The organism is Nocardiopsis sp. NPDC006198, assembly GCF_040613895.1.
GTDB classification, from domain to species: domain Bacteria; phylum Actinomycetota; class Actinomycetes; order Streptosporangiales; family Streptosporangiaceae; genus Nocardiopsis; species Nocardiopsis tropica.
Genome location: NZ_JBEXSY010000013.1, coordinates 1 through 55,617, shown reverse-complemented (window position 1 = coordinate 55,617; position 55,617 = coordinate 1). Strand labels below are relative to the sequence as shown.

The window sequence follows — 55,617 nt, the reverse complement described above, 5'->3', positions numbered from 1 at the left end:
AGGCCGCCCGGAGTGGGCGCGGCCGAACCGATCGCGTTGCCCGCCAGGAAGACCACGGCGACCGCGACCAGGCTCACCTGCGTGCCCGGGTCGGTGAAGGCCGCCACCGAGGCGTACAGGCACAGCACGAACCCCACGGTCAGCAGCAGCGTCCCCCCGAACCCCAGGAGCAGGGAGGACGGGCTCTGGAGCATGTCCAGCAGCCGCGGCAGCACCCCCTGCAGGTAGGGGCGGGTCCGGGAGGCGATCGCCCGGCGCATGCGGGGCGACAGCAGGACCACGGCGACCACCGCGGTCCCCGCGATGCTGATCCCCACGACGGTCGGCGAGGGGGTGAAGCCCGTCCAGTACGAGGCGCCGGTGAGGTAGGCGCACACCAGCAGCAGCGGCACGTGGATGAGGAACCCGACCAGCTGTGTGAGGCCCACGGCCGACAGCGCCAGCGCGGCGGGGGCTCCCGCCCTGGTGACGAAGCGGGTGTTGACCGCGATGGACCCGAGCCCGGCCGGGGCGGCGATCCGCACGAACGAGGCCGCGTACTGGACCATGACCGTGCGCCACCAGGGCAGCGGGACCGGCACGAACCCGACCAGGATCATCGCCGCGGCGACCATGCACACGGTGGACATGACGAAGGCGGCGGCCGCCCACGCCGGGTCGGCCTGGCCGATGGTGCTGAAGTCGACGCCGGTCAGCTGGTAGAGGAGCACCAGTCCGACGGCGGTCGCGACCACGAAGCTGACGATCGTGCGGGGCCGCATGCGCTCCAGGCGGGCCGGTTCGGCGGGCGCCTCGGGGGCGGTCTCGACCATGCGCTCGCGCAGCCGGCCCAGGAGCCCGCGGTGCGCGCGCAGGCCCGAGCGCAGCGGGTAGGGCAGGCCGGCCGGTTGCAGGAAGGGCAGGATCGCCGCCGTGGCGGGAACCCCGAGGGAGCGCACGGCCGAGTCCACCGCGCGTTCGGCGCCGACCCGCATCGCCAGCAGGGTGACCATCGCGGCGTGGTCGAGGGAGATCCTCATCTGCGGTGCGGCCACCGTGCCCCGGTCGATGCCGGTGAACCCCGCCCTCTCCGGGGCGGCCCCCAGGATCCCGACCGTGGCCCCGCTGAGCCCGCCGTGGGCGATGCGGTGGCGGTGCAGGGTCCCGAGCCCGTTCCAGCACAGGTCGAGGACGTCGTCGGTGAGGGCGTCGTCGTCCAGGTCCTCCAGGGGCAGGCAGCCGGGGAGTTCGCGGACGAGGACGACGGTGCCGGGGCCGAGTTCGCCCACGCCCAGGACCCGGGGGACGGTGACGCCGGCGTTCCGGGCGGAGTAGCTCATCAGCGCGGCGTGCTCGGCCCGGCGGCGCACGCCGTAGAGCATCCGGGGGGCGACCGGTCCGCGCAGGAACACCAGGTCGCGCAGGCGCCGCCAGAACCCGGAGGTGTTCTCGGAGCTGAGCACGGTGACCTCGACCCGGCCTCCGTCGTCGAGCTCGGCCAGGTGGCGCGGGTTGCCCTCCCGGTCCTCGCCCGCCCGGGCGACGGTGGTCGCGGTCATGCCGAACCGTTCCAGCTCGGCGCGCAGGCGCCGGTCGTCGGCCGGGGCGGGAGCGCCCGCGCCGATGGCGTAACGGGCGAGGAAGGCGCAGGTCAGGCCGACCAGGACGGTGAGCACGAGGGCGAGCAGGCTGGTGACCCCGGCCAGGAGGGCGCAGACCGCGACGGCGGTGTTCCCCGCCCACAGGACGGAGCGGGTGCGCGGCAGGCCCGTGGGCATCGTGCGGATGAAGGCGAGGACCGCGGCCACGTAGCCCAGGGTGGCGCCGGTGAAGACGTCGTCGGGGGCGGGGGTGAGGGGGTTGGGTACCTGGCCGGGGCTGATCAGGGTGGCCAGGGCGGCGTTGATGAGGGAGGCGAGGACGTAGGCGGCGACGCCCGAGGCCATGGCGCGCGCGAGGTCCCGGGGCCTCCCCGTGAACAGGGTGCGCAGGACCACGTAGCAGACCAGGACGATGATCACCAGGTTCGCGCCCACCGCGACGAACAGGAGCAGGCCGGAGGGCATGATCGATCGGAGCCGGTCGGGGTCGGCCGCGTCGCCGCTGTCGGTGGCCACGCGGACGGCGAGCATGATCGCCGCCACCAGCAGCAGGCCCGCCGCGCCCAGGAGGAGGTCGACGGGTCTGCGCGGTGTGCGCGCGGTGCTGGGGTCCGGGACGGGGGCGTCCGGGGCGGTTCGGGTCGTCACGGGTCCAAGCCTGCCCGACCCGCGGGGATTCGGATGCCAGGGGTGGGGGCGTTTCGTACGTCCGGTCGGGGCGCGCCCCGGTCGGCGTCAGTCCCCCGGCAGCCGGTACAGCTGGCCCAGTCCGATCGGGGGCACCGGGGGCAGCTCCCCGGAGTCGCCCGCGCTCTCGAAGGACCGGAGCATGTGGGCGACCAGGCGCCGCGAGGCCGCCCGGGTCGTCTCCGGGTCGGATGTGACGATGCCGCCGTTGGCCAGGAGCACCAGGACGATGTCCTCCCGGGCGAAGTCGGCGCGCAGCCGCCCCGACTCCTTGGCCCTGCGGATCAGCTCGTCCAGGCCGTGTTCGACGTGGACGCGCCGCTCGTCGAAGCCGTCGGAGTCGGGGAAGGCCGCGAGGAAGGCCTCGGTGAAGCCCTTGTCGGCCGCCTGCATGGCGCACACCTCCGTGAGCACCGTGCAGAAGGCGTGCCAGGGGTCGGGGTCGGCGAGCGCCTCGGCGACCAGCCCGGCGCACTCCGCCATCTCGTCGGCGAAGACCTCGGCGACCAGGGTCTCCCTGGTCGGGAAGCGGCGGTAGAGGGTCGCCGGCCCCACCCCCGCCCGGCGTGCGATCGCGACCATCGGCACGTCGATCCCGCGCTCGGCGAACGCCGCCCGGGCGGCCTCCATGATGCGCCGGCGGTTGTGCCGGGCGTCGGACCGCAGGCCCCGGCCCGCGATCGGGGGTTCGCGCACGGCGGGCGGCTCCGCCCCCGCGCCCGAGGGGTTCTCCGCGACGCGGGCGGCGCCGCCGGGCTCCATCCGAGAGGTCCGCTCTGCCATGCCTCTCACTTTACGGCAAACGGATGGTGCTGTCCGTTTGGCGCGTTAGCGTGGAGAGAAAGCGGACGACCCTGTCCACATAAGGCGGGGAGTGTGTCCTCCGCACATCCGAAGGAGTGGGCGATGGGATCGGCGAGCCTGATGAGAGCGGCGCTGTACGACGGGTACGGCCCCCCGGAGGTCCTGTACGAGGGCCGGGTCCCGGCCCCGACCGCCGGCCCCGGGCAGCTGCTCGTGCGGGTCCACGCCGTCAGCGTGAACGGCGGCGAACTGCTGCTGCGCTCGGGCGGGCTCCGGTGGGTGGCGGGCCGCTCCTTCCCCAAGAGGGTCGGCATGGACTTCACCGGCGAGGTCGCGGAGACCGGGCCGGGCGCCACCGGCTACCGGGTGGGCGACCGGGTGTGGGGCCTGCTGCCGAGAATGGGGTTCGGCAGCGCGGCGGAGTACGTGGCGGTGCCGACCCGGCAGGTGTCCCTGGCGCCGGAGGGCATCGACCTGGTCGAGGCCGCGGCGCTGCCGGTCGGCACGACCTCGATCACCGCCCTGCGCGACAAGGCCCGCCTCCGGAGCGGAGAGCGGGTGCTCGTGCGCGGGGCGAGCGGCGGCGTGGGCAACACCGCGGTGCAGCTCGCGAAGGCGATGGGCGGGCGCGTCACCGGGCTCGCGTCCGCGCGCAACCTGGACCTGGTCCGCGAGCTCGGCGCCGAGGAGGCCTTCGACTACGCCGCGACCCCTCTGGCCGATCTGGGGAGGTTCGACGTCATCGTCGACAGCGCGGGGTCGGACCTGCCGGCCCTGCGGCGACTGCTGGCGCCCGGCGGGCGCATGATCGGGCTGTCCTTCGACTCGGCGGCCATGGTGGGCTACGTCCTGGCCTCGTACGCGTTCGGTTCACGGCGGGTGCGGTTCTTCAGCGGCCAGCCCCGGCACGCGCTGTTCGCCGATCTGACCCGGTACGTCGAGGAGGGCGCCCTGCGACCCGTGGTGGACACGGTGCACCCGCTCTCGGACGTGGCCGCCGCGCACCGGGCGCTGGAGGCCGGGGGTGTGCGGGGCAAGCACGTCGTCCGGGTGGTCTGAACACGGACGCCGCCGCGCCCCGGGGCGGCCCGGCGTGCGGCGGCGGTCGTCGCGTCCCGCTCAGGCGGGCGGGGAGAGCAGTCCGCGCCGGTAGGCGCGGACGAGGTTGCGCGGCACCAGGTACTCGCGTCCCCCCAGGGTGACGCGCACCAGGTCCGGGGTGGTGGCCTTCCACTGGGAACGGCGCGTGCGGGTGTTGGAGCGCGACATCCTGCGCTTGGGTACGGCCATCGGCCCTGTCCTCGTCGTTGTCGTGGGGTGGGTCGGGCGGCGGGGCGCTCGCCCCGCCGCGGTCGGGCGTCAGCCCTTGCGCTGGTAGCGGCGCTGGAAGCGCTCCACGCGTCCGGCCGTGTCGACCACCCGGGCGTTGCCGGTGTAGAAGGGGTGGCTGGCGCTGGAGATCTCGACGTCGATCAGCGGGTAGGTGTTGCCGTCGCTCCACTCGATGGTCTTGTCGCTGGTGGCGGTGGACCTGGTGAGGATGGAGAAGTCCCCCGCGCGGTCGCGGAAGACGACGGGCCCGTAGGCGGGGTGGATTCCGGGTTTCATGCGTGCCTCCTGGCGGTGTCCTCGGCGCCGGCCCCGGTCGGGGCCGGGGCGCGGCGGCTGTGCGTGCGGCCGGGCCGGGTCAGCGCTCCTCGCGGAACTCGACGTGGCGGCGGACCCGGGGGTCGTACTTGCTCAGGGTGAGCCGGTCGGGTGTGTTGCGCCGGTTCTTGCGGGTCACGTAGGTGTAGCCCGTGCCCGCCGTGGACTTGAGCTTGATGATGGGGCGTACCTCGTTGCGTGCCATGGATGCCTCCTCGGGGTCTCACGCCTAATAAGCCAATGATAACCGTTTTCATTCCCGGATCGACCGCTCCGATGACGACGGGCCGACCGGCGGGAAGCGGCGCACGGCGGACCCGCGACACAGCGGCCGTCACCGGCGCCCGTGGTGCCCTCCGCCCCGGCCGCGGCGGAGGGCACCCGACAAGCAGGACAGAGGGTGACTTTTCGTAGCGACGAACTGCGGAGTGTCACCGGCTCGTGGTACTCAGGTTCCGTCTTCCCCTTCCCTCGGCACCCGGAGGCTTCTGTGACCGCACGCAACTTCAAGGGTCAGTTCTCGTCATGGCCGACCACGGCCTTCCTCGTCTTCTGCGGCGTCCTGCTCCTGGCCATGATCAACGACTGAGGAGCAACCGTGGTCGTCTCCGGACCCTGTCCGTACTGCAGGCGCAGGATCGGCTCTCCCGCGCACGGGCCGCGCGGCAACCACCGCATCGGCGAGGGGGTGCGAGAACCGGCCCGGTCGGCGCAGGGGCCCGGCACCGGGCCGGGGCGCCACACCGGGCCACCGCACCGCCCCGGTCCCCGGGAAAACCCCGGCCCCCGGGAGGCAGGAGCCCGGGGAACAGCGCGGCTCCAGGACGGAGCGCCCGACCCCCGGGAAGGGGGGATGCCTCCGCCGAGTTCCCGCCCCTGAAGCGCCCCGGAGGGCGCGCCGGGCGCGCCCTCCGGCTCCGGCAGCCCTCCGCTCCCCCGTCGGGCGCGGGTCAGCCCTCCCCCACGGCTCCGCGCCGCACCGGGCGCCAGTACTGCCGCTTCCCCTCCTCGCGCACGACCACGCCGAGCCGGGCGAGCTCGCCGCGCAGTTCCGCGCAGTCGTCCGCGTCCCCGGACTCCAACGCGGTCCGGCGCGCCCTCAGGACCGCCTGCGCGTGCTGTTCGAGGCCGGGCATCCCGTCCACCCAGCGCTGGAACTCGTCCGCGTGCGGGTCTCCGTCACGCCACCGGTAGCCGTGCGCCTCGAAGGCGGCGCGGAGGCGCCCGGCGCCGTGGTCGGTGCGCTCGCGGGCGGCTTCGGCGGTGTCCGGGTCGAGGACGACCAGGTCCTTGCCGTCCAGGAAGACCGTGCCGACACGGTCGCGTCCGATCTCCGGCCCCTTCCCCCCGCGGGTGATCCGCACGCCCCCGTCGCCGACCTCCACCACGACCATGTCGCCGTAGGACAGCAGCGCCAGCAGCGCGCCGGCCCCCAGGCCGACGGCGCTCAGGACGGCGGTGAGGACGGGTCCCTCCAGCCCGGCCAGGAGGTCGACCTGCTCCCGCCCCGGCACCATGGGAAGCGCGTGGACCCACTCCGGAAGCGCCGCCAGCCACCCGGGGACCATGGACAGGACCCAGCCCGCCGCCGCCCCGAGCAGGGGGAAGCACGTCCACAGCAGCACGTGGGCCACCGCTCCGTCGCGGACCACGGTCGGTCGGTTCGTCGCCTGCTCGGCCCTGCTCATGACGCCTTCTCTCGGGTTCGGTCGACGACGGCTCGCCCGTCGCGCAGTACCAGGGCGACCCGGCGCAGCGCGCCGAGGTCGGTCAGCGGGTCCCCGCGCACGGCGAGGAGGTCGGCGGCGCGGCCGGGTCCGACCGCGCCGACGCGGCCCTGCGAGACCAGGACGGTGCGGTCCCGTCGTGGCGTGAGCGGGGCGCCCACGAGCACCGTCGCTCCGGTGAGGTCGAGTACGCGGTCGTTCTTCACGGGGGTTCCGAGGTCCTCTCCGCCGGTGTTCGCCATGATCCTAGTTGAGCATATAGGATTCTATTCATGCAACCAGTCGACAGGACGGACGGAGACCGGTCCTTCATCGAGGACGCCCGCCGCAGGCAGATCGTCACGGCGGCGATCGCCGCCATCGCCGAGGAGGGGTACTCCCGCGCCTCCTTCGTGCGCATCGCCGCACGGGCCTCGATCAGCCCGGGGCTGATCACCTATCACTTCAAGACCAAGGAGAACCTGATCAGAGAGGTCCTCGGCCACATCGACGCCCGCCTGGACCGCGCGATGGAAGGCGGGCCCGAGCCCCTGGAGGGCTTCGAGGACGGTCTGCGCCGGATCGTCACCGGCCACGTCACGTACTGCGCGAGCCACCCCCAGGAGATGGTCGCGCGCCGGGAGGTGCTCTCCGCCGCGCTCCCGCCCGCGCTCCAGGAGCACGTCGCCCGGGGGGACGAGGCGGGCCGGGCCGAGCTGGTCGGCTTCCTCACCGAGGGGCAGCGCCACGGGGAGTTCCGCCCCTTCGACCCCGAGGTCTTCACGGACGCCCTGTTCGCCGCGCTCAGCTCCGCCCCGCGGTCCGTGGCACGGCGCCCCGCCGAGGAGCACGGGGCCTACGCCCGCGAGATGGCGGACCTGTTCGCCGAGGCGGCCACCGGACGGGGGTGAGCCGCAACGGCGGAGGCGCCGCGGGGATGTCCCCCACGGCGCCTCCGCGTCCTACCGTTCCGCCCCGCCGGCGGCCCGTCCCTGCCGGGCCGGGCTCAGGCGGCCTCGCCCTTGGCGCGCTTCTCCACGCGCTCCGCGCGCAGGCGGCGGGCCTCGTCCGGGTCCAGCACGGGCGCCGCCGTGAGCAGCTGGCGCGTGTAGTCGCTCTGCGGGTTCTCGTACACCGAGTCGCTGTCACCGGACTCGACGACCTCGCCGGCGCGCATGACGGCGACGCGGTCGCTGACCTGGCGCACCACCGCCAGATCGTGCGCCACGAAGATGTACGTCAGCCCGAAGTCGTCCTGCAGCTCCGACAGCAGCCGCAGCACCTGGTCCTGCGTCGACACGTCCAGCGCCGACACCGGCTCGTCGCAGATGATCAGCTTCGGCTTGAGGATCAGCGCCCGCGCGATCGCGATCCGCTGACGCTGACCGCCCGAGAACGCGTGCGGGAACCGGTTGTAGTGGTTGGGCTCCAGCCCCACCCGCTCCAACAGCTCCTGCACCTGCCGGCGCACCTTCTTACCGTCCTTCTCCCCCTGCACCTTCAACGCCGTGCCGATCGCGTCCCCCACCGTCAGACGCGGGTTGAGCGAGGAGTAGGGGTTCTGGAACACCATCTGCACATCACGGCGCAGCGGACGCAGCGCCCGCTCCGACATGTGCGTGATGTCGCGCCCCTCGAACTCCACCCGGCCCCGGGTGGGCTCCAGCAGACGCATCACCATCCGCGACAACGTGCTCTTACCCGACCCGGACTCGCCCACGATCCCCAGGGTCTCCCCCTGGCGCAGATCGAAGGACACCCCCTTGACCGCCCAGAAGTCCGTGGCCTTGCCCCACGTGCCGCCGCGCACCTTGAACCGCTGCGCCACGTCCTCGACCCGCAGCAGCGGCTCGCCGGCGTTGTCGCCGGTGCCGCTCACGGGCGGGACGAAGGCCTTGAACTCGCCGGGCTCGGTGACCGTGCCCTCGCGCTGCTCCTTCTCGATCCGGTCCGCGCGGTCCTGGGCGCGCCGCTGGGCGCGGGAGACCTCCACGCGCGGCACCGCGGCCAGGAGCCCCTGCGTGTAGGGGTGTTCGGGTGCGGACAGGACCCGGCGCACGTCGCCGCGCTCCACGGCCACGCCGTGGCGCATGACCACGACCTCGTCCACCGACCCCGCCACCACGGCCAGGTCGTGGGAGACCAGGATCAGGCCCATGTTCAGGTCGCGGCGCAGCTCGTCCAGCAGGTCCAGGATGCGCGCCTGCACCGTCACGTCCAGGGCCGTGGTCGGCTCGTCCGCCAGCAGCACCTTGGGATCGCACATCAGACCCATCGCGATGACCACGCGCTGGCGCATGCCCCCCGAGAACTCGTGCGGGTAGGAGTTGATCCGCTTGGCCGGGTCGGGGATGCCCACCCGGTCCAGGGACTCGACCGCCCGCTTGACCGCGTCGGCCTTGGAGGCCTTGGGGTTGTGGATCCGGTAGGCCTCGACGAGCTGGTTGCCGATCGTGTACTGCGGGTGCAGCGACTGCATCGGGTCCTGGAACACCATCGCGATGTCGTTGCCGCGCATGCGCCGCAGTTCCTTGTCCGACGCCGACACCACGTCCTTGCCCACGACCTCGATGGCGCCGCTGATCCGCGCCCGGCTGCCCCGGTGCAGGCCCATCAGCGCCAGCGACGTCACACTCTTGCCCGAGCCGGACTCGCCCACGATGCCGAGGGCGCCGCCGGCGGGCACCTCGAAGGACAACCCGTTCACCGCCTGGACGTCGCCGTCCATGGTCGGGAACGTCACCCTCAGGTCGTCCACGCGGACGACGGGCTCGGTCGAGGCCATGTCACATTCCTTCAATAGAGCTGGTCTGGTCGAACGCTGTCGCGCGTTACTTCGCGATCCGCACCCGCGGGTCGACGATCGGGTACAGCAGGTCGACGATCAGGTTGCAGATGACGATGAAGACGGCTCCCAGCAGGGTCACGCCGAGCACCACGGGCAGGTCCTTGCCGATGATCGCGTCGATGGCGTAGGCGCCCACACCGTTGAGGGAGAACACCTTCTCCGTGAGGATCGCGCCGCCGAGGACGAGGCCCAGGTCCAGGCCGAAGATCGTCACGATGGGGGTCAGGGTCGGGCGCAGCGCGTGCTTGAAGATCACGCGGCGCTCGCTGAGCCCCTTGGCGCGGGCGGTGCGGATGTAGTCCTCGCCCAGGGTCTCCAGCATCCCCGCGCGGGTCTGCCGCGCGTACTGGGCCGCGTGCAGGAACGCCAGCGTCACCCAGGGCAGGATCATGACCTGGAACCAGCCGACGGGGTCCTCCCCCAGCGGCACGTACCGCGAGACGGGGAACAGGTTCCACTCGTGGACGAGGAAGGCCAGGGCCAGCAGGCCGGTGAAGTACACGGGCATGGAGACGCCGACGAGGGCGGTTCCCATGGCCAGGCGGTCGAAGAGGCTGCCCTTCTTGACCGCGGACAGGACGCCGACGGCCACACCGCCGATGACCCAGATGACGGCCGCGCCGAAGGCCAGCGACATCGTGACCGGCAGGCGGTCGAGCAGCTGGGGCAGCACGGGGCTGTTGGTGGTGAAGGAGTAGCCGAGGCAGGGGGCCGCGCACTCCACGGTCTCCCGACCGAAGGTGTACTCGGAACCGAAGAGCAGCGACTTCACGAAGTCGAAGAACTGCACGGCGATGGGCTGGTCGAGGCCGAGCCGGGCCACCGTGGCGTCGAGCGCCTCGGGCGTGGGCGCCTTGCCCACGTACATGGCGGCCATGCCGCGCGGGGTCACGCCCGCCCACCGGGGCAGGACGTAGAAGATACAGAAGGTCACCGCCGTGACGACGGCGAGCAGCAGCAGCCCCGCTCCGAGGCGGCGAAGAATATAGTTCAGCATCGCGGTCGGCGGCGGGGGTACCCACGGGGCCGTGGGACCCCCGCCGCGTTCACCTGCCTTCTCGTACTAGTTCAGGCCGGCTGGGGCTCTAGCCCCGGTCCACGCCGATGGCCATGAAGTCGTACATGGCGTACGACGACGTGTAGTAGACGTTGGTCAGCTCGTCCGAGCGGTAGAACATCGCACGGTCGAAGACGACGGGCAGGATGGCCGCCTGCTCCATGACCAGGGTGTCGATCTGGGCGTAGATGTTGGCGCGCTCGTCCGGGTCCTCGGTCTTGAGGGCGTCGTCCCAGAGGCCGTTGACCTCGGGGTCGTCGAGCTCGGAGGTGTTGTAGTTGCCGGTCGCCTGGATGGCGTCGCCGTCGGTGATCTTGGAGGCGAAGCCGTAGCCGGTGGCCCAGTCGGGGATCCAGCCGGAGACGCTCAGACCGATGTTGTTCTCACGGACGTAGTCCTGCGAGCCGGCGTACTGGGCGAAGAAGTCCTCGGCCGGGAAGGTCTGGATGTCGGTCTGGATGCCGACGCGCGTCAGGGACTCCTGCAGGGCCTCGGCGGTGGCGACGTCGTTGGGACGGCCGTCGCGGACGGCGATGGTGGTCGAGAAGCCCTCGTCCTCGCCGCACTCCTCGAGCTTGGCCTGCGCGGCCTCCAGGTCGCCCTTGTTGTCCGTGGACGGGTAGAGGTCCGACTCGGGGTCGGCGCCGGGGATGGTCGGCGGGAGCAGGTTGGTGGCGAGGTCGCCGCCGCTCTCACCGCCCCAGGCGCGGTGCAGGCTGTCACGGTCGGCCGCGTACATGATCGCCTGGCGGCAGGCGACGTCCTCGATGACCGGGGTGTGGATGTTGACGTAGCGCAGGGCGCCGGAGAGCGGGTTGTCCAGGTTGGGCTGGGCCGCCTCGTCGGTGAGCAGCGTGCTCTTCATGGCCGGGCCGACGCCGACACCGGAGAGGTCGACGTCGATCTCGCCGTTGACCAGGCGCTGGTCGATCTCGTCCTGGTCCACGCCGATCTCGACGGTGACCTCGTCCGGCAGGGCCGGGCGGATCGGGTCGGTCTCGGCGTCCCAGTGCTCGTTGCGGGTCAGGTTGAGCGCGACGCCGGGCTGGTAGGCCCCGTCGAACTTGTACGGCCCGGAGGAGACGACGTTCTCCTTGTAGAGCGCGCCGCGGTCGCTCTCCAGCGGGACCGGGGCGGTCTGGGGCTGGGTCAGGATGTACGGGAACTCGGAGAAGGAGTCCTTGAGGTGGAAGACCAGGGTGTAGTCGTCCGGCGTCTCCACGGCGGTGAAGTCCGCCAGCGGGTCGTCGCTCTCGAAGACGTTGAACGGCTCCTGGTCCAGGTGCGCCTCGAAGTAGCGCGGCCCGTTGGGCAGCTCGCCGCCGTTGTAGTTCGAGCGGGCGATCGCGTACTTGATGTCCTGGGCGGTGATCTCGGAGCCGTCCTCGTACTTGAGGCCCTCCTGGATCTTGACGGTCCACTCGGTGAAGTCGTCGTTGGACTCGGGCATGCCGGTGGCCATGTCCGTGGTCAGCTCGGTGGACGCGTTGGCCGGGGCCGGGGTGAACGCCAGGAGCGTACGGGCGTAGTACCGGGTGAAGTTCCAGCTGAACCCGTAGTAGGTGTCGCCCGGGTCGGTGGAGTCGAAGTCCGAGGAGATGGCGTAGCGCAGGGTGCCGCCGGTCTGCTCGGACGGGTTCACGATCTCCGTGGAGCCCTGGTCGTAGGCGCCGTTGGCCTGGGTGTCTCCGCCCTCGGAGCCACCACCGCCGCAAGCTGAAAGGAAGATGGACGCCGCCGCGCCCAGCGCGACGAATCCGAGGGTGCGTTTCCTCAAGGAACTGCCTCTCTTGCGAACCTGATGTGGGGATGGGATCGACCAGTGGTCGGACCCGTGCCTTGGATGGCGTGGGCTGGGCGGGGCAGCCACACCGGCCTTGGTCAGTCGGAGGTCTTGGGGTCGAAGGCGTCCCGGAGGCCGTCGCCGAAGAGGTTGAACGCCAGGACGGTGATGAAGATGGCCAGGCCCGGGAAGAGGATGTAGTACGGGGCGGACTGGGCCAGGGGGACCGCGTCGGAGAGCATCTTTCCCCAGCTCGGGGTGGGCGGGTTGATGCCCACGCCCAGGAAGCTCAGGGCCGCCTCGAAGAGGATGTTGGTCGGGATCAGCAGCGTGGAGTAGACCACGATCGGCGTGACCAGGTTGGGCAGGATCTCCCGGAAGAGGATGTGCCGGTTGCTGGCGCCCAGGCTCCTGGCCGCTTCGACGAACTCGCGCTCGCGCAGCGAGAGCGTCTGTCCGCGGACGATGCGCGCGATGTAGGGCCAGTTGAAGAACCCGATGATGAACACGATGACGCCGACGCGGAGCCCGTTGCCCTGGAGGCCGAGGACCCCGTCGGGGATGACGCCGACGAGCGCGATGGCGAAGAGCATCAGCGGGAAGGCGAGGAAGACGTCCATCGCCCGGCTGATGAGGGTGTCGACCCAGCCGCCCTTGTAGCCCGCGATGATGCCGAGGACGGTCCCGAGGGCCACGCACAGCAGCGTGGAGAGGAAGGCCACCAGCAGGGAGATCTGGGCGCCGTAGAGGATGCGGCTGAACAGGTCGCGGCCGGTCTTGGGCTCGATGCCCAGCAGGTGGTCGCCGCTGATGGCGCCCCACGGGTCGGTGTCGAAGGGGTCCGGGTTGTCGGGGTCCCTCATCGGCAGACCGGTGTTGGGCTCGATCAGGTCCTGGTTGAACTGGGTGGGGGGGTACCCGAACCACTTGACCAGGAGGGGCGCGAGGATCGCGGCCAGGATGAGCAGTACGACGACGATCCCGGAGACCATCGCGACCTTGTCCTTGCGCAGCCGCTGCCAGGCGATCTGCCGGAGGGACCGGTTGCCCGCGTCACTGCGGCCCACAGGGGCCGTCACTGCGACGTCCACAGCGTCGGACTGCTCCGCCGACTCAGGGACATGCGAGGGCGCGCTCATCAGGCCACCACTCTCCACTCATACGCTTCTGGCCGAGGGGAACGCGCAGATCCCACGCGTGAGACCTCCGGGGGTTGACCCGTCGGGGATCTCACGGTGGGGCCGGCCGGTTCTCGACGCTGGCTGGCGTGGGCGCTGGTCCGCGCGGCGGGTGGGTGACCCGCCTTCGCTGACTCTGGCCGCCGGGGTGCGCCGCTTCACATGAGGAGTTGGGCACATCCGGGGACCGTCACGCCCGGGCTGTTACACAGCGACAAACCTACTCGCCCTTTGAGCGCATATCGTCCAATCCCTGGCCATGTATCTAAATCGTGACAAACACTGTCAAAAAACGTATATAACAACAAATGATGACAGAGTTCGCATTCATCCGACGACCGGCCGCGAGCTGGGGCGATGTGGTACTGGCGCGATCCCCCACGATACGTCCGCTTCTACCCGTGTCCACCCCGAGAACGGCGTCCTATGGCAAGTGCTATGCGTCGAAGAGTGACGACATGAACGCGCAAAGCGAACAGTGACTCGGCCGTTACTGTGCCGTCATCACCCCGAGAACCAGGGGGTCCGCACGCTCCGTCACCGGAACCGGGCCACCCGCCACGGGACCGGGGGCCGGCCCCCGGTCCGTCCGGCGACCGGTCCGTGGTAACGGGGGGAACCGGACACAGCAGTCGGCCCCGCGCCCTGGGGAAGAGGGCGCGGGGCCGGTGCGGAAGGGGCCCTAGTCGATACCGCGCTTGCGCAGGAGGGCCTCGATGTCGCCGAGGTCGGCGAGGTCGTCGTCGGCAGCCGTCTTCTTCGGGTTCTTCGGGGCCGCGCCCACCTGGCCGGCCGCGGGCTTGGCCGCACCGGCGGCGCCCGCCTGCCCGCCGCCCCGGGCGGCCTTCGGCTCCTCGGAGGCCCCGCCCCTGGACCGGGTCCCCACGCCCCGGGCCGCCATGACGCCGGAGACGACGTAGAGGACCACCGCCAGGCCCGCCAGGGCCACGCCCGCCCACACGGCGGGGTTGAACAGCAGCCCCACCAGGATGCCGACGATGCTCATGACGAACTGCCAGACGGCGTTCATCAGCCCGATCAGACCGGCGGCCAGCGGGAGCAGCGACCACGCCACCCCCCGCAGACCGTGGGCGGCGCCCTTCGCGCGCCACACGACGAAGGAGATCACCAGCCCCACGAGGGTGAGGCCGCCTCCCAGGATCACACCGGTCATCCACGTCAGGTTCTCAGGCATGGGCCCAGTCTCCCATCCGGCGCCGGAGCGCACATCCGGTCGATCCCTTAGGGCTTGCCCCCGATCCGGCGCCCGTGCCGGGGCCCTTCTCCCACGTTACCCGCGTGCCGGCGGGCCGGGAGGAGGGTGCGGGGGCACCCCGACGGCGGCCCCGCCCGCCGGTCCCCCGGGGCCGGGCAGGACCGGGCGGGGCCGCGGGGAAGTCCGGCGCACGGACGCCGGGCCCGCCGCCGGCCCTCCTCCCCGGCCCGGGCCGGGGAGGAGGGTCAGCGGTCGGCGACCAGCGACTCCAGCCAGTCCAGGTCCACGCCCACCAGGCTGTCCCGGAAGACCACGCCCTCGCGCGGCGGGATCTCCACGTGGTTGGGCACGGCGACCGTGACGCACCCGGCGTCGGCCGCCGAGGCCACGCCCACCACCGAGTCCTCGAAGGCGACGCAGCGCTCGGGGTCCACGCCCAGGCGCCGGGCGGCCCTGAGGTAGGGGTCGGGGTGCGGCTTGTTGGCCTCGACCTCGTCGCCGGCCACGGAGTCGTCGAAGCTGTCGATGCCGATGCCGCCGATCGCCGCCTGGATGAGCTGCCGTTCGGTGGAGGTCACCAGGACCACGGGCACACCGGCCAGCGACAGCATGTCCACCAGCTCCTTGGCCCCCGGGCGCAGCTGCGCCCCGCCCTCGAGCTTGGTCCGGAACTTCGCGTAGAGCAGGTCGGCCACCTGGCGCGGGGTGAGGTGGTCGGCTCCGGTCAGGGCGACGATGTAGCGGCCCACGGGCTCGGCGGCGTTGCCGACGTTGGCCTCGTGGTCCCTCTCGGTCCACACCCCGCCCAGCTCGGCGACCAGCTCGGCCTCGGCCTCGCCCCACAGGTGCTCGCTCTCGATGAGGGTGCCGTCCATGTCCAGCAGCACGGCCTGGAGCCGTCTCCCGGTCCCGGTCTCGGAGGTCTCACGGCTCAGCGTGCTCGGTTCACTCATGCGTTCGGCGGCGCGTCCCGGCACCCGGCCGGGCGGAGCGCCGCACTCTCCCCTCGTGTGTGATGGGTACCCCAGCCCGCCCGCGGGGCGCCCCTGCCGTTCATCGTGCCGAACCGGGGGCGCCCGCGCCGTGAAGAGGACCTGTCGGCGTCCTTTCCACACTACGAACACTCGGGCGGGGGCGGGAGGAGAGCTGCCCCACAGTCCGCGCCCGGGAAAAGGGGCGCGGCCCCGCCCCCGGTCCGGGGGCGGGGCCGCGCGTCCGGCTCAGACGTTGAAGTACGTCGCCTCCGGGTGGTGGATGACGATCGCGTCGGTGGCCTGCTCCGGCACCAGCTGGAACTCCTCCGACAGGTTCACGCCCACCCGCTCGGGCTCCAGCAGGCGCACGATCTTGGCCCGGTCCTCCAGGTCGGGGCACGCCCCGTAGCCCAGGGAGAACCGCGCACCCCGGTAGCCGAGCTTGAAGAACGCGTCCAGCTCCGCCGGGTCCTCTCCCGCGAAGCCCAGCTCGGCGCGGATGCGCGTGTGCCAGTACTCGGCGAGCGCCTCGGTGAGCTGCACCGACAGCCCGTGCAGCTCCAGGTAGTCGCGGTAGGCGTTCTTCTCGAACAGCTCCGCGGTGGCGCGGCTGATCGCCGCCCCCACGGTCACCACCTGGAAGGACACCACGTCCAGCTCCCCCGACTCCTTGGGCCGGAAGAAGTCGGACAGGCACAGGTGGCGGTCGCGGCGCTGGCGCGGGAACGTGAAGCGCGTGCGCTCGGTGACCCCGTCGTCGTCCAGGACCACCAGGTCGTCGCCCTCGCTGTAGCAGGGGTAGTGGCCGTGCACCACGGCCGCCTCCAGCAGGCCGTCCGTCTGGATGCGGTCGAGCCACATCCGCATGCGCGGGCGGCCCTCGGTCTCCACCAGCTCCTCGTAGGAGGGGCCCTCGCCGCCGCGGGCGGCCTTGAGGCCCCACTGGCCCATGAAGGTGGCCCGCTCGTCCAGGAACGCGGAGTACTCGGCCAGCGGGATGCCCTTGCTGATCCGGTCCCCCCAGAACGGCGGGGTGGGCACCGCGTTGGTGGTCGACACGTCGCTGCGTGCGGGCATCTCCTCGGGCTCGGTGACCTTGAGCCGGGCCCCCGTCTTGACGCGGCGCTGGCGCAGGGCCGGCAGCGAGGCGCCCTCCTCGCCGCGCTTGACCGCCATGAACGCGTCCATCAGGCGCAGGCCCTCGAAGGCGTCCTTGGCGTAGCGCACCTCGCCGTCGAAGGTCTCGGCCAGGTCCTGCTCCACGTAGGAGCGGGTCAGCGCCGCGCCGCCGAGGAGGACGGGGAAGCGCTCGGAGATGCCCCGGGAGTTCATCTCCTCCAGGTTCTCGCGCATGATCACCGTGGACTTGACCAGGAGCCCGGACATGCCGATGACGTCGGCCCGCTCGGTCTCGGCCGCCTCCAGGATCGCCGAGACGGGCTGCTTGATGCCGATGTTGACGACGTCGTAGCCGTTGTTGGACAGGATGATGTCGACGAGGTTCTTGCCGATGTCGTGGACGTCGCCCTTGACGGTGGCCAGGACGATGCGGCCCTTGCCGTCGTCGTCGGTCTTCTCCATGTGCGGTTCGAGGAAGGCGACCGCCTTCTTCATGACCTCGGCGGACTTGAGGACGAACGGGAGCTGCATCTGGCCGGAGCCGAACAGCTCGCCGACGGTCTTCATGCCGGACAGGAGCGTCTCGTTGACGATGGCCAGGGCCGGCTTGGACCGGAGCGCCTCCTCCAGGTCGGCCTCGATGCCGGTGAGCTCCCCGTCGATGATGCGGCGCTCCAGCCGCTCCCACAGGGGCAGCGCGGCCAGCTCCTCCGCGCGGGAGGCACGCATGGACTTGGCGTCCACGCCCTGGAACATGTCCATGAACGCGGAGAGCGGGTCGTAGTCGCCCTCGCGCCGGTCGTAGATCAGGTCCAGCGCGACCTTGCGCTGCTCCTCGGGGATCTGGTTGATCGGCACGATCTTGGAGGCGTGCACGATGGCCGAGTCGAGACCCGCCTGGACCGCCTCGTGCAGGAAGACCGAGTTCAGCACGATGCGGGCGGCCGGGTTGACGCCGAAGGACAGGTTGGACAGGCCCAGGGTGGTCTGCACCTCGGGGTAGCGGCGCTTGAGCTCGCGGATCGCCTCCAGCGTCTCGATGCCGTCGCGGCGCGTCTCCTCCTGCCCGGTGGTGATCGGGAACGTGAGGCAGTCGATGACGATGTCACCGGTGCGCAGGCCCCAGTCGCCGGTGATCTCGTCGATGAGGCGGCTGGCGACCCGGACCTTCCACTCGGCGGTGCGGGCCTGGCCCTCCTCGTCGATGCACAGGCCGACCACGGCGGCGCCGTGCTCCTTGACCAGCTCCATGATGCGGGTGAAGCGGGAGTCGGGGCCGTCGCCGTCCTCGTAGTTGACGGAGTTGACGACCGCCCGGCCGCCCAGGGACTCCAGCCCGGCCTCCAGGACGGGGGGCTCGGTGGAGTCCAGCATGATCGGCAGGGTGGAGGAGGTGGCGAAGCGGGAGGCCAGCTCGCGCATGTCGCTGACCCCGTCGCGGCCCACGTAGTCGATGTTGAGGTCGAGCAGGTGGGCGCCGTCGCGGATCTGGTCGCGCGCCATCTCCACGCAGTCGTCCCAGCGGCCCTCCAGCATCGCCTCGCGGAACTTCTTGGACCCGTTGGCGTTGGTGCGCTCGCCGACCGCCAGGTAGCTGGCGTCCTGCCGGAAGGGCACGCTCTGGTAGAGCGAGGAGGCCGAGGCCTCCACGAACGGCTTGCGGTCCTTGATGCCGCGTCCCTGGACGCGCTCCACGACCTGGCGCAGGTGCTCGGGGGTGGTGCCGCAGCAGCCGCCGGCCAGGCTCAGGCCGAACTCGGAGGTGAACGTGTCGTGGGCGTCGGCCAGCTCTTCCGGGGAGAGCGCGTAGACCGCGCCGTTGGCGCCCAGCTGGGGCAGGCCCGCGTTGGGCATGCAGGAGATGGGGATGCGCGAGTGGTGCGAGAGGTAGCGCAGGTGCTCGCTCATCTCGGTGGGGCCGGTGGCGCAGTTGAGGCCGATGACGTCGATGCCCAGGGGTTCGAGGGAGGTCAGCGCGGCGCCGATCTCCGATCCGAGCAGCATGGTGCCCGTGGTCTCGATGGTGACCTGGGCGATGATCGGGATGTCCTTGCCCAGGGCCTTGCGGGCGCGCTGGGCCGCCACCACGGCGGCCTTGACCTGGAGCAGGTCCTGGCAGGTCTCGATGAGGATGGCGTCGGCGCCACCGTCGATGAGGCCCCGGTGGCACTGCTCGTAGTAGTCCCTCAGGAGGGCGTAGGGGGCGTGGCCCAGGGTCGGCAGCTTGGTGCCGGGTCCCACGGAGCCGAGGACGTAGCGGGGTTGGTCGGGGGTGGAGTAGGCGTCGGCGGCCTCTCGGGCCACCCGTGCTCCGGCCTCCGCGATCTCGTAGGTCCTCTCCTCGATGCCGTACTCGGCCAGACCCGAGAAGTTGGCGGAGAAGGTGTTCGTCTCGACGGCGTCGGAACCCACGGCAAGAAAGGCGGCATGGGTGTCGCGGACGATGTCGGGACGGGTGAGGTTGAGGATGTCGTTGCATCCCTCGTGGCCCTCGAACTGGTCGAGGTCGAGATCGTGAGCCTGGAGCATGGTGCCCATAGCTCCGTCCGCCACGAGGACGCGTCGGGACAGTGCTTCACGGAAGGTGAGGCGAGCTCTCATGTTCAGCAACTCTATGTAAGAGCACCGGGGCGGCCCAGTTCTGTCCCCGTGATGCGTGGCACTGGGTCGACCCGCGGCGCGGGGCGGGTCGGGCGTCCGGGGACAGCTGCGTCCGTTTCAGTCGCTGTCTCCGAGGCTACCCCATAGGCTGTTTCAGCACGTGAGACAGGTGTCCCACCTCGCGTGCGCCAGGCCCCCCTGTCCGGGCCCGCATAACGGTTTCCCGGGTGGGGCGGCACCCCATAGGGTGGACTCCGTCCACGTGCAGGAAGGGGCCACCGATGATCAAGCTCGCCCGGGAGCTTGTCGAGCCTGTCATGGTGGCGGCGTTCGAGGGTTGGAACGACGCAGGGGAGGCCGCGAGCCTCGCCGTGGAACACCTGTCCAGGGAGTGGGGCGCGTACGAGCTGTGCGCCCTGGCGCCGGACGACTACTACGACTTCCAGGTGACGCGTCCGCGCATGTCCGTGGTGGAGGGCGTGGTCGGCGAGGTCGAATGGCCGACGACGCGGGTCCAGGTGGCCTCTCCGCCCGGGGCCGGGCGCGACGTGGTACTGGTCACCGGGCCCGAGCCGAACATGCGGTGGCGCTCGTACGCGGCCGACCTGCTGGCGATCGCGCGGGAGCTGGGCGTCACACGCGTGGTGATGCTGGGCTCGCTGCTGGCGGACGCCCCACACACGCGGCCGATCCCGGTGACCGGGATGGCCACGCCGGTGGACCTGGGCACCGACCTGGGTCTGGAGCCGACCACCTACTCGGGGCCGACCGGGATCCTGGGCGTCGCGCACGAGACGTTCAGCTCCGTGGGCATGGAGACGGTGTCGCTGTGGGCGGCCATCCCCCACTACGTGGCCCAGCCGCCGTGCCCGAAGGCCACCCTGGCGCTGCTCGCGTGGGTGGAGGACTTCCTGGGCGTCCAGGTCCCCCTGGGCTCGCTGCCCGAGGAGACGGTGACGTGGGAGGCCAACGTCAACGAGCTGACCGCGGAGGACGAGGACATCGCGTCGTACGTGCGCGGCCTGGAGGAGGCCAAGGACACCGCCGAGCTCCCCGAGGCCTCGGGCGACGCGATCGCCCGGGACTTCGAGCGCTACCTGCGCCGCCGCGACGACGGCTGACATCCGGGCGCGACGCCCACGGGCCCCGGCCGCGGCCACCCCGCCGCCGGGTCCCGCCCCTGGCCGGAAGGGTCCCGGTCACACCCGCAGGCCGCGCCACTCCCCCGTGGCCAGGACCGCGGCCCAGGCCCCGGCGATGCGGGCCAGGCCGCGCCGCACCTCGTCCACGACGGCGGGGGCCAGCTGTCCCCCGGAGTCGCGGGCGGGCTCCAGCCGCACGGTGACCCGCAGGCCGTCCAGGACCTTCTGCCCCCGCGCGATCGCCTCGGTGTCCGGTTCGGAGTCCCGGTCCAGAACGGCCCGGATCCCGTCGCGCAGGGCGATGGCCTCGTCGAGGTCGGCGAGGGTGATGGGGATGGCCCCCTCGGTGGCCAGGTGGTGCCGGCGGAGGAACCGCGCGAGGTCGGCCCGGTCCGTCAGGTGACCACCGGTGGAGACGAAGTCCGCGATGAGTTCGGCGGCCGCGCTGTGCCGCGTGGGGGTTGTCATGGGGGTTATCCCACCACGCCTGGAGCCCTGATACGGGTGTTTGGCCGAGGTCGTGGCCACAGGTGGTCACCCTGCACGTGCATATCGAGACGAAGATGAACAAATCCCCTCCGGGTCTTGCCGGGAGCGGACGGGCCCCTGCTAGCCGGGCCCCGCACCCGGTGGCCGCCCCCGCGTTCAGACCCCGGCCAGGGCGCTGATCCCGACGCGGTCCTCCGGCAGGCCCAGCCCCTTGAGGTGGACCCGGAAGTTGGCGATCCTGCCCTCCCACAGGGCGTCGTTGTCGAGCAGGGCCGACAGGTAGGCGCGCTGTACCGCGGTGAGGTCCCGGCACGCGCCGGCCTCCCCGGCCGCGGGGAACGCCACCCGCAGGAGCGGGCCGACGTCCTGGGCGCCGACGTACGTGGAGGACAGCGGCACCATCGCGCGCAGGACCGGCAGCAGCCGTTCGGCGTCGTCGGGGGCCGCCCGCTCGGCGAGCGCCCGGGCCAGGGTGAACCGGACGTGGCCGGGGAAGTACGCCGGACGCCTCCCGAACCAGGCGTCCGCCGCGGCCGGGTCGGCCAGTGCGGCGGCCAGCTCGTCGGTGGCGACCGGGTTGCCGGCCTGCGAGGGGGCCAGGGCGGCGCAGGCACGGATCGCCGGGTCCGCGTGGGCGAGGAACTCGGCGGTGTCCCGCCCGGCCTGTCCGAGGGCGAGGACGATCACCGCGCCCTCGTCGCGGGACTCGGCCATGTCGGCCGCGCCGGACAGGTCCGGGTCGAACCCGCCCAGACGGGCGGCGGCCGTCGCGGCCTCCACCGCGTGCATGCGCGTCGCCGGGTCGGGGTGGGTGAGGTGGGGGTGGACCGCCTCGTACAGGACGGGGGCTGCGGCGCGCATGTCCGGTCCGACCCGGTACATGAGGGCGTCCATCACGGGGTCCTCCCAGATCTCGGCGTCCTCGGCTGCGTCCGGGGCGTTCAGCGCCGCGTACACGCGGTCGAGGTCGGCTTCGGAGGGCGGTTCGGGCGGCGCCTGTTCCCCGGGGGCGGGGCAGTGCAGCGCGCCCTCGGCGGCCGAGGCGAGGAAGCCCAGCAGGAGCTGCCGGAGGGGTGCGGACTCCCCGGAGGCGGTGAACGGCGTCGTGGCCGGGGCCGCGAGCGCGGGGCGGTCCAGGATCCCGGCGACGAACAGTGCCGCGGGGACGGTCGCGGAGTACACGGTCCCCTGGTGGAGGATCGCGCTGTACAGGTAGCCCAGGGCCCGCTCGCTCCCGCCGGGGTCTCCGGTGAGCAGGGGCGCCAGGTGGTCGGGGGCGTCGGCGCCGGAACCGTAGGCGTGGAAGGTACGGGTCCAGTCGGTGTCGCGGAGTACGTCCGGTCCTGTCTGCATGTCCGGGATTGTGGCACCGCCCTCGGACGGTTCGCGGGCGTGGCGGCGGCGGGGCGGGGCGGCGTCGTCGCTACACTCGGGGCGCCCGTGCCCGGGACCGTACCCAGGAAGGCCACGCCATGCCGTTCGCCCAACCGCCCACCACACCCCTGAGCCGGGCCCTGTTCCGCGCGCCGATCTGGATCTACAGGTTGGGGCTGGGCGGGGCCCTCGGAGGCCGGTTCGTGCTGCTGACGCACCGGGGCCGCACGACGGGGGAGGCCCGCCAGGCTGTGCTGGAGGTGGTGGGACGCAACGACACCACGGGGGCGGTGCTGATCGCCTCCGGCTACGGCCGGCGCTCCCAGTGGTTCCGCAACATCGTCGCGGAGCCGCGTGTGCTGTTCCAGGTCGGCGGGCGGCGCCACCGGGGCACGGCCACCGTGCTCTCCCCGCAGGAGTCCGGGGAGGCGCTGGCGCACTACGCGGAGCGCCACCCCGAGGCCGCGGTGGCGCTGATGCGGGGGCTGGGGCACGAGGTGGACGGCGGCCCGGAGTCCTTCGCGAGGGTGGGGGCCGATCCGGAGAACGGCATCCCGGTGGTGCGGCTGAGCCCCGACGACCCGCCCCGGTCGCCCTACCCGGACTTCTCGGCGCCCTGACGGGGCGCGTCTCCGGCAGCTCCGTGCCCCGACAGGGCCCGTGCCCGGCAAGGGGGCGCGGCGCCGCCTGCGCGCGACGCGGTGCGCCCTCCCTGCGGCGGACGGGGCGTCGGAGCGCCCCGGGGCCGGGGCGGGACCCCGGCCCGGAAAACCCTAGAGGGCGACGCCCAGGAGGGTGTCGACCGTGGCCCGCACCAGGGCGGGGGCCGCGGCGTCCGTGCCGCCCGCGGTGAGGGCGGTGTCGGCCCAGGCGTCCACGGCGGCCAGCGCGCCGGGCGAGTCCAGGTCGTTCGCCAGGGCCGCGCGCACGGCGGCCAGCACGGGAGCGGCGTCCGGTCCCGCGCCCAGGGCGAGGGCCGCGCGCCAGCGGGAGGCGCGCTCGGCGGCGGCGGGGAGCTCCACGTCGGTCCACTCCCACGGGGAGCGGTAGTGGTGCGTGAGCATGGCCAGGCGGATCACGGCCGGTTCGACGCCCTGCTCGCGCAGCTTGGACACGAACACGAGGTTGCCCAGGGACTTGGACATCTTCTCGCCGTTCAGGCCGACCATGCCGACGTGCAGGTGGTGCTGGGCGTTGGGGCCGCCCGTCGTGGCGCGGGTCTCGGCCGCGCCCATCTCGTGGTGCGGGAAGATCAGGTCGCTGCCGCCGCCGTTGAGGTCGAAGTTCGGGCCGAGCCTGTCGAGGGCGATGGCGCTGCACTCGATGTGCCAGCCGGGACGGCCGCGACCGAGCGGGCTCTCCCAGGCGGGTTCGCCGGGGCGTTCGGCGCGCCACAGCAGCCAGTCGAGCGGGTCCTTCTTGTCGGTCCGCCCGGGGTCGCCGCCGCGCTGGCCGAACACCTCCAGCATCTCTTCGCGGCTCATGTGGCTGATCTCGCCGAAGTGCTCGGCCTCGGCCATGGAGAAGTACAGGTCGCCGTCGATCTCGTAGGCGGCGCCGGTGCTCCGGATGCGTGCGGCGAGCTCGCTGATGAGGTCGACGGACTCCACGACCCCGACGTAGGAGGTCGGGGGGATGATCCGCAGCGCGGCCATGTCGTCCCGGAACACGTCGATCTCGCGGTGGGCGAGGTCGCGCCAGTCCACGCCCAGGGCCTCGGCCCGCTCCAGGAGCGGATCGTCGATGTCGGTGGTGTTCTGCACGTAGTCGACGTCGTGGCCGGCGTCGCGCCAGACCCGGTTGACCAGGTCGAAGGTGAGGTACGTGAAGGCGTGTCCGAGGTGGGCGGCGTCGTAGGGGGTGATCCCGCAGGCGTACATCCCCGCCCGGGGCCCCGGCGTCGTCGTCTCTATCCGTCCGGTGGTGGTGTCGTGGATACGGAGGGGGCCGCCGGTACCCGGCAGGGGGACGATGTCAGGCGCAGACCATGAACGCATACCCGGAAGACTATCCGCACGGCCGTGCGGCGAACGCCCGGGGACGGGTGCGAACGGTGGGTGAAAATCCCCCCAGTACAGCCGGGAATAGTGCCGCGGCCTGAGCTCCGGCCGCGCTATGCGGCGATGCCGCGGTGCCCCCTGCCGATGAGGAGCGCGCCGGACACCGCGGCCGCGGCGCACACCGCCGCGAGGCCCTCGTTGCCCAGCCGCCAGTGCAGCAGCGCACCGCTCACCGAGACCACGTAGAGGAGCCAGTACGCCCCGCTCTCCACCAGGTTGCCGTGACGGCCCTCCATGCTTCCCCCTACCTCGTACGCGTGACTCCCACGCGCTCGACGGCGCGAGCACCGTCTCTCTCAGAGACGCCGTGGTCACACAGGGGGTTGACAGATCTTTCCCACCAACAATGTGACGGTGGTTATGGAGAAGGCCGCACCCCTGTTCACCAGGGAGGAGGAGCTGTGGGGCTGTCCTGGGGGCGGTGAGGGGCGTGGTCACCGTGTGGCTGGAGTGATCGGCCCCGCGGCCAGACCCCGCCGTCTCGAAATCTCCGCCCGCGCCGCCCGCGAGGGCGCCCCGCCCGGCGGGGCCGTCGCGCGCCCCGGCCCGCGCCGCCCCCGCCATGTCATCAGGCCCGGTCGTCCTCCGGCCGCCGCCGTTCGAGGAGGACCGTGTCGCGCCAGGCGCCGTGGTGGCGGGCGATGCGCTCGCGCACCCCGACGGTGCGGTAGCCGGCCTGGTGGTGCAGGGCCAGGCTTGCCCGGTTCTCGGGGAAGACCGAGGTCTGCAGGGTCCACAGGCCCGCGGCGTCGGCCTCGGTGACCTGCCGGTACAGCAGCGCCTTTCCCACGCCCCGGCCGCGGGCGCCCTCGGCGACGCACACCGACGTCTCGGCCACCCCGGCGTAGGCCTCGCGGGCGGAGACCGGCGAGGCGGCGGCCCAGCCCACCACGGTCCCGTCGGTCTCGGCCACCCAGCGGTGCCCCGGGAGCCACCTGGCCCTCAGGTCCTCGACGGCGGGGGCCTCGGTCTCGAAGGTGGCGTCGCCGGTGGCGATGCCCTCGGCGTAGATGCGGCGCACCTCGGCCAGGTCGGCGTCGGCCATGGCACGGGTGGTGGTGTCGGCGGGCAGGTCGGTGGGGCAGCAGGGCCGGGCGTTGAGCATGCCCATGACGGCGTCGGCGGCGTGGGGCAGGCCTGTGCAGCAGGCGGGGTTGACGGCGACCCGGGTGGAGGTGCCCACCCTGGTCAGGGTCACGAACCCGACGTCGGCGAGTTTGCGCAGGTGGTGCGAGACGGTGGGCTGGCGCACGTCCACCATCTCGGCGAGCTGCCCCACGCTGACCGAGCCGGGGGTGGTGGCGATGGCGTGGAGCAGTTGGACGCGCATGGGTTCGGCCAGGCAGGCGAACCAGGCGGCGTAGGTCTCGGCTTCGGGCTGGGGCAGTGCGGGTACGGCGCGCTCGGGCCGGGTCACGGTCATGCCTCACATTATCGACCACGATCTATGGTTGCTTCCATCGATGCACATCGATAGAGTCACGCTTCATAGACAGAAGTCGATGAAAGAGGTGTGTCATGGCCGAGGAATCTCCTGTCGTGGTGATCGGCGCCGGCCCCGCGGGGCTGGCGGCGGCAGCGGAGCTGGTCGCGCGCGGGCTTCCGGTCCTGGTCCTGGAGAAGGGCGACCGGGCCGGGGCGGCCGTGTCCGAGTGGGGGCACGTGCGGCTGTTCTCGATGTGGCGCGACCTGGTCGACCCGGCGGCCGAGAAGCTCCTGGCCGCCACCGGGTGGCGGCGCCCGGACGACGGCGGGTACCCGACCGGCCGAGAGTGGGTCGACGCCTACCTCGCTCCCCTGGCCGGGGTCCTCGGTGACCGTGTGCGCTTCGGCGCCGAGGTGAGGGGGGTGAGCCGCCTGGGCCGGGACCGGCTCGTGGACGCCGGGCGCGGGGAGCAGCCCTTCACCGTGCGCGTTCGCACCGGCGCCGGGGAGGAGCGGATCCCGGCCCGCGCGGTCGTGGACGCCTCCGGCACCTGGAACGCGCCCAACCCCGTGGGCGGCGACGGCCTGCCGGCTCTTGGCGAAGAGGCCGCGGCCGAACGGATTTCCTACCGCATCCCCGACCTGGCCGATCCCGCGGTCCGGGCGCGTCACGTGGGGCGGACCACGGCCGTTGTCGGACGTGGGCACTCGGCACTGACCGCGCTGGTGGCCCTGGCCTCACTGGCCCAGGAGAGCCCGGGGACGAAGGCGGTGTGGGTGCTGCGGCGCGGGGAGGTCGGTGACGCCTTCGGCGGCGGGGCCGCCGACCAGCTCGCCGCGCGAGGCGCCCTGGGCCAACGGGCCCGCACGGCCGTGGAGGCGGGGCACGTCGAGGTGGTGACCGGGTTCCGTACCGCCGAGGTCCGCTCGGCGGACGACCGTCTCGTGCTCGTCGGCGAGAGCGGGCGCGCGCTGGATCCGGTGGACGAGGTGGTGGCCCTGACCGGGTTCCGGCCCGACCTGTCCTTCCTGTCCGAGATCCGCCTCGGCCTGGACCCGGCCCTCCAGGCGCCGGTGGAACTGGCCCCGCTCATCGATCCCAACCAGCACTCCTGCGGCACCGTCTACCCCCATGGGGCGGCCGAGCTCTCCCACCCCGAGCCCGGGTTCTTCCTCGCGGGGATGAAGTCCTACGGTCGCGCCCCCACCTTCCTGGCCCTGACCGGCTACGAGCAGGTCCGCAGCATCGCCGCGCACCTGGCCGGGGACCACGAGAGCGCGGCCCGGGTGGAGCTGGTCCTGCCCGAGACGGGGGTGTGCGGCGGCGCCGGGCTGTTCGACGACCCCACTGCCACCAAGGCCGACGCCGGCGGCTGCTGCGGCCCCGCAGAGGCGGCGGAGGAGCCCGCCGTGGAACAGGGGGGTCGCCGCGGCGGCCTGTCCGGGGCGGAGACGCCCGTGCCCTCCCTCCGCCGGGGCCTGCTCCCCGTGACCGGCACGGAAGCGGCCGCCCCGGCCGGCTGCTGCGGTGGCGCACCCTCTCCGGACGCCGGAACGGCCGAACCGGCGCCGGCACCGTGACACCGCGCACGAGCGGGCGCGGGAGTCAGGGGGCGGGGTGTTCCTCTCCCGTTTCCGCGTGACACCGCGCCCCGGTCGGGAGCGGGCACGCCGCACACGGCCCCGGGACGTGCGGCATACGGGAGCGAAGTTCGGACAGGGCGGGGTAGGGAGGCGGCGGAGCGCGGGGCGGGCGCGGGCTGCCGCCCGCCCTGCCCGGTACCTCGACCGCCCGGAGGCGGTCGGAGGGCGGGCGGGGATCGGAAGGGGCCGGTGCGGGCGCGGACGTGCGGGGAGTCCGCGTTACCCACCGGTCGGGACCGCGCGACGCCGGCCGCGGACGGTCCGGCGCTCCGGCCCGGGGGTTCCGGGCGGCCGGAGGCCGCCGCGGTCAGGGCCTGGCGGCGGCGGCCAGTTCCAGGTGCTCCAGTTCGTCGGTCACGCGCACGAGGTCGGGGTCGCCGTCGGGACCGAACTCGACGATCTCCGCCCGGACGGCGCGCAGGCGCCAGCGGGCGCGGGAGGTGTCACGGGAGGCGGCCCGCGCGAACTGGTCGGAGACGGGGTGGGCCTGGTGGGATGCGGTGGCGCTCATGGAATGGTCCTTTGAGGTGGGTCGGTGTTCAGGAAAGCCCCGGGTGCACGGTTCGACACGGTTTCCGTGCCCCGGGTTCACCGAGTACACGGTCCCGTGCCGCGCCTATGACGCGGTTTCGGAATCCTTTCGCCGCCCTCGCGGACGACGCATCGGCCCGGAGATCACTCCGGTCCCTCCAACACCGTTTTCCGGCAACTCTTGCTATCTCCCTCCCCTTCTGGCCCTCCCCTATGCCCCCGTCGCCGCGGTTCCTGCCACCGGCTCCGTTCGGCCGGGCCGGGCGGGGCATCGCCGCAGGCCGGAGCGGGGAGGCTTCGCCCGACCGGGGCGGACGCGGTGGTTCCGGCCGTCCAGGGACCGCGGGAACGCGTGGCCGCTTCCGCCGGGGCGGCGGGCCCCACACGGGAAGAAGAATGTTGGGTAGGCTAACCTAACTTCTTCCTGGTCCGCCCGAGGTCGCCCGACGGCGGCCTCCGCCCCTCCCCGCCCCCTGGAGAAGAGAACGCCATGCGCATCCGGCAACCCGAACGCCGCGCGATGGTCCGCGCGCACGTCGTCCGCGTCCGCCCCACGGGGCGGAACTTCGTCACGGTGACCTTCGGCGGCGACGGGCTCGCGGAGTTCGACTTCCTCGGCCTGGACCAGTGCGTCCGTCTCTTCCTGCCCCGGGCGGGACAGGAGACCCTGCGCATGCCCACGGCCGCGCACAACGGCTGGATCGCCCAGTACTACCTGATCCCCCTCGCCGAACGGCCGCACATCCGCAACTACACCGCCAGGCGCTTCGACGCCGGGAGGCGGGAACTGGACATCGAGTTCGCCACCCACGGGGACGGCGGCCCGGCCTCCGCGTGGGCGTCCGCGGCCGAGCCCGGCGACGAGGCCGGGCTGTTCGCGGAGGGGTGCTACTACCTGCCGCCGGAGAACGCGGACTGGCACCTGCTGGTGGGGGACGAGAGCGCGGTCCCCGCGCTGCTGTCCATCGTCGAGCAGGCCCCCGCGGACCTGCGGGCCGAGGCCTTCCTCGAGGTGCCCGAGGAAGGGGACGTCCGGGAGGTGGCGGCGCCCGAGGGCGTCCGCGTCCACTGGCTGCCCCGGGACGGGGCGGCGGCGGTGCCCGGGGCGCTGGCCCTGGAGACCGTCCTGTCCGCGGAGCTCCCCCCGGGGACGCCCTACTGCTTCGTGGCCGGGGAGCGGGGCCTGCCCACCGGCCTGCGTCGCGCCCTGGTGCGCGAGCGCGGGGTCCCCAAGGCGAACGTCTCCTTCGTCGGCTACTGGCGCCACGGGGCGGCGGCCTACAAGTAGGGGGCCAGCGGGAAGAGGGGCGGGGCGGGAGGGCGTGCGGGGCACGGGCCGGCGCGCAAGGGGCTCGGGGCCCTGCCGGGCGCTCGGCGGGGGGACGGCGGGCGGCGGGGCCGGGGACCGCGAGGTGGCGCCGTCCGGGCACGGCCGGGGCGTGGGGCGCCCGGCGTCGGGACTGCTCCGCCGGGTTCGGGCAAGAGCGGGGCTCCCACCCCTTGCACACCAAGGTGACTAAACGTACAGTAACTTTACAATCCACCGGGTCACGCGGCGACCACGCTGGGTCGCCTCCCGCCGTGACCTCCCAGGGTCCGCGTCCGACGGCCCGCCTCCGCCCGCTGACCGCCCCGCCCAGGCGGGGCCTCCCCCCGGAGCAGACCATGCGCACCGAGCGCTCCCCCCGCACGTTCCTCGCCCCCGTGGCCACGGCGGCCCTCACCCTGCTGGCCCTCCTCTCCCCCGGCGCCGCCTCCGCGTCCACCGCACCCGCCTCCGCGGCTCCCGCCTCCGACACGGTGGACAGCCAGGCCGCCCTGGTGTGGTCCGACGAGTTCAACGGCCCGTCGGGCAGCGCGCCCAACCCGGCCAACTGGAACCACGAGACCGGAAACCACGGCTGGGGCAACAACGAGCTGCAGAACTACACGAACAGCCGCAACAACTCCGCCCTCGACGGCAACGGCAACCTCGTCATCACGGCGCGCCAGGAGGCGAACGGCTCCTACACGTCGGCCCGCATGACCACCCAGGGCAAGGTCCAGCCGCAGTACGGACGCATCGAGGCCCGCATCCAGATCCCCCGGGGCCAGGGCATCTGGCCCGCGTTCTGGATGCTGGGCGGCAGCTTCCCGGGCACGCCGTGGCCCAACTCCGGCGAGATCGACATCATGGAGAACATCGGCCGCGAACCCCACCTGGTCCACGGCTCCCTCCACGGCCCCGGCTACTCGGGCGGCAACCCGCTGACCGGCTCCTACATGCACCCGCAGGGCTGGTCGTTCGCCGACACGTTCCACACGTTCGCCGTGGACTGGCGGCCCGGCTCGGTCACCTGGTCGGTGAACGGCAACGCCTACCAGACCTACACCTCCGCCGACACGCGCGGAAACCCCTGGGTCTACGACCAGCAGTTCTTCATGATCCTCAACGTGGCCGTCGGCGGTAACTGGCCCGGCTACCCGGACGGCAGCACGCAGTTCCCGCAGCGGATGGTCGTCGACTACGTGCGCGTCTACTCGCTCTGAACCGGAGTCACGTCGCTTTCGACCAGCACACAGGCGCGACGGCCGCCGCCCACCGGGCCTTCCCCACCCGGTGGGCGGCGGCCGTCGGCTGTGCCAGGGCAGCGGGCAGCGGGCAGCGGCGGGGGCGTGAGCGGGGAGAGCGCGGGAGCCGGCGCTGGGGCGGGGAGGGCGTCGGCGTGTTCGCGCGTCGGGGCCCGGTCATGGGCCGCCCGTGTGGGGTCCCCCCCGATTTCCAGCGTAGGCGCCCGTCCGCGCCCCCGACCAGCCCCGGCCGCCGCCCTGTGGACAACCTCCGGCCTACCGCCCCTCAGACGACCCGGCCGAGCCGCGCGACGGAGTCGCGGAGCCGTTCCGGATCGTGGCCCGCGTAGCTGACCACCAGGCCCGGAGCGCCGGGCGCCGAGCGGTTGCGACTCAGCGGCTGCACGGCGACCCCCGCGTCCAGGGCGCGGGCCGCGACCTCCTCGTCGTCCGCCCCGTCCGGCAGCATGACCAGCAGGTGGACCCCGGCCGCCACCCCGAGGACCGGGCACCCGGGCATGTATTCGCGCACCGCCGCGACGGCCGCGCGCTGGCGGGCCCGGTGCCGGGTACGCATCGAACGCAGGTGCCGGGCCAGCGTCCCGTCCCTCAGCAGGGCGGCCAGGACGAGCTGGGGCAGCACCGGTGAGCCGAGGTCGGTGGCCCAGCGCCGCTCCACCACCGCGTCGAGCAGCCGCGGCGGCGGGACGAGCCAGCCCAGGCGCAGCGCCGGGGCCAGGGTCTTGGACAGGCTGGAGGTGTAGGCGACGGCGTGCGGGGCGAGGGAGTGCATGGCGCGGACCGGTGAGCGGTCGTAGCGGTACTCGGCGTCGTAGTCGTCCTCGATGACGATCCCGTCCCGCTCCCCCGCCCAGGCCACCAGGTCGCGCCGGCGGCCGGGCGAGAGGACGACACCCGTGGGGAACTGGTGCGCGGGGGTCACGGCGACCGCCGTCGCGGAGGTGCGCGCCAGCCCGGCCACGTCGATCCCCTCGCCGTCCACGGGGACCGGCGTGACGCGGTCCATCCAGTAGCCCAGGATGCGGCGGTTGCCGTCGGCCCCGGGGTCCTCCAGCGCCACCTCCTCCACACCCCGGTCGCGCAGCACCTGGGCGAGGAGGCTGAGCGCCCCGGTCACCCCGGCCGACACGACGATCCGCTCCGGAGGGGCGTCCACGCCCCTCGACCTGGCCAGCCAGGCGGACAGTTCGACGCGCAGTTCGGGGGTGCCCTGGGGCGGGGCGTAACCGAGCTGGCGGGCGGTCGCGGTGGCCAGGACCTCGCGCTCGGCCCGCAGCCACGCGCCGCGCGGGAACGCCGCGAGGTCGGGCAGACCGGTGGAGAGGTCCGTGACCTCGGCGGGCGCGGTGCTGCCGTGAGCGCCACCACCGGGTCCGGGACCCGGTGCGTTCACGCCGGGACCGGACGTCCGCCCGGGCCCCTCCCCGGGCCGTCGACCCGGTTCGGGGGAGGGTGCGGCGGCGGGGCCGCCTGTTCCCCCAGCTCCGGGGCGGTCGCCGGCCCCGGACCGGGTGCGGGGCGCCACACCGGGCGCCGTCTTCCGGAGGACGGGACCCGCCGCCACCGTGGTCCCGGCTCCACGGTTGGCGGCGAGGAGCCCCTCCTCCGTGAGGCGCCGGTAGGCCTCCACGACGGTGCCGCGCGCGAAGCCGAGGTCCTCGGCCAGGGCCCTCGTCGCGGGCATGCGCGCCCCCGGCCCCAGGACACCGGTACCGATCGCCTCGCGCAGGGCGGAGGCCAGCCAGCCGGTGCGCCCGCCCCTGGGGACCCCGGCGGCGTCGAGTTGGAGGAAGTCGGAACCCTGGCTCATTTGGACCACTCTATTGCGCCGGACTTGGCCCTGTCGGAGGGACCAAGGAGGGGCCAGTCTGGACCGCATGCAGACAACGCCCGTCCCGCCCTCCCCGCGCCCCCGCCCCGCCCCCGGCTCCCCCGGCATCCTGTGGGGGCTGTGGCCCGCCCTCGCCGGCATGGCCCTGCTGGGCAGCAGCGTCGCGGTCATCGGAGCGACCGCCGGACTCCCCGCGTTCGGCCTCCAGAGCGCCCGGTACGCCGTCGCCGCCCTCACGGTGGCGGCCCTGGCCCGCCTGCTCGGCAAGCGCCTCGTACTCCCCCGGGGCCGCGACCTCCTCTGGGTCACCGGAGGCGCCCTCTCGGGCCTGGTCGGCTTCAACATCGCCGTGGTGATCGGCACCGCGCACGCCGAACCCGCCGTCCTGGGCGCCGCCGTCGCCTGCATCCCGATCGTCCTGTCGGTGGCCGGTCCGCTCACCCGCGGTAAGCGCCCGTCGCGGCGGCTCGTCGCCGGGGCCGTCGTCGTCAGCCTCGGAGCGGTCGCGGTGACCGGCTGGGGCACCGCCGACGCCCTCGGCATCCTCATGGCCCTGTCCCTGATCGCCCTGGAGGCGGGACTCAACCTGTTCGGCGCACCCGCGCTGCCGCGCATGGGGGCGTGGAGCTACACGGCCTCGACCGCGGCCGTGGCCGCGCTGGTGTTCGCCGGGCTGTCCGCCGCGACCGAGCGCGCGGAACTCGGCCTGCTCCTCACCCCCGCGTCGCTCGGGGCGGTCGCCTACCTGGGGGTCGTGGCGACCGCGCTGGCGTTCGTCCTGTGGTTCACGGGTGTGGGGCGCATCGGGGCGGGCGGCGCGGGGCTCGCCGCGGGCGCGGCCGCACCGGCCGCGGCGCTGATCGGCGCCCTGTTCGGCGCGCCCCTCCCCACGGCCGGGACCTGGCTGGGGATGGCGGTGATCGGACTCGGCCTGGCCGTCGGTTTCGCCCCCCTGAGGCGCCGCACGGCGGCCGGTCCCGGGCGGCGGTAGCCGTCCGCCGCAGCTCGCCTGAGACACTGGAGTCCCGTGGTGGCAGGGCTTCCCGCGCTGTGCCACTCTGTTCGACCGGACAGGGTCCCCTCCCCCGGTCGACCCGTGAGGACAGAAGCGAGCCGCATGTGACCCCCTCCGAGGCACGCCCCCCGATGATCGACGCCTCCGTGCCGCAGTCGGCCCGCGTCTGGAACTACTGGATGGGCGGCAAGGACTACTACCCGGCGGACAAGGCGGTCGCCGACGAGATCCTGGAGACGAACCCGCACGTCCTGGAGATCGCCAGGGCCGCCCGCGACTTCCTGCGCCGGGCGATCACCCGGCTGGTCCACGAGCACGGGGTGCGCCAGTTCCTGTGCGTCGGCAGCGAGCTGCCCACGGCGCAGGACGTCCACGTGATCGCGCAGGCGGCGGCCCCGGAGTCGCGCGTGGTCTACGTGGCCGACGACCCGCTCGTGCTGGCGCACGCACGGGCCCTGCTCGTGGGGACCGCGGAGGGCGCGACCGGCTACGTGGGGGCCGACATCCGCGAGACGGGAAGGATCGTTCGCGAGGCGGCCCGGACCCTGGACCTCTCCCGGCCGGTGGCGCTCGTCCTGGCCGGGGTGCTGGCCCACGTCACCGACGACGGGGAGGCCCGTGTCCTGGTGGCCGAACTCATGGCGGCCCTGGCCCCGGGGAGCCTCCTGGTCGTCTCCGACGACACCGACGTGATCCACCCCGAGGAGATGGACGCGATGGTGCGCCGGTGGAACGCCTCGGGCGGGAGTCCCCGCGTGAACCGCACCCCCGAACGGCTCGCGGCGTTCTTCGAGGGCCTGGAACTGCTCGAACCCGGGGTGGTCTCCTGTCCCCGCTGGCGGCCGGACCCCACCGAGGTGGGCTCGGCCAACGACGTGGACGAGCACTGCGGGGTGGGTCGCAAGCCCTGACACACGCTCCCGCACCTGCGGTGCCGCCCGTGTCCCGACCGGCCTCGGGACGCGGCGCGGCGGTGTGCGCCCGGCGGTGTGCGACCCGGGCCCCGGCCGGCCACCCGGACCTTCGTGCCGGGGTCAGGGGCAGCGCCTCTGCTCCTCTTCCCGAGCACTGGCCGGAACATGGCCGGACGTGCACTCTCCCAGGTAGATGTGGACGGTCAGAGCGGTCTCGCCACTGACGCTGTAGGCGCGGATGCGTGCCGCGTCGGAGGCCGTGGCCGTGACCTCCTGCCGTGAGGCCGGCGTCGGTGAGGGTGTCGGCTCCGGCGCGCCGGCCGCCTGCGGGGAGTCCTGCCTCTGCTGCTCCCAGAACGCGCCCTACCCCCCTCTCCCGACATCCCACCGACCGAGAAGGCCGCTCCCCACACCAGAGGCGCGGCGGGAGAAGGCCGTCGGCGCCGGGCCCGTGGGTCCGGCGCAGCACGACGGCCCATCCCGACGCGCGTGGGGCTCACACCGGCGAAGAAGGGACGCTCAAGGATCTGGCCTTCGCGAGTGAGCCGGCCCAGAAGACGGCGGTACCCCTGCTCAACGCGGTGCAACCCGCGCTGTCCGGCATCGGCCGGTCCACTGACAGATCAGTCACGGTGAGTTACCGTCACTCTGAATCCTCTCTCTGAGCGACAGGACAGTGCCATGACGGCCAAGCACCAGGGTGCTCCCAAGCCCAGCAAGCCGTACGAACCGCCGCCGCAGTCCCCGGACACGCCGCCTCCGGGCGGCGGAACCCGCGAGAAGCCGAAGTAATGCCCGGGACCGACAACCTGGTCGACGCGCTGACACGGTCGGGGTACCTGACCGAACCGCGTTGGCGCGACGCACTGCGCTCCGTACCGCGTGAGAAGTTCGTCCCGGCCCGGGCCTGGGCGGTTCCCACGGACGGCGCTCCGCCCCACCCCATAGACCGGGGCCGGGCCCCCGACGCCTGGCGTGCGGCGGTCTACACCGACACCGCCGTCGTCACCCAGCTCGACGACGGCGAGGGCGATCTGACCCTCGGTACCGGGACGGGGACCAGCTCCGCGTCCGCGCCGGGCATGGTGGCCGCCTTCCTCGAACTGCTCGACCCCTACCCCGGCGACCGGGTGCTGGAGATAGGCACCGGGACCGGGTGGACGGCCGCGCTGCTGTCCACCGTGCTCGGCGCCGACGCCGTGACCTCGATCGAGGTCGACGAACAGGTCGCCCGGCAGGCAGCGGTGAACCTGGAACGCATAGGCCTCACCCCCACCCTCGTCACGGGCGACGGGGCACTGGGCTGGCAGTCGGGCGCCCTCTACGACGGGGTTCACGCCACCTGCGGCGTGCGCGAGGTCCCGATGGCCTGGGTGGAGCAGACCCGGCCGGGCGGCACCGTCGTCGCGCCGTGGGTGCCCGGGTTCGGCCACGGCCACCGGGTGAGACTCACCGTCCTCGACGACAGCCGCGCCGTCGGCCGGTTCGCGGGCGGCAGCACCTACATGCTGATGCGGGCCCAGCGCCCCGCCGGCCCCGACTTCGACGGAGAGGGCTGGCGCGAGGGGTCGACACTGCTCGACCCCCGCCGGGTCATGCGCGCCGCGCCGGGGGCCCACGTCACCGTCAGCGCCATGGTCCCCGGGGTCCAGGCGCACGGAGCCGACGGGGAGGAGGGCGCCTTCCAGGTGTGGATGTGGGACGGCTCCTCCCAGGCACGCATCGCCTACGACCCCGGTTACGCACGGACAGGCGTCGAGCAGAGGGGCCCGCGCGACCTGTGGGACGAGGTGGAGAGGGCCTACCTCACGTGGGCGGGATGGGGGATGCCCGGCCGGGACCGGTTCGGGCTCACCGTCACCGCGATCGGCCACCAGGTGTGGATCGACGAGCCCGACAACCGGGTGGCCCCGCCCCCCTGACGGGAAGAGCCCTTCCGGACCGGCACCGGCAGGGCCTTCCATGACGTCGCCGGACCCAGCAGCCCTTGAACACCTCCCCCGGCCACGAGGGCTGACACGTCCCGCCACGCGAGCCGAACCCGGTGGACCACGGCGCGATCCCCACATGTGGGGCTCACGAACCGCCCGACCTCCAGGTGGTCCCGACCGCCCCGGCTGCCGAGCTGCGCGCCAGGCCGGCGGTACGCGGTTCACACGGGCGGGGCGAGTTCTACCAGCTGGGCGGACCCCACCCCGGATACGACGGCAACCCGTCCTTGGGGACAGGCGCTCATGCCCTTGACCTTCTCAGCACTTGTTGAGCGAGCGGCTGTGGATCCGTTGGAACTTGCTGGCTGAGCGTGATCGCCTTCGCGGCGGGCCCCGGAGCCTCCGCAAAAACCCGTTGGTGGACCACGGCGACCACTGCTACTTTTCCGGAGGCCGTGCCGGAGAGCGAGGAGGTGGTACCCGTGAACACAGTATCGACATGGGTGCTCCCCTCCGGGGTCATGGTCGGACGATAGGTCGTCCGGGAGCGCCGTTCAAGAGCACTCCTGAAAGGCACGACCGTGCGATTCACTTCCGAACAGCGCCTCGACGAAGGCGTCCGCGAGCGCGAATTCACTCTCGGCGAGATCCCCGGCATCCTGTGGACGCCCGGATCCGTATCCGCACCGGCCCCGCTGATCCTGCTCGGCCACCCCGGCGGGCTGCGCAAGATGTACCCCCGGCTCGCGGAGCGGGCCCGGCACTCCGTGGCGGAGGGCTTCGCCGCGGCCACCATCGAGCTCCCTGGGGGCGGTGACCGGCCTCGTTCGGCCGCCGCCGAGGAGGCCCGCGCCGACTTGCTCCGGGCGCTAGGGGCCGGTGAGCCGGTCAACGACGAGACCGTCGACCGGCTCGTCCTCCCGCTGGTCGAGAAGGCGGTCCCGGAATGGCGGACCGCACTGGACGCCCTCCTTTCGCTGCCCGAGATCGGCGGCCCGGTCGGGTTCTCGGGAGGAGTGATCTCCATCGGCATCCGGCTGGCGGTGGTCGAGCCGCGCATCTCGGCAGCCCTTCTGTTCGCCGGAAGTTTTGTGCCCCGCACCATGTTCGAGGAAGCTCGGCAGGTCACCGTTCCGCTGCAGGTCCTGTTGCAGTGGGACGACGAAGGAAACGACCGGCAGCTGGCCCTGGACCTGTTCGACGCCTTCGATTCCAAGGAGAAGACGCTGCACGCCAATATGGGCGGGCACACCGGCGTCCCACAGTTCGAGGGGGACGCCGGGAACCGGTTCTTCGCCCGGCACCTGAAGTGAGGCCGACCCGCCAGGCCGACAGCAGACGATAGGAGCTGTCGGCCAGATGCCGCTCATCGAGGACAGGTCCCGGTCCTCCTCGATGGCGGTGGCCAGCAGATGCACGACCGCCCCGACCGCGGTGGTACCAGCCGGTCGGGGCGGCGCGTCTCCGGATTCCCGCCCGCCCCCTACACCGACCACCCGGACTATGATCCGGCGTGGACTCTCACCTGACCCCCAACCCCCGAGGGAGACCATGAGTACGAAAACGTGGGTCTGGATTTCGTGGGCGACGCTCGCCCTCGCCCTGATCACCCTCTTGCCGGGCGCAGTGTGGTGGGCCTGGGCCATCTGGGCCCTGATCGCCGTCGGCGTCATCACTCTCCACGCCCTGGCTCGGCGCGCTGAACTCATGTAGACACCGAAGCCCGCCCCGCTTCCCTGGGGGCGGGCTTCCGTCATCCCTGCGGCACCTCCATGCAGGCCTGGCCGGCGACCGTCTCGACGTCGCCCCTCGGCATGTCAGCCTCGCCCCACAGCCGCCGGTACGGCTCGGCCTTTCCCGGCGTCGACCAGCCGGTAGAGCACCATCCCGATGAGGGCGCGCTGTGAGGGCGGCAGTGAAACGAGCCACGCGACCCCCACACCTCGAAGCGGGCTGAGGCCCACCGCACAGGCACCGGATCTCCAGAGCGTCCGGAAAGGGGTTACACCCCCGCTCCGCTCGGCTCCGGGCCCACGCGTCCGGCTCCGCCGGAACGGGCCGCGCAGTCCTGGGACCGGGGCGCCGCGCGGGCCCGGAGGGGCGGACGTGACCGAAAGGCCGTACTCCCCTGCACGGACGCGGCGGAGAACCGTCAGGGATCGACGGAAAGTTCGGTTTTTTCATCGCCCAGGGTCTCCGCAGGTCAGGAACCCGGAGAGGGTGTCACTCACCGTCGCGCCCGGGGACTTTTCGTGACGAGCAGGTTGACCATGCCGCAACGGCACGGTTTTGACTGGTTCCACAGCGGCACAGAACCACTCACGACGAACCCACCGGGAGGACGCGATGACCGCAGCCAAGGACCTCGACACCGGCCTCACCCACGAAACCTCCCCCGGCCTCACCCCGCCCCCCGCCCCCGGGCCCGACCGCGCCGACGAGGCCCCCGAGCAGCCGGTGGACCTGAAGCAGGCCGTGCTCGACGGGATGGGCGGCCCCTCCGGGATGGTCTACACGACCCTGCCGGTCGTGGCCTTCGCCCTGGCCGTCCCCTTCATGTCGCTCATGGCCGCCATCGGCACCGCGATCGCCATCGCCGCCGTCCTGGCCGTCTTCCGGATGTGGCGCGGCGAGAAGCTCATGTCCGCGCTGGGCGGGGTGTTCGGCGTCGCGGCCGCCGGAGGCGTCTCCGCCATGACCGGCTCGGCCAACGACTTCTTCCTCATCGGGATCTGGGCCTCCTTCGCCGGAGGGGTCATCACGCTCCTCTCCCTCCTGGTCCGCCGCCCGATCACCGGTCTGATCTGGAACGCCGTCCACGGTGGCGCCCACCCCTGGCGCGAGGACCGTCCCACCCTGCTCGTGCACGACCTGGCGACCCTCGCCATCACCGCGGTCTTCGCCGGCCGGTTCATCGTCCGCCAGTGGCTCTACGTCGCCGACTCCACCGCCGGCCTGGCCATCGCCGACACCGTGACCGGCTTCCCCCTGACCGCCCTGGCCGCCGTCGCCGTCGTCTGGGCCTTCCGCCGCTCCACCAAGCGCCTCGTCAAGACCGACACCGCCACCGCGCAGGACTGACCGGAGCCGACACCGGATCCGGCGCCGGGACCGGGCCGGCCCCGGAGGGGCACAGGAGAGGACGAGGAGGACCGACATGGGATGCAGCGCTCCGACGGAAACGGGCGTCACAGGCACGGGTTCGCTCCCCCGGACCCCGGAGACCACCGGCACCGACCTCCGCTCCCCGATGTCGTCGCCGGGCGATAGCTTCCCCGCTATGAGCTACTCGCTGACGACATACGTGGTCGACCTCGACGTCCTGCACGGTTCCGTGGGGTCGAAGGACGACAAGCTCCGCCGGATGATCGGCGGCCGGTTCAAACAGCACCTGAGCGGGTTCGACGACCAGTTCTCCCACGTCTCCGACGAGGGCGGCCCCTCCATCCGCGACGCGATCCGCGCGGTCATCGAGGGCGGCCCCTTCGACGAGCGGTACGGCTTCGTGTACGGCTACGCCTACAAGTGGATCTGCGAGTTCCACGGCCGCTCCCTGTTCAACAACGACTTCACCCCCATGAGGTCCGGGTGGCTGGAGACGGTCGACAAGGGCCTGGCGGAGCTGGGGGTGACCGCGGTCGGCGTCGAGGAGTTCAGCTTCGGCCGTGTACCCTCACCCCTTCCCGAACCCGAGCTCGAGCCGTGCTACGGCGAGTGGAGCCTCACCGAGTGCCGGAAGGCCCTCGAACAGTGGGGGCCGTCACCGAGGAGCGCAGGGCCGCCCTCGACCCCTCCGTCCTGAGCGCCGCCGAGTCCTGCATGGACTGGTGCCGGACCGCGGTCGCGGCCGGTCGGGGCGTCGCGGGGTTCTTCTTCTGAGCAGTGTTCGGGCCCGCTCCGGGGCTGCGGTGAGCCGCGGAGCGGGCCCGAGCCGTGCGCGGCTCCCGGCCCCCGGGAGCGGGGCGGCCGGAGGCTCCCGCCCGGGCGTTCGTCCCGGCCCCGAACCGCGCCGTGCCCCGGCCCCGACCGCGTCTCAGCTGCCCTGGGACGCGGTACCCGTGCGCACGTGCGCGCGCACCCCCTGCAGGTCGAACAGGATGAGGAGCTCGACCGCCCCGCCGTCGGCGCTGCCCAGCCAGTGCGGCTGAGACGTGTCGAACTCGGCCACCTCGCCGGGCGGCAGCGTCAGGTCCCGCTCGCCGAGCACGAGCCGCAGGCGCCCGTTGAGCACGTACAGCCACTCGAACCCCTCGTGGGTCTGCGGTGTCGGTTCGAGCGGGGCGGGCACGGCGGGGATGACCATCTTGAACGCCTGCGTGCCTCCCGGCCTCCTGGACAGCGGCACGAAGACCATTCCGAACCGGCGGATCGGCTTCAGGTGGATTCGGGGGTCCCCGGTGCGCGGGGCGCCGACCAGGACGTCCAGGGGGACGTCGTAGGTGCGGGCCAGCGGCAGCAGCAGTTCCAGGGTCGCCCGGCGCCGGCCGCTCTCCAGCCGGGACAGGGTGCTCTCCGAGACCCCGGTCGTCGCGGCGAGGTCGGCGAGGGTGATGCCGCGCTCGCGTCGCAGCGCGCGCAGTCGGGGTCCGACCACGTCGAGAACGTCTTCTGTTTCACGGTCCATCCCGCCATGTTGCCAGAACCGCAAGTTTTCGTGCCAGATCGTGGTGGGTGCGGTGAGACTGGGAGCATTCCGACTGAAGGAGCCCCTATGGACACCACCGATGCGGTCACGTTCTGGAACGACGTCCACTCGTCCCATCCCGCGGCCACCGACCCGCAACCCAACGCCCGCCTCACCGAGGTGGTCGCGGACCTGCCGCCCGGCCGCGTGCTGGACCTGGGGTGCGGAGGCGGCGGTGACGCACTGTGGCTCGCCCGGCGCGGGTGGCAGGTCACCGCCGTGGACATCTCGGCCGTGGCGGTCGAGCGCCTCACCGGCCTCGCCCGCTCACACGGCCTGGGCGACCTGGTCGCCGCCGAGCGGCACGACCTGGACGCGTCCTTCCCGCAGGGCCGGTTCGACCTGGTCAGCGCCCACTACCTCCAGACCTTCTTCGCCCTGGACCGGGCGGCCGTCCTGCGCTCGGCGGCGCACGCGCTGCGTCCGGGCGGGCGGCTCCTGGTCGTCGACCACGGTTCGGTCGCGCCGTGGTCGTGGAACCAGGACCCCGACGCCCGGTTCCCGTCCCCGCAGGAGGTCGCCGAGGGCATCGCCCTGGACCCGGCGTCGTGGACGGTCGAGCGGGCCGAGGCCCCCCGCCGGATCGCGACGGGTCCGGACGGGAGCACCGCCGAGGTCACCGACCACGTCCTGATCGTCCGCCGCACCGCCTGACCGGTGCAGGGAACCGCTCCACCGACGAAGGAGGCCACCGTGCCGACCCTCCACCGCCGCGACCGCCGCGGCGACACCCCTCCGCCGCGGACCGGCGGAGGCGAGGCCGAGGTCCTGCGCGGGTTCCTCGACTACCTGCGGGCCTCGATGGCCGCGAAGGTCGCCGGCGCCCCCGAACCGCAGGTCCGGTCGGCCGGGGTTCCCTCCGGCACGAACCTGCTCGGCCTGCTCGACCACCTGGCCTCCGTCGAGGGCGCGATGTTCCTCGGACAGGAGGTCACCGACTGGCAGGCGACGTTCCGGGCCGGGCCCGAGGACGGCGTGGCCGACGTCGTCGCCCGCTACGAGAGGACGGTCGAGCGCGCGAACGCCGTTCTCGACGGGTGCGCCGACCTCGGCGCCCCGCTCCCCCGGACCCGGCCGGGCCGTCCCGCCCCCAGCGTCCGGTGGGCCCTCGTCCACATGATCGAGGAGACCGGCCGCCACGCCGGCCACGCCGACATCCTCCGCGAGCAGATCGACGGCGCGACCGGGCGCTGATCCCGGTTCCCGGCGCGTGCGCCCCGGCCCGGGCGCACCGCCGCGCCGCACGGGCGGACCGGCCCGGGACACGTCCCCTGGCCGGTCCGCTGCCGCACGGCAGTCCCCTGTCAGCGCAGGTACCGGCGGCGTGTGACGAGCCAGAGGTTGGCCGCCAGCGGCAGCACGAGGGACAGGGCCGTCACCGCCCAGCCCGCGGTGAGGGCCTGCGCGGGGTCCGGGTAGGCCGCGTCGGGGACGATCATGCCCAGGCTGATCCGGTAGGCGAAGCACGTGGGGATCACGTACGAGAAGTCGGCGGCCATGAACACGAGGGTGGCCACGGTCAGGCCGATCCCGAAGACGTTCACGATGACGACGTTGCGGGTCACCAGCGTCAGCAGGGCGCACAGGAGCGCGACGGAGGCGATCGAGACGCCGACGAGGAGCCAGTAGGCGGCGCTCATCCGCAGGATCCCGGCTCCGGGGTTCTCGACCAGGAAGAACACCACCAGGCCCACGTGGTTCACCGCCGCCATCAGCACCACCAGGGAGCAGGCGACGGCCAGCTTCGCCGCCCACAGGGCGGGCCTGGAGCGGCCGCAGGTCAGCCACTCGAAGTAGGTGCCGTTCCTGAACTCGGTGTGGAAGCAGGCCGCGACGGTCGCGCACACCACCAGGGGAAGGACCATCGTGTACTGGTTGTGGAAGGTGAAGTAGAAGCGGTCCGGGGTGGGCTCCCCGCCGTTCACCGCGTGGTTGGCGACCACCAGGGCGAAGGGGACGAGGTTCAGGACCAGTACGGCCCACACGAACCTCTCCCTGCGGATCTTGCGGACCTCGTTGGCGACCAGCGTCCTCATGCGCCCTCCCCCAGGATCGCGGCGTACAGCTCCTCCAGGTCGCCCCGGACCTCGGAGGCGTCCATGCGCCGGACGATCCGGCCCTCCCGCATGAACAGCAGGTGGTCGGCGAGGGAGGCGATCTCGGTCAGGTTGTGGCTGGAGACGATCATGCTCGTCCCCCGTTCGCTCTGGACGGCCCGGATCAGCTCCCTGATGTCGCGGATGCCGAGGGGGTCCAGGCCGTTCGTCGGCTCGTCCAGCAGCACCAGGCCGGGTTCTCCCAGGAGCGCCCGGGCGATGCCGAGCCGCTGCCGCATGCCCAGGGAGGTGCGGGAGAAGCGCAGGTCCGCCCGGCCGCCCAGGCCGACCTCCTCCAGCAGGCCGGGGACCTCGCCCAGGGGGGTCCCCAGGTAGCGGGCGTGCAGTTCCAGGTTCTCCCGCAGGGAGAGGCTGCCGTAGAACGCCGGGTACTCGATCAGGCGGCCGATGCGCAGACCCCTGGCGTGCTCGACGGCTCCGGTGTGGTCGTTGGCGCCCAGGACCGACTTGAGCAGGGTGGTCTTGCCCGAGCCGTTGGGGCCGAGCAGTCCGTACACCCGGCCGGTTTCGACCCGCAGGTCGACGTCCCGGAGCACCTGGTGGCGGCCGTGGGCCATGGAGACGCCGCGGATGTCGAGCAGGGTCACGGGATCACGATCCACAGGCCGAAGAGGACGGCGTAGACGAGGAGCAGGGCGCCGGGGAGGGCGTACCCCTTCGTCCCGCCGGGAGAGAGGAAACGGGCCGCCGCGATGGTGACCGCGCCCGCGAACGCGATCATCGACGCGACCAAGAGCACCGCTGACATGCGACTCCTTGTCGTCGTGGTCGTACCCCGGACGTGTTCCGGGGCAGCACCGATCACGCTAGGGAGGCGCCGCCGCGGAGGGCAGTGTCCCGGGTGCCGGGCCCGCCGCCCCGGGTCCCGGTCGGGGCCGACCGAGGGCCCGGAGGCGTGTACCCGGGTACCGGCGGGGTGGCCGCGGGTACCGTCCGGGGAGGACCGCGGTACCCGCTTCCCCGGAGGTCCGCCGCTGCGGACAACCCCGGTGAACAGCGGCTATACGGTGTGCTCGTGAGGATTCTCGGCAGTCTCGCCCCCTGGTCGACCGTGGTGTTCGCCGCCCTCGCGGCCACCGACTCCTACCTCGGCAACATGATCACCGTTCCCTGGCCCCTCCTGGCGGCCGACGCCGCACTGGGAGCCGTGCTCATCGCGGGGAGCCGCCGGTTCGGGGACCGCCCCTGGGCCCCGTGGCTGGTCGCCGCCGCGCCGGCCGTGTCGTCGGCCTCCGCCGGACTGGCCGCGCTCGCGGTCGCCCGGGAGGCCTCGGGGAGGAGGTGGCGGACGGTCGTGCCCCTGTGCGGGGTCTTCGCCGCCGCCCTGGCCTTGTGCCTGCACAACCCCTGGTCCCCCGTGAGCCCGATCGGGCCCCTGTGGGTCGAGCTGCTGCTCGTGGCCGCCGCCGTCGCCGCCCTGGCCGCGGCCTCGGCCTACCGGGGCGCCCGCGTCGACCTGGTCCGCGTGCTGCGGGAGCGGGCACTCGACGCCGAGCGGCAGCAGCGCTTCCGCGTGGAGAACGCCAGGATGGAGGAGCGCAACCGCATCGCCCGGGAGATGCACGACGTACTGGCCCACCGGCTCACGCTCATCTCGCTGAACGCCTCCGCGCTCACCCACCGCCCGGACCTCCCTCCCGCCGACCGGGACGCCCTGGCCCGGGAGATCCTCACCAACACCCGCCAGTCGCTCGCGGAGGTCCGCGGCGTCCTCTCCGACCTGCGCTCGGCGGAGGACGGGCACGGGGACCGGCCGCAGCCGACCTTCGACGAGCTCGGACGCCTGTGGGAGGAGAACCGCAGGGCGGGTGTGCGGCTGCGGGTGCACGACGAGGTGAGCGGCCGCCTCCCGGCGCCCGCGAACGTGGGCCGCCACGCCTACCGCATCCTCCAGGAGGCCCTCACCAACGCCCGCAAGCACGGCGCGCCCGGACCGGTGGACGTGCGCGTCGTGCCCGAGGCCGGCGGGACCGTCCTCATCGAGGTCGCCAACCCCCTCCCCCACTCCCCCGCCGAGGGCGCGCCGGACCCGGGGGTGGGGCTCGTGGGGCTGGCCGAGCGCGCCGCCATCTGCGGGGGCTCCCTGGACTGGGGCGAGACGGAGGACCGCTTCGAGCTGAGGGTGCGCCTACCATGGTCGCCGTGAGCGAACCCGTACGCGTGGTGGTCGTCGACGACGACCCGATGGTCAGGCGCGGCCTGCGCCTGCTCCTCGGCGGCGGGCCGGTCGAGGTCGTCGCGGAGGCCGGCGACGGCGAGGAGGCGGTGCGGGTCGTCGCCGAGCACGCCCCCGACGTGGTCCTCATGGACCTGCGCATGCCCGGCACCGACGGGGTGGCCGCGACCGAGCGCATCCGCGGCGCCCCCGGCGCGCCGCCCGTGCTCGTCCTCACCACCCTGGACTCGGACCGCGCCCTGGTCCGCGCCCTGCGCGCGGGCGCGAGCGGCTTTCTGCTCAAGGACGCGCCCCCGGACGAACTCGTCGAGGGCGTCCTCGCGGTCCACCGGCGGCGCCCGCACCTGGCCGACGCGGCCACCCGGAGGCTCATCGACCTCGCCGTCGGGAGCACCGAGGACGAGGCGCTGGGCGGCGCGCGGGAGCGCGTGGCCGTGCTCTCGGACCGCGAACGCGAGGTGGCGCTCGCCGTGAGCCGGGGCCTGTCCAACACCGAGATCGCCGAGGCCCTCTTCATGAGCGTCAGCAACGTCAAGGCGGTCGTGGGCCGGGTGATGGCCAAGCTGGACGCCCCGAACCGGGTCCTCGTCGCCAACGCCGTGCGCGACGCGCGGCTGGGCGACGGGGGCCGGGGGTAGGTCCGCCCCGGGGACACCTGGGGAGCGTGCGGCCGGTCCGCGGGGCCGTCCTGTAGGGTCCCGGCCATGGGAAGCCGAATCGCAGTGGTCGCCATCGACGCGATCGACGTCAGGACCGTGGCCGGGTTCTGGAGCCGTGTCCTGGACTGGCCGATCGTGGAAGAGGAGGAGGACGGGATCGTCCTCGCCCCGTCCGGGGACGCCGGGATCGGGATCGACGTGTTTCCCGTGCCCGAGCGCAAGACCGTCAAGAACCGCCTGCACCTGGACCTGAGGGTCACGGGCGGACTGACGGTGGCCCAGGAGCTGGAGAGGCTGAGGGGGCTGGGTGCGGTGACGGTGGACGTGGGACAGCCCGAGGACGCCCGGTGGACGGTGCTGGCCGACCCGGAGGGCAACGAGTTCTGCCTGCTGCACGGGCGCGACGGGTCCCCCTGAAGCGGGGCCGCGCCCCCGGCGCCCCGGGCGGGGCCCTGACGCCGATCCGCGATCGGCAGCGCGTCCCCCGTCTCGAAGGGCGGCGTCGCCGGCCCAGGACCTCCGCGGTCCAGGACCTCCGCGGTCCGGGGACCGCGGGTCCTCCGCCGGTGCGCCCGGAACGTCGCGTGGTTCCCGGGGTGTCCGGCCGACCGGGAGTGTGCGGTCAGGGTGCCGGCGGGACGGGGTCCTCCGCCCATGCCGCCAGCGCCCCGAAGTCCGCCGCACTCAGACCGGCCGCCGGGTCTACCCGGTGCAGCAGCGCCGGTCCGCCGTGCCGTTCCGCCACCCACGCGCGGTCGGCTCCGGTGACCTCGTCGTCGATCCACGCGAAGGCGCGTCCCGCCGCGTACCCCACGATGCCCGGGGTCTTGAAGTGGACCGGCTCCGGCGCCCCCTCGTCGCCGGAAGGGAACTCGCACACCGGTAGCCGGGGCAGGCCGATGCGGGGGCCGATCAGGGTGTTGGCGTCGTCCCTCCAGGTGGTCGCCCAGACCAGCTCGAACGGCAGGGCGAGGAGTGCGGCGCCGTGGGCCCGCTTGAGCTTGACCGTGAACCCCTCGATGCTGTGGCGGACGTACCCGGCGCGTCGGGCACTGCGGTTGCCGCGGTCGTAGGGGTTGAGCGGGCCGTCGACGTCGACGAACAGCAAGGGGCGCCGTTGCACGGTGTTCCTCCCTCATCAATGGGACGGTCCGGTGGTTGCCCGAACGACCGCTCCTCAGCCCGGGGTCCCGGCCTTGACGAGCGGCGCGTCCCGTGTGAACTCCCGGAACCCGACGCTGTAGTACAGTCCGCGCGCCCCGGGATGACCCGGCGCGCCCAGGCAGGCGACCGTCGCCTGAACGGCCCCGGCCGCCCGCGCCAGAAGCATCCCGTGCAGAAGCATCGCCCTTCCCAGCCCCAGGCGCCGGTGGTCCGGGTGCGTCCCGACGGGCTCGAACTCGACGGTCCTGTTCGCCTCGTCGAGCCACATGATCGCCGAGGCCGCCATGGTCCCGTTCGGCGCCTCCACCAGCAGGTGCAGGTCGCCGCGGTACCCGTCCGTCTGCCGGACGCCCCGGTACCCCTCGGCCGTGTACGCCGAGGGGGCCCAGGCGTCCAGGTGGGCCCGGACCGCGGCCTCCGGACCGGCCTCGTCGGCGGTGCGGAACCGGTGTCCGGCCGGCAGCACCGGCTGTTCCACGACGGCGAGGTCCCGCACGTTGAGCTGGGTCCAGTCCCCCGTGTCGCCGAGGGAGGCCGGATCGGTCGTGTACCCGTGCTCCGTCCACCGCCGCAGGGCGAACCCGTCGGCGGCACCCGGCAGCACGGAGCGCTCGAGACCGGCCGCCGTGGTGTCGTACCAGTCGATCACCTCGTCGACCAGCCCGGCATGGTCGGGATGCACCTGGTACGCCAGATAGGTGCTGGTGACGTCCTTCACCGACCCGTCGCTCAGCTCCACACGGCGCGGCAGGTGGGCCCAGCCCCACGCCACCAGCTCCCCGCCGGAGAACCACAGCCGGCGCCGCCAGCTCGCACCGACGGCGGCGTGCCCCCTGCCCCAGTTCCACGCCAGCTCGCCGAACGACGCGTCGCTGTTCACCAGGTCCGGGCGGACGGCGGTGACACGCTGCGCCAGACCCTGCATGAGCCGCACGTCCGCGGCGGTCAGAAGTTCCGGGTTCGTCATACCGCGTCACTGTGGCAGGGCTCCGCGCCGCCGTCGAGCCATTTTCCGGGGCCCGCCCCGCGGCGGTCGACAGCACGGCGGGCCTCTCCGCGCCGGAGCCCGCCGGGGCGGCCGGGAGCCGACGGGGGCGCTCCAGGTCCCGCGACCCGGACGCGGCATCGCTGAAGCACATCGTCGGGCGGCGAATCCCCGTCATGCTTCGTGTGGGAGGGGTTCACCCGCCACAATGGGAGGGCCGCCGTGCGGATCCCCGCGGATCGACAGTCCGCACACGGCCCGACCGGAGGCGGACAGGAGCTCCGGGCGCCACGAGGAGGACGTGTGAGGGAAGTTCCCGCCGAGGCCGCGCGGCCGTGTCTCCGCCGCTCGCCATGACCCTGCTCGTCATCGGCGGCAGCGGCTTCCTCGGCGGTGAACTGGTCCGCCGGGCGTCAGCCGCCGGCCACGCCGTCGCGGCGACCTTCGCGACCCGGCCCGGTGACCGGACCGGGGCCGTGTGGCTCCCCGTCGACCTCCGGGAGCCCGGAGGGATCGAGGCGGTGATCGCCAGGACGGAGCCCGACGCCGTGATCAACGCCGCCCACCGGAAATCCGACTGGGCGACGACCGCCGAGGGAGCCGTCCGGGCAGCGGTGGCCGCGACCGGGTACGGCGCGCGCCTGGTCCACGTGTCCAGCGACGCGGTCTTCTCCGGGGCCCGGGTCCGCTACGACGAGTCCGCCGCCCCGGATCCGACCACTCCGTACGGCGCCGCGAAGGCCGCCGCCGAGACCGCGATCCGGCTGCTCGCCCCCGCGGCCGTCATCGCCCGGACCTCACTGATCATCGGTGACGGCGACTCCGTCCACGAGTCGATGGTGCACGAGCTGTGCGCGGGGCGCCGCGAGGGGGTCCTGTTCACGGACGTGGTCCGCTGTCCCGTCCACGTCTCGGACCTGGCGGACGCGCTCCTGGAACTGGCGTGGTCGGACCAGGCCGGGGTCCGCCACGTCACGGGACCCGACGCCGTCAGCCGCCACGAGCTGGGCGTCCTGATCGCACGCCGCGACGGCCTCGATCCCTCGTCCCTGCCCTCGGGGCGGCGCGCGGGCTCGGGCGTCCCCGGGCCGCTGGACGTACGCCTGGACGGCAGAGCGACCAGACGCGGGTTGCGCACCGCGTTGCGCGGGGCCCGCGAATTCCTCGCGGCAGGGGGTCGGCGCCCGGCCGCAGGCTCGCAGGCCCGGGACCGGCAGCGGACCGGCAGGTCGGACGAACGCGCCTGACACGGGGGAACCGGCGCACTATGCTCGCCCGCGAACCCGGCACAGCGCCGAACCCCGCGCCCCTCCGACGGGGCCCCGCGCGCCGGACCGCGCGGGCCGAGACGCCCAGGAGCGACTCCCTTGACACCCCACCCCGACATCGACGTGGTCGTCTTCGACATCCTCGGGACCATGGTCGACGAACCCGCCGGTCTCAGGCGCGGCCTGCGCGCACGGCTCCCGGACACCGACGAGGCCGGGGTGGGCGAGCTCGCCGCCCTGTGGCACGGACACGTCGACGAGCAGCAGCGGGAGATCCTCGCGGGCCGCCGCGCCTACGCCGACAGCACGGTGCTCGACCTGGAGGCGGCGACGCGCGTCGCGGCCCGGGCCGGTGTCGGCGACGCCGAAGCGATCCGCGCGCTGGCGGCCTCCGGGCAGCGGCTGGACCCCTGGCCGGACTCCGTCCGGGCACTGGACAGGATCGCCTCCCGCTTCCCGGTGGTGGGTCTGTCGAACGCGAGCCGCGCGGCGCTCACCCGCATCGGCGCCCACGCCGGTCTGCGCTGGCACCAGGTGCTCTCGGCCGAGGAGGCGCGCAGCTACAAGCCCCGTCCCGACGTCTACCGGCTCGCGATCGCCAACGCGGGCTGCGCGCCGGAACGCCTGCTCATGGTCGCCGCCCACGCCTGGGACCTCCGGGGCGCCCAGGCGGTGGGCATGAGGACCGCCTACGTCGAACGCCCCGTCGGGGACCCGCCCGGGGCGGCGGACGCGTTCGACCTGGAGGCGAAGAGCCTCGACAACCTGGCCACCGCCCTCGGGGCGGCCTGAGGCCGCGGCACCGGGGCCCGCGCGTGGCGCTCCCCCGCAGCACGGGGGCCCGCACCCGGTGGCCGTGGAACGCAGCGGCCCCGGACGCACAGGCCCCCGTCATCCCCTCCCGGGGAGCCCGGGCGGCTTCAGGCCTCTGCCGCCGCCGGCTCGCGCCCGGTTCCCGCCGCGACGATCCCCCGCACGATCTCCTCCGGGACCTCGGCCGTGTCCAGGTCCCGGACCAGGCGGGTCCGACCGCCGCCGCCGGGCCTGAAGACGCTCGCCCCGGCGTCCTCCCCCTCCGTCTCGATCAGGACCGTGCCCGGCTCGGACAGTGTGAACAGCTCCGGTCTGACCATGCTCAGGACCGCCACCGGGTCGTGGGGCACGTTCCACTGCTCGTCCCAGAACTTCCACCACTGGTCGATGTCGGCGGCCAGCGCGCCGCCGAGCGCGCCCGCGGCCCCGAGACGGCGCAGGTGCGGCTCCAGCACCTTCACCCTGCGTGTGACCTCCAGGCCGGTGACCACGGCGCGGATGCCCGAGGAGAAGACCCGGTGCGCGGCCAGGGCGTCGCTCCGGAAGTTGTGCTCGGTCCTCTCGACGTCGTCGAACGCGCCGCCCATCACCCACAGGGTGCGCACGTTCTCCGCGAAGCCGGGATCGGCCTCCAGCGCCAGGGCGATGTTGGTCAGCGGACCGATGGCGAGGACGTCGACCTCCCCGGGCCGCTCGGCCACCGTGCGGACCAGCCACTCGACGGCGGACCCGTCCTCGTAGGCCTCCCCGTCCAGGCCCGTGTGCAGCGACCCCTCGTGCCCCGCCCACCACACCTCGCGGCCGGAGAGCGGCTTCCCCTCCCCGGCGCGTACCGACAGGGCGAGCCCGGCCAGGGCACCGTAGCGCCGGGCCAGCCGCGCGCGCAGCGCGGTGTCCCCGTACACCGTCGCGACCCCGAGCAGGTCCACCCCCGGCAGTCCGAGGAGCAGGGCGAGCGCCATGGCGTCGTCCACGTCCGTTCCGATGTCGGTGTCCAGGACGACGGAGCGGGCGGTAGGGGCGGCGGGCATGGAGGAGCCTTTCGTGTGGTTCGACGGGCTCACTTGAGCCCCGAGGTCGAGACGGACTGGATGAAGTACTTCTGGAGGGAGAGGATCACGACCAGCGGCACCAGGATCAGCACCACGGACCCGGCGAACATCAGGCCGTAGTCCACGCTGAACTGGCCCTGCATGTTGGCCAGGGCGACGGGGCCGACGACGTGCTCGGCGTCCGTCCCCATGAGCAGCGGCCACACGTAGGCCTGCCACTGGAACAGGAACAGCATCAGGCCCGCCCCCATGAGCGCGGGCCTGGACAGGGGCAGGTAGATCCGCCAGAACACGCCCCACCAGCTGAGGCCGTCCAGGCGGCCGGCCTCCACCAGTTCCTCCGGGATGGCGAGGAAGAAGTTGCGCAGCATGAAGATCGCCATGCCGTTGCCGAGGCCGGGCAGGATCAGCCCCGTGAAGGTGTTCTGGAGGTTCCAGTCGCGGAACAGGTCCGCGAGCGGGATGGCGATCGCGTCGAACGGGATCAGGAAGCTGACCACGATCACCGCGAACACCGCGCCCTGGCCGCGGAACCGCAGCGCGGAGAGCCCGAACGCGGCCGTGGCGCACAGCACCAGCCCCACCACGACCGTGACCGCGCTGATGAGCAGCGAGTTGAGGATGCCCCGGCCCAGGCCCGTCCCCACCAGGGCCGTGTAGTTGTCGAGGGCCGGTGTCAGGGTCAGGAAGGTCTCCCAGCCGACCGGCGACAGGAAGCGGAACGTGTCGGCGCTCGGCCTGAGGGAGTTGGTGAGCACCCAGAGCAGAGGGACCACGAAGACGAGTCCCACCACGGCGCCCGTGGCGGTGATCAGGGCCCTCCGTGTGCGGGGGCGCCGCCGTGTCCGCCCTGCGGGGCGGTCCGCCCGGGCGGCCGGCGCCCCGGGGCCGGAGGAGGTGTTCGTCGGCATCGCTCAGTCCTCACTTCGCAGCATGCGGAACTGGACGGCGACGATCACGAGGGTGATCACCACCAGCACGACCACCTCCGCCTGGGCGCGCCCCATGTCGCCGAGCGAGTAGGCGCGGGAGTAGATGTCGTACATGAGGAGGTTCGTGGACCCCTCCGGCCCGCCCCCGGTGAGGATCTGCACGGGCGCGAAGACCAGCAGGTTGGAGACGGTGGCCGCGACCAGGACGAACGAGAGCGGCCTGCGCAGCATCGGCAGGGTGACGTTGAGGAACGCGCGCACCGGCGACGCCCCGTCCAGCTCCGCCGCCTCGTAGAGTTCGGCCGGGATGTCGTTGATCCCCGCGATGAGGAACAGCATCCAGTAGCCGACCCCGATCCACGACAGCAGGACGATGATCGAGGCCAGCGCCTGGTCGGGCGAGGTCAGGAACCCCTGAGGGGGCAGTCCGACCACCGCCAGCAGGGCGTTGGCGAGCCCGCCCTCGGGACGGAAGATCACGCTCCAGACCACGGCGGAGACCGCGGGCGGGGTGGCGATCGGCAGGATCACCAGCGCACGCCACACCTTGGAGCCGGCCATGCGGCGGCGCGTGTACAGCACCGCCAGCGCGACGGAGACCGCCACCTGCAGCGGGTTCACCACCAGGGTGAAGAGCAGGGTCACCGCCACCGCTCCGCGGAAGTCGGCGTTGGCGAACAGGTCGAGGTAGTTGCCGAGTCCGACGAAGCTCCTGCCGGACAGCAGGGAGGTGTGGTGCAGGCTCTCCCAGAGGGCCGTCGCGCCGGGCAGCAGCCGCAGGAGGGTGAGCGCCACCAGCGAGGGCAGCAGGAACGCGAGCGCGACCGCCGCGGTCCCGCGCCACCACGGGCGCCGGTAGTGGCCGGGCCGGGGGCGGGCGCTCACGGCCCGCCCGCCGTCCCCGGCCCGTGTGGAGGGACCGCTCATCGCAGCGGGGCCCAGGCGTCTTCGAGCTGCTCCCCGGCCTGTTCCAGCCGGGACGCGGCGTCGGAGCCGTTGCGGATGTCCGCGAAGGCCGTGTTCATGACCTCCTCGAACTGGGCGTAGCCGACCGTGACGGGCCGCACCACCCCGGTGTTGGCCACCTCGTGGGAGATGAGGTCGGCGGCTCCGGCGCTCCGGTCGCCCGCCAGGGCGTCCATGCGCGGCAGGTACTCCTCGGCGGCCTCGGTGTTGGCCGGGATGATCGTCTGGCGCTCGGTGCTGGCGAGGTTGCCGGCGGGGTCCAGCGCCGCGTACTCCAGGAACAGGCGTGCGGCGTCCTTGGCCTGCGAGGCGGGGTTGACGCCCCAGGACCACGACCCGGAGGGGGTGACCTCCTCGCCGCCCTCGAAGTAGGGCATCGGCGCGACCGTCCAGTCCACGTCGGAGTCGGCGAACTCCCCCAGGTCCCAGGGGCCGCCGACGAAGAAGGCGACGTCCCCGCCGGAGAAGAGGGGGCTGGTCTCGAAGGTGCCGACGCCCCGCGGGGAGAGCCCGTCCTCGAAGGTCGCGCCGAACCACTCCATGGCCTCGACCCACTCGGCGTTGGCGACGTCCTGGTCGAGCATGTCCTCGCCGACGACCCCGCTCCCGCCGCCCTTGGACTCCATGAGCGGCTGGAGCTGGTAGTAGAAGTCGGTCTGCTCCAGGAGCAGGCCCCACTCGGTGCCGGCCTCCTGGGCCGCCTCGGCCGCCTCCGCGGTCTGCTCCCACGTCCAGCGCTCGGAGGGGTCGGTGCCCGGTCCCTCGATGTCGGCGGCGGCGAGGGCGTCCTGGTTGACGAACATCAGCTGCGTGGAGTTCCACACGGGCAGGGCCCAGAGCTTGTCCTGGTGGATCCCGGTGGAGTACTGGCCCTCCGTGGTGGCCTCGCGGGCGCGGTCCTCCAGGTCGGAGAGGTCCTCCAGGAGCCCCTGGGCGGCCATCCACGGCACGCGGGGCTGGTCGACCGCGTAGACGTCGATGGACTCGTCGCCCGCGGAGAGCCGCTGCTGGACCGTGCTGTTGTACTGGTCGAAGGGCACCTGGGTGTACTCGACGGTGTAGCCCTCGTGGGAGGCCTCGAAGGCCTCGATGAGGGGCTCGAAGAAGGCCGGGTCCTCCGGGCCGAGGAACTGGATCGTCCCGTCCCCGCCCCCGTCACCGGAGCCCGGGGAGCAGGCCGCGATCAGTGCCAGGGATGCCGCTCCGGCGACGGACGCCAGGACTCTCTGTCGTTTTCTCATGGACGGTGACCTTTCGAGGCGGGTTCCGGCTCGCACGGCACTGCTGGGTCGCGGAGGCCTTCACCGGGAAGTCAGCGATCTATGCGCTTAGATATAAGCTAGCAAACCTCATGTGAACGGTAAATGACAAGGTCGGGGGCCTGATTCGTGACCCGGCGCCCTCCGGGCGGCCCCGCACCCGGGCCGCCCGCGGGGACGGCTACCCTCACGCTAGGGAGAACGGAAGGGACTGGTGCCGCATGGCGACAGCACGGGACGTCGCGCGACGGGCGGGTACCTCCACCGCCGTGGTCTCCTACGTGTTCAACGACGGACCGCGCGGGGTGGCCCCGGCGACCCGGCAGAAGGTCCTCGACGCGGCGGCCGAGCTCGGCTACCGGCCGAACGCGCTGGCGCGCTCCCTCTCCAGCGGCCGGACGCACTCGATCGGGCTGATCGTGCCCGACATCTGCAACCCCTACTTCGCGGAACTGGCCCGCGCCATCGAGGACGCCGCGGGGGTCCGGGGCAACCTGCTGCTCATCGCCGACTCCGCGCTCTCGGCGGAGCAGGAGCGCCGCCACACCCGCTCGCTCGTCGAGCGCCAGGTCGACTCGGTCGTGCTGGTCTCGGTGTGCGACGAACCCGACCTCGGCGAGTTCTTCGAGGCCGGCATCCCCGTCGTCGCGCTGCACCCGATCTCGGACCGCGAGCGCGCCTCGTCGATCACCATCGACTACGAGGCCGCCGCCCAGCGGGCCACCGAGCACCTCCTGGCGCACGGCTACGGGAGCATCGTGCTGCTCAACGGCCCGGTCGAGTCCACCGGGGCGCGGCAGCACCGGGCGGGCTTCGACAGGGCGGTCGCGGGCGCGGAGGGCGTGCGTGCGTGGACGATCCGCTCGGAGATCTCACGGCACGACGCCGCGGAGTCCGCCTACGCGCTGCTGAGCGGGGCGGACCGGCCGCGTGCCGTCTACTGCACCACCGACGAGCAGGCGTTCGGCGTCCTGTACGCGGCCCACCGGGCGGGACTGACGGTCCCCGACGACCTGGCCGTCGTGGGGTTCGACGGCACCCGCAACTGCCTGGTGTCGATCCCCGCCCTGACCACGGTGCAGCAGCCCACGGAGGCCATGGCGCGGCGCGTGGTGGAGATCCTCGCGGGCCGCACCGTGAACGACGACCCCGTGCACGAGGTCCTGGGCTTCGAGTTCGTCGCACGCGCCTCCAGCGGCGGGCCGGCCCCCGGATCAGCGTGAGCCGCGCCCCGGGCGCCGCCCGGGGCTCCCGTGGCGGACGCCCGCCCGCTCGGTGAGCGGACGGGCGTCCTGTTCGGTTGTCCTCCTCGGCACCTCGGAGGGGCGGGGAGGCGTCAGTTCAGCGGCGGGTAGGCGTTGTCCAGCAGCTCCTGGAACTGGGCCGAGAACCAGTGGCCCGAGATCGGGGCGTCG

General features: G+C 73.1%; 52 protein-coding genes and 1 pseudogene (1 of these 53 only partly in view). 22 read left to right on the top strand and 31 right to left on the bottom strand.

Annotation, left to right across the window (positions count from 1 at the left end):
• Positions 1–2,228: the 5' portion of a lysylphosphatidylglycerol synthase transmembrane domain-containing protein gene (locus tag ABZ234_RS11735; RefSeq protein ID WP_355011954.1), read on the bottom strand. 166 nt of this gene lie to the left of the window's left edge; 2,228 of the gene's 2,394 nt are visible here — the first part of the coding sequence; it begins with the start codon at positions 2,226–2,228; its stop codon lies off the left edge, out of view.
• A gap of 87 nt (positions 2,229–2,315) precedes the next feature.
• The gene (locus ABZ234_RS11730; protein ID WP_355011953.1) at positions 2,316–3,050 is read right to left on the bottom strand and encodes a TetR/AcrR family transcriptional regulator; all 735 of its coding nucleotides are present in this window, start codon (positions 3,048–3,050) and stop codon (positions 2,316–2,318) included.
• Between the two features lie 123 nt (positions 3,051–3,173).
• Between ABZ234_RS11730 and ABZ234_RS11725 the strand changes: the two genes are divergently transcribed.
• Positions 3,174–4,130, top strand: coding sequence for an NAD(P)-dependent alcohol dehydrogenase (locus ABZ234_RS11725; protein WP_355011952.1), 957 nt, complete (start codon positions 3,174–3,176; stop codon positions 4,128–4,130).
• Between the two features lie 60 nt (positions 4,131–4,190).
• On the opposite strand, the gene rpmF is transcribed toward ABZ234_RS11725, so the two are convergent.
• The 5 genes from rpmF to ABZ234_RS11700 all read right to left on the bottom strand — a co-directional run bounded on the left by rpmF (position 4,191) and on the right by ABZ234_RS11700 (position 6,687).
• On the bottom strand, positions 4,191–4,361 hold the full coding sequence (rpmF, locus tag ABZ234_RS11720) for a 50S ribosomal protein L32 (RefSeq protein ID WP_267945240.1): 171 nt from the start codon (positions 4,359–4,361) through the stop codon (positions 4,191–4,193).
• Positions 4,362–4,430: 69 nt separating this feature from the next.
• The gene (locus ABZ234_RS11715; RefSeq protein WP_267945241.1) at positions 4,431–4,679 is read right to left on the bottom strand and encodes a type B 50S ribosomal protein L31; all 249 of its coding nucleotides are present in this window, start codon (positions 4,677–4,679) and stop codon (positions 4,431–4,433) included.
• 79 nt (positions 4,680–4,758) lie between these two features.
• Entirely contained in the window at positions 4,759–4,923 is a 165-nt protein-coding gene (gene rpmG, locus ABZ234_RS11710; protein ID WP_267945242.1) for a 50S ribosomal protein L33, read from the bottom strand.
• A 745-nt stretch (positions 4,924–5,668) separates the two neighbouring features.
• The gene (locus ABZ234_RS11705) at positions 5,669–6,406 is read right to left on the bottom strand and encodes a hypothetical protein (RefSeq protein WP_355011951.1); all 738 of its coding nucleotides are present in this window, start codon (positions 6,404–6,406) and stop codon (positions 5,669–5,671) included.
• Positions 6,403–6,687, bottom strand: a complete 285-nt coding sequence (locus tag ABZ234_RS11700) for a hypothetical protein (RefSeq protein WP_355011950.1) — start codon at positions 6,685–6,687, stop codon at positions 6,403–6,405. The genes ABZ234_RS11705 and ABZ234_RS11700 overlap by 4 nt, the downstream gene beginning before the upstream one ends.
• A 30-nt stretch (positions 6,688–6,717) precedes the next feature.
• On the opposite strand from ABZ234_RS11700, the gene ABZ234_RS11695 reads away from it, so the two are divergent.
• On the top strand, positions 6,718–7,335 hold the full coding sequence (locus ABZ234_RS11695) for a TetR/AcrR family transcriptional regulator (protein WP_355011949.1): 618 nt from the start codon (positions 6,718–6,720) through the stop codon (positions 7,333–7,335).
• Positions 7,336–7,430: 95 nt separating this feature from the next.
• Here ABZ234_RS11695 and ABZ234_RS11690 read toward each other — a convergent pair whose 3' ends face one another.
• The 7 genes from ABZ234_RS11690 to metH all read right to left on the bottom strand — a co-directional run bounded on the left by ABZ234_RS11690 (position 7,431) and on the right by metH (position 19,200).
• On the bottom strand, positions 7,431–9,209 hold the full coding sequence (locus ABZ234_RS11690; protein ID WP_355011948.1) for an ABC transporter ATP-binding protein: 1,779 nt from the start codon (positions 9,207–9,209) through the stop codon (positions 7,431–7,433).
• A 46-nt stretch (positions 9,210–9,255) separates the two neighbouring features.
• Entirely contained in the window at positions 9,256–10,269 is a 1,014-nt protein-coding gene (locus ABZ234_RS11685; protein ID WP_267945247.1) for an ABC transporter permease, read from the bottom strand.
• A gap of 88 nt (positions 10,270–10,357) precedes the next feature.
• Positions 10,358–12,106, bottom strand: coding sequence for an ABC transporter substrate-binding protein (locus tag ABZ234_RS11680; protein WP_355011947.1), 1,749 nt, complete (start codon positions 12,104–12,106; stop codon positions 10,358–10,360).
• A gap of 104 nt (positions 12,107–12,210) precedes the next feature.
• Positions 12,211–13,251: an ABC transporter permease gene (locus ABZ234_RS11675; RefSeq protein WP_267945249.1), complete on the bottom strand. Its 1,041-nt coding sequence runs from the start codon at positions 13,249–13,251 to the stop codon at positions 12,211–12,213.
• Between the two features lie 721 nt (positions 13,252–13,972).
• Positions 13,973–14,485: a cellulose synthase gene (locus tag ABZ234_RS11670; protein WP_267945250.1), complete on the bottom strand. Its 513-nt coding sequence runs from the start codon at positions 14,483–14,485 to the stop codon at positions 13,973–13,975.
• 266 nt (positions 14,486–14,751) lie between these two features.
• Entirely contained in the window at positions 14,752–15,459 is a 708-nt protein-coding gene (locus ABZ234_RS11665; RefSeq protein ID WP_267945251.1) for an HAD family phosphatase, read from the bottom strand.
• 267 nt (positions 15,460–15,726) lie between these two features.
• Positions 15,727–19,200, bottom strand: a complete 3,474-nt coding sequence (gene metH / locus ABZ234_RS11660; protein WP_355011946.1) for a methionine synthase — start codon at positions 19,198–19,200, stop codon at positions 15,727–15,729.
• 281 nt (positions 19,201–19,481) lie between these two features.
• Between metH and ABZ234_RS11655 the strand changes: the two genes are divergently transcribed.
• Complete coding sequence (locus tag ABZ234_RS11655; protein ID WP_267945253.1) at positions 19,482–20,321, top strand: PAC2 family protein; 840 nt, start codon at positions 19,482–19,484, stop codon at positions 20,319–20,321.
• Positions 20,322–20,399: 78 nt separating this feature from the next.
• Here ABZ234_RS11655 and ABZ234_RS11650 read toward each other — a convergent pair whose 3' ends face one another.
• Both ABZ234_RS11650 and ABZ234_RS11645 read right to left on the bottom strand, forming a co-directional pair.
• A complete protein-coding gene (locus tag ABZ234_RS11650) occupies positions 20,400–20,810 on the bottom strand; it encodes an ABATE domain-containing protein (RefSeq protein ID WP_267945254.1) in 411 nt (136 codons plus the stop codon).
• A 177-nt stretch (positions 20,811–20,987) separates the two neighbouring features.
• Entirely contained in the window at positions 20,988–22,184 is a 1,197-nt protein-coding gene (locus ABZ234_RS11645; protein WP_355011945.1) for a hypothetical protein, read from the bottom strand.
• Positions 22,185–22,303: 119 nt separating this feature from the next.
• Here ABZ234_RS11645 and ABZ234_RS11640 point away from each other — a divergent pair, with 119 nt between their 5' ends.
• On the top strand, positions 22,304–22,825 hold the full coding sequence (locus ABZ234_RS11640) for a nitroreductase family deazaflavin-dependent oxidoreductase (RefSeq protein WP_267945256.1): 522 nt from the start codon (positions 22,304–22,306) through the stop codon (positions 22,823–22,825).
• A 153-nt stretch (positions 22,826–22,978) separates the two neighbouring features.
• Here the strand turns inward: ABZ234_RS11640 and mshC are convergent, their stop codons facing one another.
• From mshC to ABZ234_RS11625, 3 genes are all read right to left on the bottom strand, one after another.
• Entirely contained in the window at positions 22,979–24,202 is a 1,224-nt protein-coding gene (gene mshC / locus ABZ234_RS11635) for a cysteine--1-D-myo-inosityl 2-amino-2-deoxy-alpha-D-glucopyranoside ligase (RefSeq protein ID WP_355011944.1), read from the bottom strand.
• A gap of 116 nt (positions 24,203–24,318) precedes the next feature.
• Positions 24,319–24,501 (bottom strand): hypothetical protein, encoded by a 183-nt coding sequence (locus ABZ234_RS11630; protein WP_267945258.1) that lies wholly within the window; start codon positions 24,499–24,501, stop codon positions 24,319–24,321.
• Between the two features lie 332 nt (positions 24,502–24,833).
• Positions 24,834–25,688, bottom strand: a complete 855-nt coding sequence (locus tag ABZ234_RS11625) for a metalloregulator ArsR/SmtB family transcription factor (RefSeq protein WP_355011943.1) — start codon at positions 25,686–25,688, stop codon at positions 24,834–24,836.
• Positions 25,689–25,783: 95 nt separating this feature from the next.
• On the opposite strand from ABZ234_RS11625, the gene ABZ234_RS11620 reads away from it, so the two are divergent.
• Positions 25,784–27,271 (top strand): FAD-dependent oxidoreductase, encoded by a 1,488-nt coding sequence (locus ABZ234_RS11620; protein ID WP_355011942.1) that lies wholly within the window; start codon positions 25,784–25,786, stop codon positions 27,269–27,271.
• Between the two features lie 370 nt (positions 27,272–27,641).
• On the opposite strand, the gene ABZ234_RS11615 is transcribed toward ABZ234_RS11620, so the two are convergent.
• On the bottom strand, positions 27,642–27,845 hold the full coding sequence (locus ABZ234_RS11615; protein WP_267945261.1) for a hypothetical protein: 204 nt from the start codon (positions 27,843–27,845) through the stop codon (positions 27,642–27,644).
• A gap of 510 nt (positions 27,846–28,355) precedes the next feature.
• Between ABZ234_RS11615 and ABZ234_RS11610 the strand changes: the two genes are divergently transcribed.
• Together ABZ234_RS11610 and ABZ234_RS11605 are read left to right on the top strand one after the other, a co-directional pair.
• The gene (locus ABZ234_RS11610; RefSeq protein WP_355011941.1) at positions 28,356–29,153 is read left to right on the top strand and encodes a siderophore-interacting protein; all 798 of its coding nucleotides are present in this window, start codon (positions 28,356–28,358) and stop codon (positions 29,151–29,153) included.
• A gap of 377 nt (positions 29,154–29,530) precedes the next feature.
• A complete protein-coding gene (locus tag ABZ234_RS11605) occupies positions 29,531–30,394 on the top strand; it encodes a glycoside hydrolase family 16 protein (protein ID WP_267945264.1) in 864 nt (287 codons plus the stop codon).
• 307 nt (positions 30,395–30,701) lie between these two features.
• Here the strand turns inward: ABZ234_RS11605 and ABZ234_RS11600 are convergent, their stop codons facing one another.
• Positions 30,702–32,246 (bottom strand): PLP-dependent aminotransferase family protein, encoded by a 1,545-nt coding sequence (locus ABZ234_RS11600; protein WP_355011940.1) that lies wholly within the window; start codon positions 32,244–32,246, stop codon positions 30,702–30,704.
• Between the two features lie 67 nt (positions 32,247–32,313).
• Here ABZ234_RS11600 and ABZ234_RS11595 point away from each other — a divergent pair, with 67 nt between their 5' ends.
• The 7 genes and pseudogenes from ABZ234_RS11595 (at position 32,314) to ABZ234_RS11565 (ending at position 40,006) form a co-directional block, all read left to right on the top strand.
• The gene (locus ABZ234_RS11595; protein WP_355011939.1) at positions 32,314–33,258 is read left to right on the top strand and encodes a DMT family transporter; all 945 of its coding nucleotides are present in this window, start codon (positions 32,314–32,316) and stop codon (positions 33,256–33,258) included.
• Positions 33,259–33,413: 155 nt separating this feature from the next.
• Positions 33,414–34,193 (top strand): SAM-dependent methyltransferase, encoded by a 780-nt coding sequence (locus ABZ234_RS11590; protein ID WP_267950424.1) that lies wholly within the window; start codon positions 33,414–33,416, stop codon positions 34,191–34,193.
• Positions 34,194–34,987: 794 nt separating this feature from the next.
• Positions 34,988–36,118, top strand: a complete 1,131-nt coding sequence (locus ABZ234_RS11585; protein WP_355011938.1) for a protein-L-isoaspartate(D-aspartate) O-methyltransferase — start codon at positions 34,988–34,990, stop codon at positions 36,116–36,118.
• Positions 36,119–36,708: 590 nt separating this feature from the next.
• Positions 36,709–37,440 (top strand): alpha/beta hydrolase, encoded by a 732-nt coding sequence (locus tag ABZ234_RS11580; protein ID WP_355011937.1) that lies wholly within the window; start codon positions 36,709–36,711, stop codon positions 37,438–37,440.
• A 238-nt stretch (positions 37,441–37,678) separates the two neighbouring features.
• The gene (locus tag ABZ234_RS11575) at positions 37,679–37,840 is read left to right on the top strand and encodes a hypothetical protein (protein WP_355011936.1); all 162 of its coding nucleotides are present in this window, start codon (positions 37,679–37,681) and stop codon (positions 37,838–37,840) included.
• A gap of 633 nt (positions 37,841–38,473) precedes the next feature.
• The gene (locus ABZ234_RS11570; protein ID WP_355011935.1) at positions 38,474–39,208 is read left to right on the top strand and encodes a DUF3159 domain-containing protein; all 735 of its coding nucleotides are present in this window, start codon (positions 38,474–38,476) and stop codon (positions 39,206–39,208) included.
• Between the two features lie 199 nt (positions 39,209–39,407).
• Positions 39,408–40,006 (top strand): annotated as a pseudogene (locus ABZ234_RS11565) (hypothetical protein).
• A gap of 154 nt (positions 40,007–40,160) precedes the next feature.
• On the opposite strand, the gene ABZ234_RS11560 reads toward ABZ234_RS11565, so the two are convergent.
• The gene (locus ABZ234_RS11560; protein WP_267945272.1) at positions 40,161–40,751 is read right to left on the bottom strand and encodes an XRE family transcriptional regulator; all 591 of its coding nucleotides are present in this window, start codon (positions 40,749–40,751) and stop codon (positions 40,161–40,163) included.
• Positions 40,752–40,838: 87 nt separating this feature from the next.
• On the opposite strand from ABZ234_RS11560, the gene ABZ234_RS11555 reads away from it, so the two are divergent.
• Complete coding sequence (locus ABZ234_RS11555; RefSeq protein ID WP_344181927.1) at positions 40,839–41,465, top strand: class I SAM-dependent methyltransferase; 627 nt, start codon at positions 40,839–40,841, stop codon at positions 41,463–41,465.
• A 39-nt stretch (positions 41,466–41,504) separates the two neighbouring features.
• Entirely contained in the window at positions 41,505–42,005 is a 501-nt protein-coding gene (locus tag ABZ234_RS11550) for a DinB family protein (RefSeq protein WP_355011934.1), read from the top strand.
• Positions 42,006–42,115: 110 nt separating this feature from the next.
• Here ABZ234_RS11550 and ABZ234_RS11545 read toward each other — a convergent pair whose 3' ends face one another.
• The 3 genes from ABZ234_RS11545 to ABZ234_RS11535 are packed head-to-tail and all read right to left on the bottom strand — an operon-like array spanning position 42,116 to position 43,676.
• Positions 42,116–42,847, bottom strand: a complete 732-nt coding sequence (locus ABZ234_RS11545; RefSeq protein ID WP_355011933.1) for an ABC transporter permease — start codon at positions 42,845–42,847, stop codon at positions 42,116–42,118.
• Positions 42,844–43,515, bottom strand: a complete 672-nt coding sequence (locus tag ABZ234_RS11540) for an ATP-binding cassette domain-containing protein (protein WP_267945276.1) — start codon at positions 43,513–43,515, stop codon at positions 42,844–42,846. The genes ABZ234_RS11545 and ABZ234_RS11540 overlap by 4 nt, the downstream gene beginning before the upstream one ends.
• Entirely contained in the window at positions 43,512–43,676 is a 165-nt protein-coding gene (locus ABZ234_RS11535) for a histidine kinase (protein ID WP_267945277.1), read from the bottom strand. Before ABZ234_RS11535 ends, ABZ234_RS11540 begins: the two co-directional genes overlap by 4 nt.
• A 267-nt stretch (positions 43,677–43,943) precedes the next feature.
• Between ABZ234_RS11535 and ABZ234_RS11530 the strand changes: the two genes are divergently transcribed.
• The 3 genes from ABZ234_RS11530 to ABZ234_RS11520 all read left to right on the top strand — a co-directional run bounded on the left by ABZ234_RS11530 (position 43,944) and on the right by ABZ234_RS11520 (position 46,180).
• The gene (locus tag ABZ234_RS11530) at positions 43,944–45,074 is read left to right on the top strand and encodes a histidine kinase (RefSeq protein WP_355011932.1); all 1,131 of its coding nucleotides are present in this window, start codon (positions 43,944–43,946) and stop codon (positions 45,072–45,074) included.
• The gene (locus tag ABZ234_RS11525) at positions 45,062–45,742 is read left to right on the top strand and encodes a response regulator transcription factor (protein WP_355011931.1); all 681 of its coding nucleotides are present in this window, start codon (positions 45,062–45,064) and stop codon (positions 45,740–45,742) included. Before ABZ234_RS11530 ends, ABZ234_RS11525 begins: the two co-directional genes overlap by 13 nt.
• Before the next feature lie 66 nt (positions 45,743–45,808).
• A complete protein-coding gene (locus tag ABZ234_RS11520) occupies positions 45,809–46,180 on the top strand; it encodes a VOC family protein (protein WP_355011930.1) in 372 nt (123 codons plus the stop codon).
• 205 nt (positions 46,181–46,385) lie between these two features.
• On the opposite strand, the gene ABZ234_RS11515 is transcribed toward ABZ234_RS11520, so the two are convergent.
• Entirely contained in the window at positions 46,386–46,886 is a 501-nt protein-coding gene (locus ABZ234_RS11515) for a hypothetical protein (RefSeq protein WP_355011929.1), read from the bottom strand.
• A gap of 54 nt (positions 46,887–46,940) precedes the next feature.
• A complete protein-coding gene (locus ABZ234_RS11510; RefSeq protein WP_355011928.1) occupies positions 46,941–47,894 on the bottom strand; it encodes a GNAT family N-acetyltransferase in 954 nt (317 codons plus the stop codon).
• 353 nt (positions 47,895–48,247) lie between these two features.
• Here ABZ234_RS11510 and ABZ234_RS11505 point away from each other — a divergent pair, with 353 nt between their 5' ends.
• On the top strand, positions 48,248–49,159 hold the full coding sequence (locus tag ABZ234_RS11505; RefSeq protein ID WP_355011927.1) for a sugar nucleotide-binding protein: 912 nt from the start codon (positions 48,248–48,250) through the stop codon (positions 49,157–49,159).
• A 120-nt stretch (positions 49,160–49,279) separates the two neighbouring features.
• The gene (locus tag ABZ234_RS11500; protein ID WP_355011926.1) at positions 49,280–49,972 is read left to right on the top strand and encodes a haloacid dehalogenase type II; all 693 of its coding nucleotides are present in this window, start codon (positions 49,280–49,282) and stop codon (positions 49,970–49,972) included.
• 128 nt (positions 49,973–50,100) lie between these two features.
• Here ABZ234_RS11500 and ABZ234_RS11495 read toward each other — a convergent pair whose 3' ends face one another.
• Genes ABZ234_RS11495 through ABZ234_RS11480 form a run of 4 tightly spaced genes read right to left on the bottom strand, consistent with a single transcriptional unit; the run spans position 50,101 to position 54,184 of the window.
• Positions 50,101–51,024 (bottom strand): nucleoside hydrolase, encoded by a 924-nt coding sequence (locus ABZ234_RS11495; protein WP_355011925.1) that lies wholly within the window; start codon positions 51,022–51,024, stop codon positions 50,101–50,103.
• A 29-nt stretch (positions 51,025–51,053) separates the two neighbouring features.
• A complete protein-coding gene (locus ABZ234_RS11490; protein ID WP_355011924.1) occupies positions 51,054–51,956 on the bottom strand; it encodes a carbohydrate ABC transporter permease in 903 nt (300 codons plus the stop codon).
• 3 nt (positions 51,957–51,959) lie between these two features.
• Positions 51,960–52,862, bottom strand: coding sequence for a sugar ABC transporter permease (locus tag ABZ234_RS11485; RefSeq protein WP_267945285.1), 903 nt, complete (start codon positions 52,860–52,862; stop codon positions 51,960–51,962).
• Between the two features lie 38 nt (positions 52,863–52,900).
• Positions 52,901–54,184, bottom strand: coding sequence for an extracellular solute-binding protein (locus ABZ234_RS11480; RefSeq protein ID WP_267945286.1), 1,284 nt, complete (start codon positions 54,182–54,184; stop codon positions 52,901–52,903).
• Between the two features lie 239 nt (positions 54,185–54,423).
• On the opposite strand from ABZ234_RS11480, the gene ABZ234_RS11475 reads away from it, so the two are divergent.
• Positions 54,424–55,425, top strand: coding sequence for a LacI family DNA-binding transcriptional regulator (locus ABZ234_RS11475; RefSeq protein WP_355011923.1), 1,002 nt, complete (start codon positions 54,424–54,426; stop codon positions 55,423–55,425).
• The last annotated feature ends 192 nt before the right edge of the window (positions 55,426–55,617 follow it).

Bases quoted from the DNA above. Each gene is read 5' to 3' on its own strand.
- ABZ234_RS11625 (WP_355011943.1), bottom strand. From the start codon at position 25,688: ATGACCGTGACCCGGCCCGAGCGCGCCGTACCCGCACTGCCCCAGCCC.
- ABZ234_RS11715 (WP_267945241.1), bottom strand. From the start codon at position 4,679: ATGAAACCCGGAATCCACCCCGCCTACGGGCCCGTCGTCTTCCGCGAC.
- ABZ234_RS11645 (WP_355011945.1), bottom strand. From the start codon at position 22,184: ATGCAGACAGGACCGGACGTACTCCGCGACACCGACTGGACCCGTACC.
- ABZ234_RS11640 (WP_267945256.1), top strand. From the start codon at position 22,304: ATGCCGTTCGCCCAACCGCCCACCACACCCCTGAGCCGGGCCCTGTTC.
- ABZ234_RS11535 (WP_267945277.1), bottom strand. From the start codon at position 43,676: ATGTCAGCGGTGCTCTTGGTCGCGTCGATGATCGCGTTCGCGGGCGCG.
- ABZ234_RS11585 (WP_355011938.1), top strand. From the start codon at position 34,988: ATGCCCGGGACCGACAACCTGGTCGACGCGCTGACACGGTCGGGGTAC.
- ABZ234_RS11510 (WP_355011928.1), bottom strand. From the start codon at position 47,894: ATGACGAACCCGGAACTTCTGACCGCCGCGGACGTGCGGCTCATGCAG.
- metH (WP_355011946.1), bottom strand. From the start codon at position 19,200: ATGAGAGCTCGCCTCACCTTCCGTGAAGCACTGTCCCGACGCGTCCTC.
- ABZ234_RS11670 (WP_267945250.1), bottom strand. From the start codon at position 14,485: ATGCCTGAGAACCTGACGTGGATGACCGGTGTGATCCTGGGAGGCGGC.
- ABZ234_RS11610 (WP_355011941.1), top strand. From the start codon at position 28,356: ATGCGCATCCGGCAACCCGAACGCCGCGCGATGGTCCGCGCGCACGTC.
- ABZ234_RS11695 (WP_355011949.1), top strand. From the start codon at position 6,718: ATGCAACCAGTCGACAGGACGGACGGAGACCGGTCCTTCATCGAGGAC.
- ABZ234_RS11600 (WP_355011940.1), bottom strand. From the start codon at position 32,246: ATGAGCCAGGGTTCCGACTTCCTCCAACTCGACGCCGCCGGGGTCCCC.
- ABZ234_RS11495 (WP_355011925.1), bottom strand. From the start codon at position 51,024: ATGCCCGCCGCCCCTACCGCCCGCTCCGTCGTCCTGGACACCGACATC.
- ABZ234_RS11490 (WP_355011924.1), bottom strand. From the start codon at position 51,956: ATGCCGACGAACACCTCCTCCGGCCCCGGGGCGCCGGCCGCCCGGGCG.
- rpmG (WP_267945242.1), bottom strand. From the start codon at position 4,923: ATGGCACGCAACGAGGTACGCCCCATCATCAAGCTCAAGTCCACGGCG.
- ABZ234_RS11650 (WP_267945254.1), bottom strand. From the start codon at position 20,810: ATGACAACCCCCACGCGGCACAGCGCGGCCGCCGAACTCATCGCGGAC.
- ABZ234_RS11725 (WP_355011952.1), top strand. From the start codon at position 3,174: ATGGGATCGGCGAGCCTGATGAGAGCGGCGCTGTACGACGGGTACGGC.
- ABZ234_RS11705 (WP_355011951.1), bottom strand. From the start codon at position 6,406: ATGAGCAGGGCCGAGCAGGCGACGAACCGACCGACCGTGGTCCGCGAC.
- rpmF (WP_267945240.1), bottom strand. From the start codon at position 4,361: ATGGCCGTACCCAAGCGCAGGATGTCGCGCTCCAACACCCGCACGCGC.
- ABZ234_RS11590 (WP_267950424.1), top strand. From the start codon at position 33,414: ATGATCGACGCCTCCGTGCCGCAGTCGGCCCGCGTCTGGAACTACTGG.
- ABZ234_RS11480 (WP_267945286.1), bottom strand. From the start codon at position 54,184: ATGAGAAAACGACAGAGAGTCCTGGCGTCCGTCGCCGGAGCGGCATCC.
- ABZ234_RS11520 (WP_355011930.1), top strand. From the start codon at position 45,809: ATGGGAAGCCGAATCGCAGTGGTCGCCATCGACGCGATCGACGTCAGG.
- ABZ234_RS11555 (WP_344181927.1), top strand. From the start codon at position 40,839: ATGGACACCACCGATGCGGTCACGTTCTGGAACGACGTCCACTCGTCC.
- ABZ234_RS11525 (WP_355011931.1), top strand. From the start codon at position 45,062: ATGGTCGCCGTGAGCGAACCCGTACGCGTGGTGGTCGTCGACGACGAC.
- ABZ234_RS11615 (WP_267945261.1), bottom strand. From the start codon at position 27,845: ATGAGCGCCACCGCATCCCACCAGGCCCACCCCGTCTCCGACCAGTTC.
- ABZ234_RS11560 (WP_267945272.1), bottom strand. From the start codon at position 40,751: ATGGACCGTGAAACAGAAGACGTTCTCGACGTGGTCGGACCCCGACTG.
- ABZ234_RS11545 (WP_355011933.1), bottom strand. From the start codon at position 42,847: ATGAGGACGCTGGTCGCCAACGAGGTCCGCAAGATCCGCAGGGAGAGG.
- ABZ234_RS11675 (WP_267945249.1), bottom strand. From the start codon at position 13,251: ATGAGCGCGCCCTCGCATGTCCCTGAGTCGGCGGAGCAGTCCGACGCT.
- mshC (WP_355011944.1), bottom strand. From the start codon at position 24,202: ATGCGTTCATGGTCTGCGCCTGACATCGTCCCCCTGCCGGGTACCGGC.
- ABZ234_RS11690 (WP_355011948.1), bottom strand. From the start codon at position 9,209: ATGGCCTCGACCGAGCCCGTCGTCCGCGTGGACGACCTGAGGGTGACG.
- ABZ234_RS11620 (WP_355011942.1), top strand. From the start codon at position 25,784: ATGGCCGAGGAATCTCCTGTCGTGGTGATCGGCGCCGGCCCCGCGGGG.
- ABZ234_RS11700 (WP_355011950.1), bottom strand. From the start codon at position 6,687: ATGGCGAACACCGGCGGAGAGGACCTCGGAACCCCCGTGAAGAACGAC.
- ABZ234_RS11605 (WP_267945264.1), top strand. From the start codon at position 29,531: ATGCGCACCGAGCGCTCCCCCCGCACGTTCCTCGCCCCCGTGGCCACG.
- ABZ234_RS11630 (WP_267945258.1), bottom strand. From the start codon at position 24,501: ATGGAGGGCCGTCACGGCAACCTGGTGGAGAGCGGGGCGTACTGGCTC.
- ABZ234_RS11665 (WP_267945251.1), bottom strand. From the start codon at position 15,459: ATGAGTGAACCGAGCACGCTGAGCCGTGAGACCTCCGAGACCGGGACC.
- ABZ234_RS11595 (WP_355011939.1), top strand. From the start codon at position 32,314: ATGCAGACAACGCCCGTCCCGCCCTCCCCGCGCCCCCGCCCCGCCCCC.
- ABZ234_RS11685 (WP_267945247.1), bottom strand. From the start codon at position 10,269: ATGCTGAACTATATTCTTCGCCGCCTCGGAGCGGGGCTGCTGCTGCTC.
- ABZ234_RS11655 (WP_267945253.1), top strand. From the start codon at position 19,482: ATGATCAAGCTCGCCCGGGAGCTTGTCGAGCCTGTCATGGTGGCGGCG.
- ABZ234_RS11570 (WP_355011935.1), top strand. From the start codon at position 38,474: ATGACCGCAGCCAAGGACCTCGACACCGGCCTCACCCACGAAACCTCC.
- ABZ234_RS11475 (WP_355011923.1), top strand. From the start codon at position 54,424: ATGGCGACAGCACGGGACGTCGCGCGACGGGCGGGTACCTCCACCGCC.
- ABZ234_RS11575 (WP_355011936.1), top strand. From the start codon at position 37,679: ATGAGTACGAAAACGTGGGTCTGGATTTCGTGGGCGACGCTCGCCCTC.
- ABZ234_RS11730 (WP_355011953.1), bottom strand. From the start codon at position 3,050: ATGGCAGAGCGGACCTCTCGGATGGAGCCCGGCGGCGCCGCCCGCGTC.